Origin of the sequence: Paenibacillus sp. cl141a, assembly GCF_900109305.1 — a bacterium.
In the GTDB taxonomy this organism is placed as follows: Bacteria; Bacillota; Bacilli; order Paenibacillales; family Paenibacillaceae; genus Paenibacillus_AQ; species Paenibacillus_AQ lautus_A.
Map to the genome: position 1 here is coordinate 288,358 of NZ_FNZO01000001.1, position 57,671 is coordinate 346,028.

54 protein-coding genes (1 of these 54 running past the window's edge) are annotated in these 57,671 nt (G+C 51.7%); 51 read left to right on the forward strand and 3 right to left on the reverse strand.

What is annotated here, in order from left to right:
* Positions 1 to 70 precede the first annotated feature (70 nt).
* From BMX45_RS01395 to BMX45_RS01425, 7 genes are all read left to right on the forward strand, one after another.
* Positions 71 to 1,540 carry a glycoside hydrolase family 32 protein gene (locus BMX45_RS01395; RefSeq protein WP_090908179.1) on the forward strand — a complete coding sequence of 490 codons (1,470 nt, stop codon included), beginning with the start codon at positions 71 to 73 and terminating at the stop codon, positions 1,538 to 1,540.
* A gap of 36 nt (positions 1,541 to 1,576) precedes the next feature.
* On the forward strand, positions 1,577 to 2,461 hold the full coding sequence (locus tag BMX45_RS01400) for an ROK family protein (RefSeq protein WP_090908180.1): 885 nt from the start codon (positions 1,577 to 1,579) through the stop codon (positions 2,459 to 2,461).
* An 87-nt stretch (positions 2,462 to 2,548) separates the two neighbouring features.
* A complete protein-coding gene (locus BMX45_RS01405) occupies positions 2,549 to 6,364 on the forward strand; it encodes a GH32 C-terminal domain-containing protein (RefSeq protein ID WP_090908181.1) in 3,816 nt (1,271 codons plus the stop codon).
* Positions 6,365 to 6,616: 252 nt separating this feature from the next.
* Complete coding sequence (locus BMX45_RS01410) at positions 6,617 to 7,234, forward strand: ribonuclease HII (RefSeq protein ID WP_090908182.1); 618 nt, start codon at positions 6,617 to 6,619, stop codon at positions 7,232 to 7,234.
* Positions 7,235 to 7,314: 80 nt separating this feature from the next.
* Positions 7,315 to 9,354, forward strand: a complete 2,040-nt coding sequence (locus tag BMX45_RS01415; protein WP_090908183.1) for a hypothetical protein — start codon at positions 7,315 to 7,317, stop codon at positions 9,352 to 9,354.
* A complete protein-coding gene (locus BMX45_RS01420) occupies positions 9,351 to 9,665 on the forward strand; it encodes an EscU/YscU/HrcU family type III secretion system export apparatus switch protein (protein ID WP_090908184.1) in 315 nt (104 codons plus the stop codon). The genes BMX45_RS01415 and BMX45_RS01420 overlap by 4 nt, the downstream gene beginning before the upstream one ends.
* Positions 9,662 to 10,045: a YraN family protein gene (locus BMX45_RS01425; protein WP_090908185.1), complete on the forward strand. Its 384-nt coding sequence runs from the start codon at positions 9,662 to 9,664 to the stop codon at positions 10,043 to 10,045. Before BMX45_RS01420 ends, BMX45_RS01425 begins: the two co-directional genes overlap by 4 nt.
* A gap of 91 nt (positions 10,046 to 10,136) precedes the next feature.
* Here the strand turns inward: BMX45_RS01425 and BMX45_RS31660 are convergent, their stop codons facing one another.
* Positions 10,137 to 10,928, reverse strand: coding sequence for a GNAT family N-acetyltransferase (locus tag BMX45_RS31660; protein WP_254777915.1), 792 nt, complete (start codon positions 10,926 to 10,928; stop codon positions 10,137 to 10,139).
* 33 nt (positions 10,929 to 10,961) lie between these two features.
* The gene (locus BMX45_RS01435; RefSeq protein ID WP_090908187.1) at positions 10,962 to 12,575 is read right to left on the reverse strand and encodes a YifB family Mg chelatase-like AAA ATPase; all 1,614 of its coding nucleotides are present in this window, start codon (positions 12,573 to 12,575) and stop codon (positions 10,962 to 10,964) included.
* A gap of 373 nt (positions 12,576 to 12,948) precedes the next feature.
* Between BMX45_RS01435 and BMX45_RS01440 the strand changes: the two genes are divergently transcribed.
* The 3 genes from BMX45_RS01440 to BMX45_RS01450 all read left to right on the forward strand — a co-directional run bounded on the left by BMX45_RS01440 (position 12,949) and on the right by BMX45_RS01450 (position 16,429).
* Positions 12,949 to 14,484: an ABC transporter substrate-binding protein gene (locus BMX45_RS01440; protein WP_254777916.1), complete on the forward strand. Its 1,536-nt coding sequence runs from the start codon at positions 12,949 to 12,951 to the stop codon at positions 14,482 to 14,484.
* Positions 14,485 to 14,635: 151 nt separating this feature from the next.
* A complete protein-coding gene (locus tag BMX45_RS01445) occupies positions 14,636 to 15,553 on the forward strand; it encodes an ABC transporter permease (RefSeq protein WP_090908189.1) in 918 nt (305 codons plus the stop codon).
* A 12-nt stretch (positions 15,554 to 15,565) separates the two neighbouring features.
* Positions 15,566 to 16,429 (forward strand): carbohydrate ABC transporter permease, encoded by an 864-nt coding sequence (locus BMX45_RS01450; RefSeq protein ID WP_090908190.1) that lies wholly within the window; start codon positions 15,566 to 15,568, stop codon positions 16,427 to 16,429.
* Positions 16,430 to 16,450: 21 nt separating this feature from the next.
* Here the strand turns inward: BMX45_RS01450 and BMX45_RS01455 are convergent, their stop codons facing one another.
* Positions 16,451 to 18,691, reverse strand: a complete 2,241-nt coding sequence (locus BMX45_RS01455) for a helix-turn-helix domain-containing protein (protein WP_090908191.1) — start codon at positions 18,689 to 18,691, stop codon at positions 16,451 to 16,453.
* A 490-nt stretch (positions 18,692 to 19,181) separates the two neighbouring features.
* Between BMX45_RS01455 and sucC the strand changes: the two genes are divergently transcribed.
* The 41 genes from sucC to BMX45_RS01660 form a co-directional block, all read left to right on the forward strand.
* Positions 19,182 to 20,342, forward strand: a complete 1,161-nt coding sequence (gene sucC, locus BMX45_RS01460) for an ADP-forming succinate--CoA ligase subunit beta (RefSeq protein ID WP_090908192.1) — start codon at positions 19,182 to 19,184, stop codon at positions 20,340 to 20,342.
* 96 nt (positions 20,343 to 20,438) lie between these two features.
* On the forward strand, positions 20,439 to 21,368 hold the full coding sequence (sucD, locus tag BMX45_RS01465; protein WP_009594770.1) for a succinate--CoA ligase subunit alpha: 930 nt from the start codon (positions 20,439 to 20,441) through the stop codon (positions 21,366 to 21,368).
* A 128-nt stretch (positions 21,369 to 21,496) separates the two neighbouring features.
* Entirely contained in the window at positions 21,497 to 22,672 is a 1,176-nt protein-coding gene (dprA, locus tag BMX45_RS01470; RefSeq protein WP_090908193.1) for a DNA-processing protein DprA, read from the forward strand.
* 36 nt (positions 22,673 to 22,708) lie between these two features.
* Complete coding sequence (topA, locus tag BMX45_RS01475) at positions 22,709 to 24,808, forward strand: type I DNA topoisomerase (RefSeq protein ID WP_090908194.1); 2,100 nt, start codon at positions 22,709 to 22,711, stop codon at positions 24,806 to 24,808.
* 21 nt (positions 24,809 to 24,829) lie between these two features.
* A complete protein-coding gene (gene trmFO / locus BMX45_RS01480) occupies positions 24,830 to 26,158 on the forward strand; it encodes an FADH(2)-oxidizing methylenetetrahydrofolate--tRNA-(uracil(54)-C(5))-methyltransferase TrmFO (protein ID WP_090908195.1) in 1,329 nt (442 codons plus the stop codon).
* A gap of 29 nt (positions 26,159 to 26,187) precedes the next feature.
* Positions 26,188 to 26,730 carry an ATP-dependent protease subunit HslV gene (hslV, locus tag BMX45_RS01485; protein ID WP_006211334.1) on the forward strand — a complete coding sequence of 181 codons (543 nt, stop codon included), beginning with the start codon at positions 26,188 to 26,190 and terminating at the stop codon, positions 26,728 to 26,730.
* Between the two features lie 49 nt (positions 26,731 to 26,779).
* On the forward strand, positions 26,780 to 28,186 hold the full coding sequence (hslU, locus tag BMX45_RS01490) for an ATP-dependent protease ATPase subunit HslU (RefSeq protein ID WP_015736332.1): 1,407 nt from the start codon (positions 26,780 to 26,782) through the stop codon (positions 28,184 to 28,186).
* Positions 28,187 to 28,643: 457 nt separating this feature from the next.
* Positions 28,644 to 29,051 carry a flagellar basal body rod protein FlgB gene (flgB, locus tag BMX45_RS01495; RefSeq protein WP_009594762.1) on the forward strand — a complete coding sequence of 136 codons (408 nt, stop codon included), beginning with the start codon at positions 28,644 to 28,646 and terminating at the stop codon, positions 29,049 to 29,051.
* Positions 29,052 to 29,057: 6 nt separating this feature from the next.
* Positions 29,058 to 29,507 carry a flagellar basal body rod protein FlgC gene (gene flgC / locus BMX45_RS01500; protein WP_009594707.1) on the forward strand — a complete coding sequence of 150 codons (450 nt, stop codon included), beginning with the start codon at positions 29,058 to 29,060 and terminating at the stop codon, positions 29,505 to 29,507.
* 45 nt (positions 29,508 to 29,552) lie between these two features.
* Positions 29,553 to 29,861, forward strand: coding sequence for a flagellar hook-basal body complex protein FliE (gene fliE, locus BMX45_RS01505; RefSeq protein WP_009594713.1), 309 nt, complete (start codon positions 29,553 to 29,555; stop codon positions 29,859 to 29,861).
* Positions 29,862 to 29,895: 34 nt separating this feature from the next.
* Complete coding sequence (fliF, locus tag BMX45_RS01510) at positions 29,896 to 31,476, forward strand: flagellar basal-body MS-ring/collar protein FliF (protein WP_090908196.1); 1,581 nt, start codon at positions 29,896 to 29,898, stop codon at positions 31,474 to 31,476.
* Between the two features lie 11 nt (positions 31,477 to 31,487).
* Positions 31,488 to 32,504, forward strand: coding sequence for a flagellar motor switch protein FliG (gene fliG, locus BMX45_RS01515; RefSeq protein ID WP_015736330.1), 1,017 nt, complete (start codon positions 31,488 to 31,490; stop codon positions 32,502 to 32,504).
* Entirely contained in the window at positions 32,497 to 33,351 is an 855-nt protein-coding gene (locus BMX45_RS01520) for a FliH/SctL family protein (protein ID WP_090908197.1), read from the forward strand. Before fliG ends, BMX45_RS01520 begins: the two co-directional genes overlap by 8 nt.
* Positions 33,335 to 34,654, forward strand: a complete 1,320-nt coding sequence (fliI, locus tag BMX45_RS01525) for a flagellar protein export ATPase FliI (protein ID WP_009594717.1) — start codon at positions 33,335 to 33,337, stop codon at positions 34,652 to 34,654. Before BMX45_RS01520 ends, fliI begins: the two co-directional genes overlap by 17 nt.
* A gap of 9 nt (positions 34,655 to 34,663) precedes the next feature.
* A complete protein-coding gene (gene fliJ / locus BMX45_RS01530) occupies positions 34,664 to 35,107 on the forward strand; it encodes a flagellar export protein FliJ (protein WP_009594763.1) in 444 nt (147 codons plus the stop codon).
* 38 nt (positions 35,108 to 35,145) lie between these two features.
* A complete protein-coding gene (locus tag BMX45_RS01535) occupies positions 35,146 to 36,078 on the forward strand; it encodes a MotE family protein (RefSeq protein ID WP_175495017.1) in 933 nt (310 codons plus the stop codon).
* A 45-nt stretch (positions 36,079 to 36,123) separates the two neighbouring features.
* On the forward strand, positions 36,124 to 37,473 hold the full coding sequence (locus BMX45_RS01540; protein ID WP_090908199.1) for a flagellar hook-length control protein FliK: 1,350 nt from the start codon (positions 36,124 to 36,126) through the stop codon (positions 37,471 to 37,473).
* Positions 37,474 to 37,493: 20 nt separating this feature from the next.
* Positions 37,494 to 38,054, forward strand: coding sequence for a flagellar hook capping FlgD N-terminal domain-containing protein (locus tag BMX45_RS01545; RefSeq protein WP_090908200.1), 561 nt, complete (start codon positions 37,494 to 37,496; stop codon positions 38,052 to 38,054).
* Entirely contained in the window at positions 38,051 to 38,440 is a 390-nt protein-coding gene (locus tag BMX45_RS01550) for a TIGR02530 family flagellar biosynthesis protein (RefSeq protein ID WP_090908201.1), read from the forward strand. Before BMX45_RS01545 ends, BMX45_RS01550 begins: the two co-directional genes overlap by 4 nt.
* 74 nt (positions 38,441 to 38,514) lie before the next feature.
* A complete protein-coding gene (locus tag BMX45_RS01555; RefSeq protein ID WP_090908202.1) occupies positions 38,515 to 39,339 on the forward strand; it encodes a flagellar hook-basal body complex protein in 825 nt (274 codons plus the stop codon).
* Positions 39,340 to 39,390: 51 nt separating this feature from the next.
* Positions 39,391 to 39,615: a flagellar FlbD family protein gene (locus tag BMX45_RS01560; RefSeq protein WP_090908203.1), complete on the forward strand. Its 225-nt coding sequence runs from the start codon at positions 39,391 to 39,393 to the stop codon at positions 39,613 to 39,615.
* Positions 39,612 to 40,076: a flagellar basal body-associated FliL family protein gene (locus BMX45_RS01565; RefSeq protein WP_009594755.1), complete on the forward strand. Its 465-nt coding sequence runs from the start codon at positions 39,612 to 39,614 to the stop codon at positions 40,074 to 40,076. Before BMX45_RS01560 ends, BMX45_RS01565 begins: the two co-directional genes overlap by 4 nt.
* Positions 40,077 to 40,111: 35 nt before the next feature.
* Positions 40,112 to 41,110: a flagellar motor switch protein FliM gene (fliM, locus tag BMX45_RS01570; protein WP_009594751.1), complete on the forward strand. Its 999-nt coding sequence runs from the start codon at positions 40,112 to 40,114 to the stop codon at positions 41,108 to 41,110.
* Positions 41,100 to 42,362 carry a flagellar motor switch phosphatase FliY gene (gene fliY, locus BMX45_RS01575; RefSeq protein ID WP_090908204.1) on the forward strand — a complete coding sequence of 421 codons (1,263 nt, stop codon included), beginning with the start codon at positions 41,100 to 41,102 and terminating at the stop codon, positions 42,360 to 42,362. Before fliM ends, fliY begins: the two co-directional genes overlap by 11 nt.
* Before the next feature lie 29 nt (positions 42,363 to 42,391).
* Positions 42,392 to 42,757: a response regulator gene (locus BMX45_RS01580; protein WP_006211317.1), complete on the forward strand. Its 366-nt coding sequence runs from the start codon at positions 42,392 to 42,394 to the stop codon at positions 42,755 to 42,757.
* An 11-nt stretch (positions 42,758 to 42,768) separates the two neighbouring features.
* Positions 42,769 to 43,293: a flagellar biosynthetic protein FliO gene (locus BMX45_RS01585; RefSeq protein WP_015736321.1), complete on the forward strand. Its 525-nt coding sequence runs from the start codon at positions 42,769 to 42,771 to the stop codon at positions 43,291 to 43,293.
* Positions 43,290 to 44,042, forward strand: a complete 753-nt coding sequence (gene fliP, locus BMX45_RS01590; RefSeq protein ID WP_009594726.1) for a flagellar type III secretion system pore protein FliP — start codon at positions 43,290 to 43,292, stop codon at positions 44,040 to 44,042. Before BMX45_RS01585 ends, fliP begins: the two co-directional genes overlap by 4 nt.
* Positions 44,043 to 44,082: 40 nt before the next feature.
* Positions 44,083 to 44,352: a flagellar biosynthesis protein FliQ gene (gene fliQ / locus BMX45_RS01595; protein ID WP_009594725.1), complete on the forward strand. Its 270-nt coding sequence runs from the start codon at positions 44,083 to 44,085 to the stop codon at positions 44,350 to 44,352.
* Positions 44,353 to 44,363: 11 nt separating this feature from the next.
* On the forward strand, positions 44,364 to 45,152 hold the full coding sequence (fliR, locus tag BMX45_RS01600) for a flagellar biosynthetic protein FliR (RefSeq protein WP_090908205.1): 789 nt from the start codon (positions 44,364 to 44,366) through the stop codon (positions 45,150 to 45,152).
* 20 nt (positions 45,153 to 45,172) lie between these two features.
* Positions 45,173 to 46,261 carry a flagellar biosynthesis protein FlhB gene (flhB, locus tag BMX45_RS01605; RefSeq protein ID WP_090908206.1) on the forward strand — a complete coding sequence of 363 codons (1,089 nt, stop codon included), beginning with the start codon at positions 45,173 to 45,175 and terminating at the stop codon, positions 46,259 to 46,261.
* A gap of 24 nt (positions 46,262 to 46,285) precedes the next feature.
* A complete protein-coding gene (gene flhA, locus BMX45_RS01610; RefSeq protein ID WP_090908207.1) occupies positions 46,286 to 48,319 on the forward strand; it encodes a flagellar biosynthesis protein FlhA in 2,034 nt (677 codons plus the stop codon).
* The gene (flhF, locus tag BMX45_RS01615; protein ID WP_090908208.1) at positions 48,316 to 49,755 is read left to right on the forward strand and encodes a flagellar biosynthesis GTPase FlhF; all 1,440 of its coding nucleotides are present in this window, start codon (positions 48,316 to 48,318) and stop codon (positions 49,753 to 49,755) included. The genes flhA and flhF overlap by 4 nt, the downstream gene beginning before the upstream one ends.
* Positions 49,752 to 50,642 (forward strand): MinD/ParA family protein, encoded by an 891-nt coding sequence (locus BMX45_RS01620; RefSeq protein ID WP_090908209.1) that lies wholly within the window; start codon positions 49,752 to 49,754, stop codon positions 50,640 to 50,642. The genes flhF and BMX45_RS01620 overlap by 4 nt, the downstream gene beginning before the upstream one ends.
* Positions 50,643 to 50,680: 38 nt before the next feature.
* A complete protein-coding gene (locus BMX45_RS01625) occupies positions 50,681 to 52,015 on the forward strand; it encodes a protein-glutamate methylesterase/protein-glutamine glutaminase (protein ID WP_090908210.1) in 1,335 nt (444 codons plus the stop codon).
* Positions 52,016 to 52,038: 23 nt separating this feature from the next.
* Positions 52,039 to 54,108, forward strand: coding sequence for a chemotaxis protein CheA (locus tag BMX45_RS01630; RefSeq protein ID WP_090908211.1), 2,070 nt, complete (start codon positions 52,039 to 52,041; stop codon positions 54,106 to 54,108).
* Positions 54,109 to 54,159: 51 nt separating this feature from the next.
* Positions 54,160 to 54,621 (forward strand): chemotaxis protein CheW, encoded by a 462-nt coding sequence (locus tag BMX45_RS01635; RefSeq protein WP_009594767.1) that lies wholly within the window; start codon positions 54,160 to 54,162, stop codon positions 54,619 to 54,621.
* Between the two features lie 3 nt (positions 54,622 to 54,624).
* Positions 54,625 to 55,251 carry a chemotaxis protein CheC gene (locus tag BMX45_RS01640; RefSeq protein WP_009594774.1) on the forward strand — a complete coding sequence of 209 codons (627 nt, stop codon included), beginning with the start codon at positions 54,625 to 54,627 and terminating at the stop codon, positions 55,249 to 55,251.
* A complete protein-coding gene (locus BMX45_RS01645; RefSeq protein ID WP_090908212.1) occupies positions 55,244 to 55,741 on the forward strand; it encodes a chemotaxis protein CheD in 498 nt (165 codons plus the stop codon). The genes BMX45_RS01640 and BMX45_RS01645 overlap by 8 nt, the downstream gene beginning before the upstream one ends.
* A 2-nt stretch (positions 55,742 to 55,743) precedes the next feature.
* Positions 55,744 to 56,148: a hypothetical protein gene (locus tag BMX45_RS01650; RefSeq protein WP_009594747.1), complete on the forward strand. Its 405-nt coding sequence runs from the start codon at positions 55,744 to 55,746 to the stop codon at positions 56,146 to 56,148.
* A 15-nt stretch (positions 56,149 to 56,163) separates the two neighbouring features.
* Positions 56,164 to 56,952 carry a FliA/WhiG family RNA polymerase sigma factor gene (locus BMX45_RS01655; RefSeq protein ID WP_009594718.1) on the forward strand — a complete coding sequence of 263 codons (789 nt, stop codon included), beginning with the start codon at positions 56,164 to 56,166 and terminating at the stop codon, positions 56,950 to 56,952.
* A 31-nt stretch (positions 56,953 to 56,983) separates the two neighbouring features.
* Positions 56,984 to 57,671, forward strand: the start of a protein-coding gene (locus BMX45_RS01660; protein WP_090908213.1) for a DUF342 domain-containing protein. Its footprint extends 722 nt past the window's final position; only the first 688 of its 1,410 coding nucleotides appear in the window; it begins with the start codon at positions 56,984 to 56,986; its stop codon lies beyond the right edge, outside the window.

The following is a 57,671-nucleotide window of genomic DNA, read 5'->3' on the forward strand; positions in this document are numbered from 1 at the left end:
AGCGGCCGTTCCTGCATATCGTTGAAGTACGGTCGTAAATCCATGATAACGATAATGAAGGAGATCACAAATGAAGAACACGGAACAGCAAAACTATCGAAATGCCTACCATTTTTCACCTCAGAAGAACTGGATGAATGATCCTAACGGCATGGTCTATTTTAATGGGGAATACCATTTGTTTTATCAGCATCACCCATTTGGCACCACATGGGGACCCATGCACTGGGGACATGCGGTCAGCAAGGATCTGGTTTACTGGGAAGAGCTCCCCATTGCGTTAGCGCCGGATGAGCATGGCACGATCTTCTCAGGCAGTGCGGTTGTGGACTGGAACAACACCAGCGGATTTTTCGATGAAGGGCCCGGGCTTGTGGCGATCTTCACGCACCATCATGATGTTCCGGGCGCACAGCAAATGATTCAGCACCAAAGTCTGGCGTACAGCAAGGACGAAGGTAGAACCTGGACGAAGTATGACGGCAATCCGGTCCTAAGTCATGACAGCTATGTTGATTTTCGGGATCCCAAAGTGTTCTGGCATGAACCGTCATCGCAGTGGGTGATGATTGTGGCATGCGGGCAGACGGTATGTCTCTATCGATCTTCAAACTTAAAGGAATGGGTATTTGCCAGCGAGTTTGGAGAGGGCATCGGATTTCATGATGGAGTCTGGGAATGTCCGGACCTGTTTCCCCTTGCAACGGAAGACAGTGGAGTGCGATGGGTCATGCTTGTCAGCATTGGGGATGATCCGGCCTTCGTCGAGGGCTCCAGAACGCAATATTTCATTGGGGATTTTGACGGGACAACGTTTATGCCGGATGAACGCACCAAAGGTGAAGTGCGGTGGCTGGATTACGGCAGAGATAATTATGCCGGGGTCAGCTGGTCGGACATTCCGGCAGCGGATGGCAGAAGGCTGTTCATCGGCTGGATGAGCAATTGGAAATACGCAAACCTGACGCCAACGGATGGTTGGAGGGGGGCCATGACCTTGGTCCGGGAACTCAAGCTGGAGACGCTGGAAGGCGAAGTCATGCTAACGCAGCAGCCGGTTCGCGAAATGGAAGCGCACCGCACCGAGTTGCTTTCCTTGCATGGTATCGCTGTGGATGAAGCCGCTGTCCGGTTAGCCGCTGTGCAGTTGGAGAGCAGCGAGATCCTTGTCCGCTTTGATGCTGCATTTTCGCTTGGTTTGAAAGTAAGGACAGGATTAGGGCAAGAGACCTTGGTCGGCTGGGATGCAGGATCTGCCGAGGTTTACGTGGATCGCAGCCGTTCAGGGCAGGCGGATTTCCATAAGGATTTCCCGGGCAAGCATTCGGCACCGCTACAGGCATCGGGCTCTATTCTGGAGATGCGGATTTTCGTGGATCGTTCGTCCGTGGAACTGTTCGCGGATCGCGGGCAGGCGGTGATCACGGATTTGATTTATCCTGATCCTGCTTCAACGGGAATAACCGTATTTGCCGATGATGGCCGGAAGGTGATAGAGTCCCTGCAAGTCTATGAGTTTTCTTCATCTAGCGGCCAGTAAAAGTACTATGAATGAGTAATAAGGAGATTCGGCGTTATGCGTATTGGAGCAATGGAAGCGGGCGGCACCAAATTTGTCTGCGGTATCGGGAATGAAAACGGAATCGTCGAGGATCGCATCAGCTTTCCGACAGGACGGCCGGAAGGCACATTAGCCAGAGCCATTTCCTATTTCCAGGATCATGAGGTAGAAGCCATTGGCATCGGGTCGTTTGGACCCATTGATCTGAAGCCGGAGAGCCCGACATACGGGTATGTAACGTCAACACCGAAACATGGTTGGTCGCAGATCAATGTCCTCGGTAACATGAAGTCGCATATGGATATTCCCTTTGGATGGGATACGGATGTCAATGCAGCTGCTTTGGGCGAGGCGACTTGGGGAGCGGCCAAGGGGCTGAAAAGCTGCGCTTATTATACGGTGGGTACAGGTCTTGGGATTGGCCTTTTTTGCGAAGGCCGGCTGGTTCATGGATTGGTACATCCGGAGGGCGGGCATGTTCCCGTAAAACGCCATCCCGAAGATGCCTTTGGAGGAACCTGTCCTTACCATGGCGATTGCTTGGAAGGATTGGCAGCTGGGCCGGCGCTTGAAGCCCGATGGGGATTGAAAGGACATCTGCTGCCCGCAGACCATCCCGCTTGGGAAATCGAAGCCTATTATATAGCGCAGTCCATCACCGGACTGATTCTGACGAATTCCCCGGAGAAGATCATACTGGGCGGCGGCGTAATGCAGCAAGCTCAGCTGTATCCCCTCATTCGTGCAGAGGTGAGGCGCAATTTGAACGGATATGTGCTTGCCGACGAAATTGTACATGATATCGAACATTATATAGTTCCCCCAGTATTAGGCACCCAGTCCGGGTTATGCGGGGCATTGGCTCTGGGAATCCGGGCATGGCAAGATTCGCAATCCTAAACAGGCTCGTCATCAGGAGAACAGTCCGATTGTTCGGGCTGTTCCTTCCAATATAACGGGGGGAAAGAATCGAAAAGAGGTGGATATATGAAATTACCGCAGGGTGTACATACCATGTTGCTGCGCACGATGTCTGCGATCACGATGACCATGTTGCTGGCGACAAGCGTCATTCCGGGTTCGGCATGGGCGGCGTCAGCGATCCATGAAGAGAATGCAGCTTTGAAGGGGAAAGGAGAAAACGACATTTTTGAAAGCGTATCCAATGTAAATACCAACCTCGAGGGGTGGGAGTTGAAAGGCAGCGGCAGGATGGAACAAACGGCAGAAGGTTTACGGCTTAGCTCCAATTCAAGTGAGAACGCGGCGGCGATCTCCGCAACCAGAGCGGATGATTTTGTCTATGAAGCCGATGTGATGATTACGGATATGCAAGCAGATGCTTCGCTGGTCTTTCGTTCAAGCGTCGACGGCTGGTCATCGTATATGCTGCAAATCGTGCCAAGCGCTGGCTTGGTTCGCCTCAAGGATGCCCGCGAAGGGGATGGAAGATTGAAGGTGGAAAAAGCGGTCGCGTTGAGCCAAGGGGAAATCGTTCACCTTAAGGTCAAGGTGGTAGGCAGCAATATCAAGGTATATTGGGGAAGCCAATATGAACCGATGATTGAAGTCGATGATGCGGCTTATTCCACAGGATACCTGGGTCTTCATGTGTGGGACGGCTCCGCCCTCTTTCAAAATATCAAGGTAAGCGAGTGGAAAGGCAACCTGTTCGGACCGGCAGCTACGAGCGGGGAATGGCAGCCTGACATCAAAGGGCTTAAGGGGTCGGCATCGAAGGGGCTCGAAGCCTACAGGATCTATAAGAACGCGGCTGCGGATTATGTGCTGGAAGGCAATATCACCTTAGGGGGACAGGCGGAAGCCGGGTTCTATTGGAGAGGGAACGATCAAGGAACGGAGGGATACGAAGCCGTATTCAGGAGAGAGGATGATCAGGTCCGGGTAACGCTGGAAACTTCGGATGGAAAGGTGATTGGCGCATCGAGCCATACCTACCCAAGCCTGCCCACAAGTGCGCATCATGTGGAGATCCACGTCTCCGGAGACAGAATTCAAATGGCTGTAGATGGTTACGAACCCGCTGCGATCCACGTATCCGAGGGAAGTTACGCGGGCGGATCGATCGGGATGAAGGTAAAGACCGGAACGGCTTACTTTCAGGATGTTTACGTAACCCCGATGGCGGATTATTATACGGAGGAATATCGCCCGCAGTATCACTATAGCCCAATCCGAGGCTCGGCAAGCGATCCGAACGGATTGGTCTATTTCGAAGGGGAGTATCATCTCTTCCATCAGGACGGAGGCCAGTGGGCGCATGCGGTCAGCCGGGATCTGGTGCATTGGAACCGGCTGCCGATCGCACTGCCTTGGAACGATCTCGGACATGTCTGGTCGGGTTCGACCGTAGCCGATACAACGAACGCTTCAGGTCTGTTCGGGGATTCTGGAGGCAAAGGACTCATTGCCTACTATACATCCTTCAATCCTGATCGGCCGGGCGGGAACCAAAAGATCGGACTTGCTTACAGCACCGATCACGGACGGACCTGGACGTATTCGAAGGAACGGCCGATTCTCATCGAGAACCCGGGCAAACAGGGCGAGGATCCGGGAGGGTGGGATTTTCGCGATCCCAAAGTGGTCCTTGATGAAGCCAACAACCGCTGGATCATGGTGGTATCAGGGGGAGATCATATCCGCTTCTATATCTCCGACAATCTGGTCGATTGGACCTTAACGGACCGTTTCGGTTATGGGGAATATATCCGTGGAGGCGTATGGGAATGCCCGGATCTGTTTCAGCTCGCCGTGGACGGCTCCGGTCAGCGTAAATGGGTGTTGATGATCAGCAGCGGCGCCAATCCGAACACCCAAGGCTCCGATGCGGAATATTTTATCGGCGATGTGACGCCAGACGGCAAATTTATGAATGATCATACGGCGGGGACCGTGCTGAGAACGGATTGGGGCAAGGAATTCTACGCCTCCATGTCCTTCTCCGACCTGCCGGACAATCGAAGAATCATGCTGGCATGGATGACGAACTGGGATTATCCCTTCAGTTTTCCGACTTCGGGCTGGAAGGGTCAGCTGACCATCCCTAGAGAGCTGTCGCTCAGAACGACGAGTGAGGGAATACGCCTGCACCAGTCTCCAATCCCTGAGCTAGAGACCCTCCGGAATACCGTCATCCATGTGAATAACAGGCAAGTGACGGAGACCTCGCAGAATGTGTTAAAGGGTATTCAGGCCGGTGCGTTTGAAATCGAGGCGGAAGTCGAGATTCCGACAGACGGCAGCGAGCTGGAATTCGGCTTCCGGCTGCGGGCAGGCGGCGGACAACAGACGGTTGTCGGTTATAACAACTCTGCGCATCACATGTTCATTGACCGTTCGGCATCGGGAACCACGGATTTTTCCAGCCTGTTCTCGATCGAACACAAAGCTTTGCTGCACCCCGTAGATGGAGTGGTCAAGCTGCGTATTTATGTCGATGAATCTTCCGTCGAGGTGTTCGGCAATGACGGAAGGGTTGTGTTCTCGGACGTTATTTTTCCGGATCAAGCCAGACGGGGGATGAGCTTTTACACCCAAGGCGGCCAAGTGAAGCTGAAATCGTTGAAGGTGCATGAGCTGGATTCCGTCTGGAGGTCTCTTGATCCATCGGAACCTGCTTCCCGCATTCTGTTGGATTCATACGAGCTGGACCTGTCCCAGGGACAGACCGAATCGTTGTACGCAGCTGTGGATCGTGTCCCGGGCAACGGAAAGAAACCTCTGGTTTGGTCATCCAGTCATCCCGATACGGTCCGGATTGTTTCATCCGATGAGACCCATGCCGTATTGAAAGCGGCGAATGCGGGAGAAGCCGTCATTACGGCCTCAACCCCGAACGGAAAAATATCGGCGAGCACCCGCGTGTTGGTCTCGAGCGGAACATTCAAAACGAATCTGACGGGATGGAAACCGGATCTTACGGCCTCGAAGTGGGTCCTTACTGAGCATGGAATCCGGGGCAGCCATTCGAGTGATGCTAATTATATGGCGCAAGAGAAGGCAGGAGACTTTACGTTCGAGGGAGACATGCGGCTTGGGGAAGCAGGCGGTGCCGGATCCATGCTGTTTCGGGCAAGCGGGGACGGCCGCAGCGGATATTATCTGAATTTGGACCCTGGCTTGAAGTCGATCCGGCTCTTCTACATGGTCGAAGGTCGATTCGAGGAACGACAAGTCCTGGCCAGCGTCCCCGGCTTTATCCAAGGGGGAAGAACCTATCACCTGAGGATTGAAGCGAAAGGTCCGCATATTCAAGTCGGCGTGGACGGGAAGACGGTCATCGATGTGATGGACGGGACATTTGCCGAAGGGCATTTTGGGGTCAATGTGTTTGGCGGACAGGCTTCCTATCAAAATGTCTACGTCCGTCATTCGTCTGAAGCTCGACTGACGAAAACCAGCTTCACGAACGAAGCCGTGAACCAGGCGATCTATACCGAGAAATCCGTAAACGGCGAACTCGTTACCTTGAAGGAATCAACGGGTACGGGCGACCTGCTATGGGTATGGGTGCCGACAGGAGAGGAAGGCACGTATTCCATTCGCACGCCGGAAGGGAAGGCTTTGGATGTGGATACCGGGCAGAACCGGATTCAGTTATACACGTATCTCGGTTATAACAATCAGCGGTGGAGAGTGGAACGTCAGGAAGATGATGCGGTAACCATCCGATCCGTCTACGATGGACGGGCGCTTGCCGTAAAGGCTGACGGTTCGGGGCTGGAATTGAATGAGCCGGATGCCGCTTCGGCTCGTCAGCGATGGCGGCTTGGGCTCTGAGGCCAAGGATCGATAATCGAATAAAGGAAAGAGCTGACGCTGCTGGCGGCGGCTCTTTTTTTCGGAGATTATAACCGATGGTTCGCCGATGGACGAACCCGTTCCTGCCGGGATGCGGAACGGGATAAAAGGGTGACGCTCCCTGGAGAGTATGATACTCTAGAAGAGTTACTAGATTGATAGAATAGATGCGATACACCGTGTGAACGAATAGGCAACAAACGGTAATTCGGAACCAAAGGGGTTAAACCTATGACAGATTTATTAATGTACGAGCGAGAGTATTGGAGCCGTTATATACATATTGCAGGCATCGACGAGGTCGGCCGCGGCTGTTTGTTCGGCGATGTGGTCGCTGCGGCGGTCATTATGCCGGAAGGGCTGGTCATTGAAGGAATTAACGATTCGAAGAAACTCAGTGCCAAGAAACGGGAAACCCTCTACGACCTTATCATGGAGCAGGCGCTGGCGGTCGGCGTCGGTTTGGTGGATGCGGAAACGATTGACCTCATTAACATCAAACAAGCCGCAAGGCTTGCGATGAAGAAGGCGATCGAGCAGTTGGCGGTTCCCCCACAGTTTCTGCTTGTTGATGCCGAGACGGTGGATTGCGATATTCCCCAGCGTGCCATCATTAAAGGGGACGCCAACAGCCAGTCCATTGGGGCAGCTTCCATTATAGCCAAGGTCACCCGAGATAGGCTGTGCGAGGGGGAATGGGAGGCGCGTTATCCGGATTACGGAATCGCCGTACATAAAGGCTATGCTACCAAGTTCCACCGGGAACAGCTGCAGCTGCACGGACCTACCGCCATGCATAGAAGAAGCTTTTTGAAAAATATGGAGATTGAGCAATTGTCCTTGTTCTAGATTTCGATGCAGCCCGCCCTCGTCAAAAGGCGGGCTGCTGCCGATATATAAGGTAAACAGAAGGTGTGGGAGGAACTATCGTGAACATCGGATCGTTGATTCGCGGACTCCTTGGCGAGCAGAAGCCGGGAGACGCCAAGACGTTGGAACTTAAGCCGGGTCAGGTCGTTCGCGGTGTCGTTATGAACGTATCGGAGGACGGGCAGGAAGCGGTGGTGCAGATTCAGGGCGTTCAAGTGAAAGCGAAGCTGGAAGCGCCGCTCCGAGCCGGGGAAACGGCTCTGCTGCAGGTTCAGCCGCCGGGAGAGGGAGGGACAGCCGTGCTTAAGCCTCTCAGCCAAACGCCGGGACAGCCGTTGTCCCCTTCATCCATGGCTGAGGTGCTGGATTTTGCGGGTCTTCCGGATACGAAGGAAAACCGCGAAATGATCCGGGGCATGCAGAACGCGGGAGTTCCCCTGACGAAGGACAATATTGCCATGTTTCGAGAGGCTTTGGCCGTAAAGCCTCCTCAGATCCCGGCTGCGGAATGGGCGGAGTCTGCTGCGATCGCGTTTCACCGCGGGCTGCCGATTAGCCCTGAAAGCGTAAAGGGACTGCATCAGGCCGTATTCGGACCCCAGCTGCATCAGCTGCTGCAGTCGCTGGAGCAGCAGCTGACGTCTGCTTTAAGCAACAGTAGCGGAGGCGCAGCGGCTGCCGGGAAAAATGCAGCGTCCGCTGCGCCTGCGACGGCAGCCGGCGCAGCGGGTAACGCTGCCGCGCAGCAGCAAGCAGCAGCGGCGAACAATGCTGCCGGCGTTGCCGCGCAGGCCGGCTCAGGCCAGCAGGCGCTGCTGACCAAGCTGCAGGGCCTGCTGCAGCAGCTGCGCGGCGAGCTCGCGCAGCCATGGGCCAGCGGCGGCACGGCAGCACCTGCCGCCGGACAACCCGCCGCCGTGCCCACAGGGCCGGCGGCAGCTCTCGGCGAAGGAGCCGCAGGCCCATCGCCAAAACCGCCCACCCCCGGTGCGGAGCCGTGGGTGGGGCGGCTCTTGAAGCTGCTCGGTGCGGAGCACGAGCAGCAGGCCTTGCGCGGGGCCGGGACGGGCCCCGCGGGCGAAGCGGCGCGTGCGGGCAACGCTGCGCCGGCAGCGCCAGCCGGGCAGCCTGCGGCGACTGCGGCGACGCCCGGAAGCGGCACGGCCGCTGGCGCGGCTCACGGCGCCGCCGCGCCCGGAGCCAATTCGGCCGTGCCCGCATCGGCAGCTGCTCCAACGGCAGCAGGCGCGGCTGCACCGGCTCCGGCCGCAGCGCAGCCATCCGCTGCTGCGGCAGCCCAAGCTTCCCTGCCCGCCACTTCTGCCTCTGGCAACGGGGGCGCAGCAGCGAATATGCCAGGAGCCTTCGCCACGCCAGGGAATGCGGCTAACGCGAACCAGCAGGCGCCGGGTGTTCCGAATGCCCAGACCGGCGCCGTGAATCAGCCGGGCTTGACGCAGCCGGTAACGCCAACGGTACAGCAGCAAATAACCCAAGGCGTGCAGCAGGCCGCCATGGCTGCAGGGCCATCGGGGGATTCGTCGCTTGCCCTGCAGGATACGCTGAAAGGGGCGCTGCTTCAGGTGCTGTCCAGCCAGGATGCGCCTCCGGCGCTGAAGGAAGCGTCCCAGCAGGTCGTTCAGCATTTAACGGGCCAGCAGCTCTTGCTGAATACCGATCGAACGGCGCCGTTCGCACAGGTTACGCTGTTCATACCTTTGCATGGCGCCGACGGGGAACAGACCGCGTCCGTACATATTCAATCCCGCAGAGGCCGTAAAGGCGAGCTGGATGCAACCAACTGCAGGCTGTTGTTCGACCTGGATATGAAGTTTCTTGGGCCGACCCTGATCGATGTGCAGGTGGTTGACCGGATCGTCAGCCTTAACTTTCGGAATGATCAGCCATTTGCCGCGGAGCTGTTCGAAGGGACCAAGCAGGAGTTGGCACAAGCCGTTTCGTCGATCGGCTACCAATTGCTCAGCGTCAAAACAGAACCGCTGCCCCTGGATTTGCCCCCGGCAGCAGAAGATTCCGTGCAGGGAACGGCAGCCGAATACACCCCTCAGGTTTATAAAGGGGTGGACATGCGGATATGAGCAAGCTAGAGAAAGAGGAAGGGCCGATCACTTCCATGAAAAAGGCGGTTGCGCTTAAATATACGCCCGGCGAAAGCGAAGCGCCGGTTGTGGTTGCCAAGGGACAAGGCAAACTGGCGGAGTCTATATTGGATAAAGCCAAAGAGCATGGCGTTCCCGTGCAGGAAGACGCAGCCTTGGTGGAGATTCTCTCCAAGCTGGATCTGGATCAGCAGATCCCGGAGGAGCTGTACCAGCTGGTTGCGGAAGTGCTGACGTTTGTTTATCGTGCGGATCGCCAAGCGAAGGACGGAGGGATGATGCCGTCATGACCTCTCCATACGGAAAAAAGGACAACCGCAAGCTAAAAGGAGCGGCTGCCGAAGAACTGGCGGCCGCCGCCCTGATTAAAAAAGGATATCGGATTCTGGACCGGAACTGGCGCTGCCGTTTTGGAGAATTGGACATCGTGGCGGAAACAGGGAAGACTCTTGTGGTGATCGAGGTAAGGAGCCGAAGCGGTACGACCCGCTTCGGCACGCCTTCCGAGTCCGTGAACGCCCGCAAAGTGATGCAGGTCCGAAACACGGCCCAGCAGTATGTTCACCAGAAGCGCTATTACGAACGGACGATACGGTTCGACGTCATTTCGGTTATGCTCCGGGAAGACATGACGGCAGTATCGATGGATCATATCGAGAATGCATTTTAAGTTGGATCTGATCCGAATCGATAAGAATAACTATAGAAACAGGTGAGGGCTCCTTGAGCCCTCACCTGTTTCTGCATCATGGCCGTTCTCTTTAATACGAGCAAACTTCCAGACAATTGTCGTCCAGGTCATAAAATGTAAAATAGGTTGCGCCGTATTCCAGGATGGTATCGACCCGTACGTTTTGTTTCCTCAGATGCCGATATGCGTCCTCCACATTCGGAACGAAAAAATTAAATATGGCATGCCGACGCTCAAAGTATCTCTCTTCGTCTGTTGAGAAAAGGGTAAGGGAGGTCTGTCCGAACAGAATGCATTGATACTCCCCTTGCTCGCTCTCCCAGCCGATTCTGCCCCCAAGAACGTCTGTATACCATTCTTTAGCGGCTTTTATATTCCTCGTAGGGACAAAGACGGTGTCAATATGCTGAAATATAGAAACGCTCATGCTATCCTTCCTCTCGGTCTTATTCTTCCTCCAAATCATAATATGCTCTGGTTGCCCTGTATCGGGATCCACGGTTTCTTCAAGGCGTTCAAAACCGTTCTTCTCGTAGAAGCGGAGTGCCCTTTGGTTATCCGCATATACCCGAAGCTTCAACGTATCTCGAAGGTCCATGGCATAGCGGAGGAGGGCTTTTCCGCATCCTTGATTTTGGCGGCTTGGATCAATGAACAATGCGGCTAAATCCTCGCCTACAAGGGAAACAAAGCCCCGGACTTGACCTGTTTCCTCCAATAGATAAGTTTCGGCCGTCGGGAGGTATACCTCCCGCATGTCCCCCTGCTTGGCTTCCCAATACTCAGCGGGGATAAAATGATGGGCCTCTTTGGAAGCGGCTAGCCATATTTCAATAAGGTCATTTAGATCTTCATTGGTCATCTGTCTGATCATCATATGGGTATCGACTCCATTTCATAAACGCTGGTTTTCTTCGGTTGCTATACATTGACGATCCAGTTGTCGGTATTGGATCGCTTCGGCGACATGCCGGCTTTGGATGCCGTCGGATGCGTCGAGATCGGCGATGGTTCGGGCCAGCTTCAGGATTCGGTCATATGCGCGCATGCTCAGGCCCAGCGTATCGATGGTTGCTTGCAGGAGCTCTGCCGACTCCTTGTCCAGCCTCGCATGTTTTCTCAGAAAGCTGCCGAACAGTTCGCTGTTCCAGCCGAATGGCAGCCCGTCATAGCGTTTCAATTGAATCGCTTGTGCCGCATACACCTGATCCCGCATGTGCTCGGAAGAAAGGGGCGGCGTGCTTCCCGGCCATTCCTTGGGGCGAGGCACGTCCACTTGAAGGTCGATCCGGTCCATCAAGGGGCCCGAGATTTTCGCCCGGTATTGGGCGATCCGCGAAACGCTGCAGGTGCATCGCTGATGAGGATGGTCGCTGCCGTAGTAACCGCACGGACAGGGATTCATCGAACAAGCCAGCATGAAATGCGCTGGGAAGGTAAAAACCGCCCGCGCTCTGCTAATGGTCACTTCACGATCCTCCAGAGGCTGACGCAGCACCTCCAGCACATGCCTTGAGAACTCGGGAAGCTCATCCAGGAACAGAATGCCTTTATGGGCCAGACTGACCTCTCCCGGCTTCGGAATGGTTCCTCCTCCGATGAGGCCGCCGGCTGAAATGGTATGGTGGGGAGACCGGAAGGGACGTCTCTTCATCAGTCCATCGGAAGGCTTTAGCTTCCCGGCAGCGCTGAATATTTTCGTTGTCGTCAATGCTTCCTGGTCGGCCAGCGGCGGAAGTATGGTGGGGAGGCGCTTCATCAGCATCGTCTTACCGGTACCGGGGGGCCCGATGAGAAGGATATTGTGCATGCCGGCCGCGGCGATGGTCAGGGCGCGTTTGATATGCTGCTGCCCGATCACGTCCCTGTAGTCTTCAAGCCGCCTGCCCTGATCGGCGCCTTCTTGCAATCTGCTTGCATTCATCGATCGGTCATACCGGAGCTGTGAGAGCGAAACGGTAACAGTGCCATCTTCCGCAGCATCACTTCGGCGAGTGGTTTCTGCCGGTGGATTCGGGACGAGCTCATTCAAATGACCGAGCCCATAGACCTCGATTCCTCCGATTAAAGAAGCTTCCGCCGCATTTTCCCGCGGAAGAAGAACGCCGGCATACCCTTCTTTTTGGGCTTGCTCCACCATCGGAAGAACTCCCGTCACGGGCCTGAGCGTGCCATCGAGTGCAAGCTCGCCGATGATCAATATTCGATCGGCATTCGAGAAGGCCCACTGCTCGCTTGTCAGCAAAATGCCGACGGCGATCGCCAGATCGAAGGAGGAACCTTCCTTGCGCAGGTCAGCAGGGGCAAGATTGACGGTCACCCGTTTCAGTGGATAAGTAAAACCGCAGTTTTTAATCGCGGCCCGTACTCGCTCGACGGATTCGCGGATGGAGGAATCGGGCAGACCGATGATGGCGGTTTGCGGCAGCCCGTTAGCGAGGTCCACCTCCACTTGAATGATGACGCCGTCAATGCCGTGCAAGCAGGCGCTATGAAGTTTTCCGTACATAAGAAAAGCACCTCTTTCCAGATATCAGTGGAGTGTAACAAGAACGAACATCCAAGATTCGAAAAGGGTGCTTCCTCATTTTCGCTGGGTGATTCTAGTCCGTATTGTAAAAGTTTTCCTCCAGTCTGTCAATTCGATTGTATCTACAAAAAGCCCGCCGTACAGGCAGGAATCCGGACAGGATACGGAGTTTCGGCGATGAATGTGCCGTGTTTCAGATGATTGCCACTTTTTCAGATTCTGAGGTCTGGCCAATAACGGGAAGGATTGTGAATGGTCAATGAGCGGCTCTGGCAGGTACAATCAAATCCGTAAACGTCAAGACGGGTTGAGCGTCGAGCGTTACATTATCATACATAAGGGAGAGGGTTGCGTGAAAAATTGGAACCGAAAGCTGGGGTTGGCGGCATTGGCTGCCGTCATGACCGGCGCATTGTTGAGCGGCTGCTCGAAAGATAACGCGGCAAACGAGGGGGATCATGAAAGCGCTGATGCTGGGAAGGAAATCACGTTAGAGATGATGACCTTTTCCCATACGAATTGGCCGTACAAGGAGAATTGGCCGATTTATAAGTATTTAAGAGAGGAAACCGGCATCTCCTTCAAGGTACAACCCGTCATGAGCGATTACACCACCACGATGAACCTGGCGATATCCTCGGGCGAGATCCCGGATCTCATGATGGTCAACAGCCTGAATGCCGCCAACACGCACGGGGCCAGCGGAGCGTTCGTCGACTATTTCGAGCATCTGGATCAGATGCCAAATTACAAGAAGTTTCTTGATAATCATCCGGAGGTAAAGGCTGCTATTCTGTCTCCTGAGGGAAAAAATTACTTTATGCCGTTGTACGGACTTGAGCAGCAATCCAGACGTTCCTGGCTTTACCGGGACGATATATTCAAGGAACACAATCTGACGCCTCCGACTACTTACGACGAGCTGTATACCGTTGCGAAAAAATTGAAGGAACTGTACCCGGACAGCTTTCCGATTGCCGTGTTCAACGGATTGAGCCCGCTGGTTAATATGGCGCCTGCGTTTAATACCAACAGCAGCTATTATTACGATTTCGAGAAGAACGAGTGGCGATACGGTCCGACAGAAGACAACTACAAGAAAATGGTCGAATATATGAATAAATTTTACGCGGAGGGCTTGGTTGCGCCTGACTTCATGGCGCATAAACGCAAGCAATTTAACGATCTGCTGCTTCAGAACAAATCGTTTATCGCCAGCGATTACATCGGCATCATGGATGAACTTCCGTTGATGCTGGGGGATGCATCGTCCGAGTTCAGTCTTGATTACATGGTTCCGCCTATCGGCACGCCGGATGGCAAGTCCCATAACGTGTTTGCCGGATTGCAGAGCGACGGCTTTGCCGTAGCGGCAAATTCCAAAGAGCGGGATCGACTGCTGCAGTACCTTGATTTCCTGTTCTCCCCCGAAGGGATTGAGCTGGCAACCTGGGGCAGGGAAGGCGAGACGTTCACGACGGAGAACGGGGTTCGCACGTTCAACGATGATTACAAAGAGTTCGGCGACTTAAGAACCAAAACGGGAATCGCGACGGTCGGGGCTCACATGGTATTGGACATGACCGCATACGAGTCCATGTATTCACCAAAAATGCAGGAAGCGATGAAAATCGCACCAGGCCATGAAACGAAGCCGCAGCCAAGGCTTGCCTATACGAATGAGGAGAATGAAGTGCTGAGCATGGTCGGCGAAACCGTGAAGAAGTTCCATGAGGAGCAGATTGCGAAATTCATTTTGGGACAGAAACCGATGGATGCATGGGACACTTACGTGCAAGAAGTGAACAAACTTGGCGTGCAGCAGGTGCTGGATGTTCATAAAAGCGCTTATGAACGGACGCAGAAATTCCTGAATGAAGCCAAGTAATTTAACCTGAACGCCATGCAGCCAGATGAACCGCGGCGGCTCACTTTTTCGGACCGGCTCTTCGGATGCTCGTTATGCCTGGTCCCGGTCCGCAGGGAGAGCCGCTTTAAGGATATTGCATGAATTTCGCTGCTAAAGGAGGATACGTTTTTTGCAAGCGCGGCATTCGAGTTTCTTGACCAAAGTGAAGCGGGATAAATACCTGCTGTTGCTGCTTCTTCCCTGTGCTCTGTATTACATCATTTTTAAATATGTTCCCATATTCGGCGTTTCGATCGCCTTCATGGACTACAACTTGTTTAAGGGAATCGCGGAGAGCGACTGGGTGGGGTTCAAATATTTCAGCATGTTTTTTAATACGCCCGACTTTTGGCCTGTTCTCCGGAATACATTTCTGCTGGGGTTGTATAAGCTGATTTTCGGCTTTCCCGCACCCATCATACTTGCGTTACTCATTAATGAAGTGAGCAAATCTTTCTTGAAGCGGTTTGTCCAGACGGTCAGTTATCTTCCGCATTTCATATCCAACGTGGTTGTCGCGGGGATCGCGGTCATGTTTCTGTCGCCCACAGGCGGGGTGGTCAACCAGCTGCTGCATGCCATTGGGCTCGAACGGATCAACTTTCTGGTGGAAGCCTCTTGGTTCAGGTCGATTTATGTAACGACGGACGTATGGCAGCATATTGGATGGGGGACCATTATCTATTTGGCCGCATTGACGGCCATCGATCCGCAGCTCTATGAAGCGGCGCGCATGGACGGAGCGAACCGGTGGAGGCAGACGCTGAACATTACGCTGCCCGGCATCGCCCCGGCGATTGTGATCATCCTTATACTCGATGTCGGAAAAATATTGGAGATCGGCTTTGAGAAGGTATACCTGCTTGCAACTCCCGCTACTTACGAGACGGCCGATATCATATCTACTTACGTATACAGAGTAGGCTTAACGCAAGGCAACTACAGCTATGCAACGGCGATCGATCTGTTTACCGGCATCATCAGCTTTATTTTCATTATCGCGGCAAATGCGTTCAGTCGGCGAGTCAGCGGAAGCAGCATCTGGTAGAGGAGGAACGTGATGAAACCGAAATGGAATTGGTTTGACGCCCTGAATGCCTTGATATTGACAGGGGTCGTAGGGGCGTGTTTATACCCGTTTGTCTACATGCTGGCCGTGTCCCTCAGCGATTCCGCCTCCATTGCCTCGGGGGAGGTCTGGCTGTGGCCGAAGGGCTTCAACCTGGATATGTATCAGTATGTGTTCGAGGACGGGCGTGTGCTGAAAGGATATAAGAATACGCTGATTTATGTCGTACTCGGAACGGCGATTTCCTTGTTGGTGACGGCGCTGGGGGCCTATTCGCTGTCCAAGGCCAAGCTGGTCATGGGAAAACCGATACTGATGCTGATCGTGTTTACGATGTTTTTCAACGGCGGCATGATTCCGACGTTTCTGGTCGTGAAGGAGCTGGGCTTTGTCAACACCATATGGGGCATGGTGCTGCCCGGAGCCGTAGCCACCTGGAATCTGCTGATCATGCGGACTTTCTTCATGGGGATGCCTCAAGAGCTTGAGGAATCCGGCAAAATCGACGGTCTGTCCGAGATCGGAATTTTCTTTCGGATTGTGCTTCCGCTCTCCAAGCCGGTGCTTGCCACCATCGGATTGTATTATGCGGTAGGGATGTGGAATAACTTCATGGGTCCGCTCCTGTATTTGCGGGATGCCGATATGCAGCCGCTGCAGGTGATATTAAGAAACATCGTGCTGTCGGGCCAATTGACGGGAACGGATGGGCCTGTTGTAGGCGATATCGTGGTGGTGGAGGATGGTCTGAAGTTCGCTACTATCATGGTGTCCACCGTGCCGATCCTGCTGGTGTACCCGTTTATCCAGAAATATTTCGTAAAAGGAGCTCTGATCGGCTCCGTCAAAGGTTAAGCGGCCGGCCGCTCACCTGCCTTACCGGATCCAGTTGGTTTTCCGGTAATCGCCTGGTGTTTGGCCGGTTATTTTTTTGAACATGCGGATAAAGGAAGTGACGTTGCGGTAGCCGATCCGGTTGCCTACTTCCTGAATCGGCATGTTCGTCGTCTCCAGAAGCTCTTTTGCTTTTGTTATCCGGATGGCATTCAATTGGTCGCTGAAGTTGCTCCCCGTCTTCTCTTTAATATACCCGGACAGATAGGTGGGTGACATATTGAGTTTATAAGCAAGCTGCTCGAGCGATATTTCTTCGTTGTAATGGGACTCCAGGTACTGAATGACATATTGGATGATATCGTAATGCTCCTCCCGTTTCCGGCGGATCGCTTGGGTTGCATGGGAGAGCTCGCCCAGAAGGACTTCCCGGTATTGGTCGGGAGTTACGCTGTATGCAAGCATATCGGCATCATTCGGTAGTACGTCGGTATTGATCTTCAGCAGTTCGACGGTTCTTCTCATGCGGACCGAGACCGATTTGGCAAAATGGCTCAGTTGATCCGCCGTAGCCTCCTGGCGCTGCAACCGTTCCAATGCCCGATCGATCAGCATTTGGCAGCTGCTCTCGTTGCCTGCCTGTAAATTCACGTAAAACTCGTGTTCCTGCTCGGCGGTGAAGCCCGTTACTTCGCCGCGGAGTTCCTTCTCCCAGATAATCTGGGTTTCTTCAAGCGGCCTGGCTTGAAGCAGGAGCGACATGGCTTCCGCATAGGCTTGATCGAACTCCGAGGTTTGCTGGAAGACGGATGAAACCGCGATATTCACGAGATAGGTGCTTTGATCGTGATCAAATATCCGTTTCAGCTGGCTGAGGCTCTGCTGCAGCGTGTCTGATTTTTCCTGCGTGTACACGATTGATAAGATTTGTTTGCCCTCCATCTGAAGGGTGTGCGATAAGGGAAACGCCTCTTGGATCTGCAGCGTGATGATGTCCTTGATTTTGCCGGTAGCCCGTGTCATCAAGGCATCAAGCTCTAGAGTCGGGTTATGACGATATCTCAATTGATAGACGATGACCATGAATGCCCCTTCGCCGACCCAAAGTTCTTTGGAAGCGGCGGTATCGATGGCAATGTTCTTAAACTGCGCCAAATAATGATAGCTGGTTAAGAGCGGTTTGGTTTGGTCCATCCATTCCTTGATCATCTTGCGCTCGTGCTGCAATCCCTTCAGATGGTTGGAAATGGCGCTGAATTCGGCGATGCTTCCTTGATACAGCTCCATTTCGGTTTGCCCCAAACCCGTCACTATTCTCTTCAGCGGTTGGTTGATATTGCGAGAGAAGACCCACGATGCCAACGTGCCTATTAGCAGGGTGGCGGCAAATAACAGCACGGCAATCCAGTTCATGCGGCTGATGCTTTGATTAAGTTCGTTGTGCGGAATGATGGAGATATAGGTAAGACCGGAGCGTGCCCCTTTTTCGAAAAAATAGTACGATCCCTTCTCCATGATCCAATCCGATTGGCCGTCCCATTCCGGCAGCGGCTGGGAAGCGGCGTCCGGCGAGGATTCATACAGTTTTGTTCCCTTTGGGTCCAGCAGCACGAAACGGGAACCAGCCATTCCTTTATAGGATTCGTACCAGCTTTTCATGTTTACGAAAGCCATGATTTGCCAGGGGCTTCCTTGCACATCCGTGACTAACGGCAGCAGCTGCACCTCGCTCTTCTCGGTCCCGATGGAGAAGGCGCTGCTGGGAAGCATTTGCATAAACCCATTCGCGCGCTCTGTCTTTTTCCAGAACTCGTACGGGTAGGAATTGCTTATGTAGTAATGTTTGAACATGCGGTCATCGTTAACGATGCCGTCCCGTTCAAGCAGGAAGGCATGATTCCGGTAGTAGATCATGACATTATTCAAGTGATAGTATGGCTGGCTTACCAGGGTCCGAATCTGATCCGTCACCATTTCAACCTGCAGATAATCGATTCCTTTCTTTCCGCCGGCATCGGCCTGCCTGCTGATATTGCCGACGAATTCGTAATGCTGAAGGTTGAGGAGGAGGCTTTTCCAGGTGGAATATTGCTTCTCGAAATTGTCGACGGTGTTTCGAATGAGGGTCAGATTATATTTAACGATCTCATTGTTCACATTGCGGGAATAGAAGGTCATCGACCATAGGTTGTAGGAGGAGAGCAGGATAATCACGACGAGAAAATAGACCAACATTTTGACGAATAATGAATGAAGCGGAAAAAACGATTTCAACCATTTCATGCTGAATCTCCTTATGAACACGCTTTCTCTTTCCAAATCATTCTACCGGATCGCACAGAAAGGATAAAGAGTTTTATAATCCGTCACTGTTTGATCTTACTAAAAAGGGATTTAATGGTATAATAGTAATGGATGCACTAATTCTAGGAGGAATGGAGAGGGAATCGAAATGACGATATTATGGGAAAATATCTTAATTATGCTTGCAGCAGGATTGCTTGGCATTGCTATTGTGGTGTTAGGCATCATAGGTTTGATACATTACGTTCGAAAAAACAATTAATTATACATATATTTCCAATTTATATCTGGAAGGAATCATACCCATGCCAAATCGAGTGGATAAACGGTGAACTTTTTAAGGTAAGCGTTTTAAAAACATGTTACAATAGCTTGGGTTTAATATATAAAGGTTGACAGTGCCAACTTTCATAGATTGGTTCCGTGTCAGCCTGCCTTGTTCCAGTCATGTTGATAGGAGGATTCGAGAATGAATATCCATGAATATCAAGGAAAACAAGTACTGAAGCAATATGGAGTAGCTGTTCCGAACGGCAAGGTAGCGTTTACGGTGGAAGAAGCAGTTGAAGCTGCGCAATCTTTGGGCAGTCCCGTAACCGTTGTCAAAGCGCAGATCCACGCAGGCGGCCGCGGTAAAGCCGGCGGCGTTAAAGTGGCGAAGAACCTGGATGAGGTTCGTGCTTATGCCGAAGAAATTCTGGGCAAGGTGTTGGTGACTCACCAAACGGGTCCGGAAGGCAAGGAAGTCAAGCGTCTCCTCATTGAAGAGGGCTGCGATATTCGCAAAGAGTACTATATCGGTGTGGTCGTTGACCGCGCTACCGGCCGTGTCGTCATGATGGCGTCCGAGGAAGGCGGTACCGAAATCGAAGAGGTTGCAGCAGCAACTCCTGAGAAAATTTTCAAAGAAGTCGTGGATCCGGCGATCGGACTTCAAACATTCCAAGCGCGGAAATTAGCGTATTCCATTAATATTCCGAATGAACTGGTAGGTAAAGCCGTTCAGTTCATGCTGGCCTTGTATAAGGCATTCGTAGAGAAGGATTGCTCTATCGCTGAAATCAATCCGCTTGTCGTAACCGGTGACGGAAACGTCATGGCTCTCGATGCCAAACTCAATTTCGATTCCAATGCGTTGTTCCGTCATAAGGACATCTTGGAACTGCGCGATCTGGATGAGGAAGACGAGAAGGAAATCGAAGCGTCCAAATACGACTTGAGTTACATAGCTCTCGACGGCAACATCGGCTGCATGGTTAACGGCGCAGGTCTTGCCATGGCTACGATGGACATCATCAAGTATTATGGCGGCGACCCTGCCAACTTCCTTGATGTTGGGGGCGGCGCAACAACGGAGAAGGTAACGGAAGCCTTCAAGATTATTTTGTCCGATCCTCAAGTAAAAGGAATATTTGTCAACATTTTCGGCGGCATTATGCGTTGCGACGTTATTGCTACCGGTGTTGTCGAAGCAGCGAAACAGCTGGGACTGACTCGTCCGCTTGTTGTACGCTTGGAAGGAACGAACGTAGCCCTCGGCAAGCAGATTTTGGCTGAGTCCGGTCTTAATATCGTGCCTGCTGATTCCATGGCCGACGGAGCACAGAAGATCGTCTCCCTCGTTCAGTAATATTTCATTCCTGAAGGGGCATGGCACGATGGGCTTCTTAGTCCTGCCGTGCGGTTGCTTTCATTTTCAAATAACAATAGGGGATGTGAATCAATCGTGAGTATTTTGATCGATAAAAATACAAAAGTTATCACACAAGGGATTACAGGTAAAACAGCCCTGTTCCATGCAAAAGGCGCCTTGGATTACGGTACGCAGATGGTCGGCGGAACTTCGCCGGGCAAAGGCGGAACCGAAGTTGAAATCACGCTGGAGAACGGCGAAACCGTCAAACTGCCGGTTTACAACACCGTTGAGGAAGCCAAAGCCAAAACAGGCGCAACCGCAAGCGTCATTTATGTACCGCCTGCTTTTGCGGCCGACTCCATTCTGGAAGCCGTCGATGCCGAGATGGATCTGGTGATCTGCATTACGGAAGGCATTCCGGTGCTGGACATGGTAAAGGTATCCCGTTATATGGAAGGCAAGAAGACTCGCTTGATCGGACCTAACTGTCCGGGTGTCATCACGCCGGGTGAATGTAAAATCGGCATCATGCCGGGCTACATCCACACGCCGGGTCATGTCGGCGTTGTTTCCCGTAGTGGTACCTTGACTTATGAAGCTGTTCATCAGCTGACGGCCCGTGGCATCGGACAATCCTCCGCCGTAGGAATCGGCGGGGACCCTGTCAAAGGGACGGAGTTTATCGATGTGCTGAGACTGTTCAACGAAGATCCGAATACCAAAGCGGTGATCATGATCGGCGAGATCGGCGGAACCGCTGAGGAAGAAGCGGCTGAATGGATCAAAGCGAACATGACCAAGCCGGTGGTAGGCTTCATTGGCGGCGCAACAGCGCCTCCAGGAAAACGCATGGGCCACGCAGGCGCGATCATTTCCGGCGGTAAAGGAACAGCCAAGGAAAAAATCGCTGTGCTTGAAGCATGCGGTATCAAAGTGGCTCCTACGCCTGCCGAAATGGGCTCGACCTTGGTTAGCGTGCTGGAAGAGAAGGGCCTTTTGGAATCCTGCACAACGCACTAAGGCTTAAACCTATCCATTAATAGGCCAGATTAACGTTATAACTTAAGGTAAGCAACCTTTTATTTCCTGATTAGGAAATGAAGGGTTGCTTTTTTGTTTATGATTTTATATTTTAAGGAGGTCCCGTGATGAGGCTGGACAGATTACTGCTGATTGCGTTGCATGAAAGCGAAGGCATCGGATGGAAGACCATAAACCGAATGATATCGAACGGCGAGCTGCATGAAGGCTTGCTGTCCTACGATGCGCAGGATTGGAGAACGTGCGGTCTGCCTGTCGAAAAAGCAAACAAACTGGCTAAAGAATTCCCTATCGCCGTCGAAAGAAAGCGTGTCGAACTGTCGAATGACGAGGAGGTCGAGCTTCGACAAGAGGAAGACAAGGTATGGAATTTGACAAACCGCACAAAAATACGTATTATAACAGCCCTTGATGCTGTCTACCCGGACATGTTGAAATCGTCGCCGCAAGCGCCCTGGGTTCTGTATTGCATCGGGGATCCTCATTTGCTGTCCACGCCGGGGATCGCAATGGTCGGTACAAGAATGCCTACCGGCTACGGGCGTAAGGTTGCAACGATGCTGTCGGAGGCGTTGACCCGAGCAGGGCTTACGGTTGTCAGCGGCATGGCCAGAGGCATTGACAGCGTCGTGCACGAAACCGCTTTGCGAAGCGGCGGGCCGACGGTGGCCGTTCTCGGAGCCGGCATCGATGTCATTTATCCGCCGGAGAACCGATCTCTTTATGAAGAGATCGCGGCTAAAGGGCTTATTATTTCCGAATACCCGCCGGGTACCAAGGCGCTGCCGGGATTCTTCCCGCAGCGAAACCGGATCATTGCCGGGCTGACGCTGGGAACCGTGGTGGTGGAAGCGGATGCCCGCAGCGGGTCGCTGATTACGGCGGATTTGGCCCTGGAAGCGGGAAGGGACGTGTTTTCCGTTCCGGGACCGCTCACTTCACCCAAGAGCAGAGGGACCTTGGATTTGATCAAGCAAGGGGCCAAGATGGTCACAGAAGCCGGGGATATAATAGAAGAATATGATTCCTGGTTGCCAAAAGGGGTCTCGGATACATACAATAAGGAGCGGCGGGCCCCTCGTCAGGAGCGTCCGGATGAACTAGCCGGGTTGACAAATGACGAACGACAAATATACCATATGCTCGAACAGGGTCCCGGGTCGCTGGATGAAATGATCGAGCGTACCCGGTGGGATTTTGGACATTTGCATTCAGTTCTGTTATCTTTAATCATAAAAAAGCAGATTACCCAATTACCCGGTGCTATATATAAAATCATATAATGGGAAAGTTTGAATGTTGGAGAGGAGGATGAACCTGTGGCGGATTCACTCGTCATCGTAGAGTCGCCTGCCAAGGCGAAAACGATTGGCAAATATCTCGGCAGCAAGTATATCGTGAAGGCTTCGATGGGTCATGTTCGCGATTTGCCGAAGAGCCAGATCGGGGTTGAGGTGGAAAACGACTTCAATCCGAAATACATTACGATCCGCGGAAAAGGTTCTGTCTTAAAGGAACTTAAGGATGCTAGCAAAAAGGTGAAAAAAGTGTACCTCGCAGCTGACCCCGATCGCGAAGGGGAAGCCATTGCATGGCATCTTGCGCATGCGTTGGAGCTGGATGATACTCAAAGCCTGCGGGTTGTATTTAATGAAATAACGAAAACGGCCGTGAAGGATGCCTTCAAAACGCCGCGCAAAATTAACATGGATCTGGTTAATGCGCAGCAGGCCAGACGTATTTTGGACCGATTGGTTGGTTATAAGATCAGTCCTATTCTATGGAAGAAAGTGAAGAAGGGTCTTTCGGCCGGCCGGGTTCAATCGGTAGCCGTCAAAATCATTCTCGACCGCGAGAATGAGATAAGCGCTTTCGTTCCGGAAGAATATTGGACCATAACGGCCAAGCTGGCGATTAAAGGCTCCGCATTCGAAGCCAAATTCACGCAGCTAAACGGCGCGAAGAAGGAACTGACCAATGAGCAGGAAGTGAATGAAATTCTCGAGGCGATTCGGGATGCTTCCTTCCAGGTCGGCGAAGTGAAAGAGCGTGAGCGTCAGCGCCACCCGTCGCCGCCGTTTACGACGAGTTCCTTGCAGCAGGAGGCTGCGCGTAAACTCGGTTTCCGTGCCGCCAAGACCATGTCGGTTGCCCAGCAGCTGTACGAGGGTGTTGAGTTAGGCAAGGAAGGCACCGTCGGTTTGATTACTTACATGCGTACGGATTCCACGCGGATCTCAGGTACGGCTCAAGAGGAAGCGAAGGATTACATCACCGAGAAGTACGGTGATCCGTTCGTGCCGGAGAGCCCGAGACAATATTCGAAAAAAGCAGCCAACGCCCAGGATGCGCACGAAGCGATTCGTCCAACGTCCGTGCTGCGCGATCCGGAATCCATGAAGCCGTTTATGAGCCGCGACCAGCTTCGGTTGTACAAACTGATCTGGGAACGCTTTGTGGCAAGCCAGATGTCTTCTGCAGTACTGGATACGCTTTCGGTGGACATCACTGCCGGGAATACGGTCTTCCGGGCGACCGGTTCGAAGGTCCGTTTCCCTGGATTCATGAAGGTCTACGTTGAAGGCAATGACGACGGAACGACAGAGGAAGACAAATACCTGCCGGAGCTTCATTCCGGAGACATTCTGGAGAAGCAGGACATTGAGCCGAAGCAGCACTTCACGCAGCCGCCTCCGCGTTATACGGAAGCGCGGCTTGTCCGAACGCTGGAGGAGCTCGGCATAGGGCGTCCAAGTACGTATGCACCGACGCTGGAGACGATCCAGAAGAGAGGCTACGTTGCCATCGAAGAGAAAAAATTCATGCCAACCGAGCTCGGCGAGCTTGTCATCGAACAGATGGAGCAGTTCTTCCCCGAAATCCTCAATGTGGAGTTTACGGCGAACATGGAAGAGGATCTCGACCATGTGGAGGAAGGCTCCGAGGACTGGGTCAAGGTATTGGCAGAGTTCTATGAGTCCTTTGAGAAGCGGCTCGAAGTAGCAGAGGAAGAAATGAAGGAAATCGAAATCGAAGATGAGGTTTCCGATGAGATCTGCGAAAAATGCGGCAAACCCATGGTCTATAAGCTGGGCCGTTTCGGCAAGTTTCTTGCCTGCTCAGGGTTCCCGGATTGCCGGAATACCAAGCCGATCGTGAAGGACATCGGCGTATCTTGCCCGAAATGCAAGGAAGGCCACGTCGTGGAACGCCGGAGCAAGAAGGGGCGCGTCTTCTTTGGCTGTGACCGGTATCCCGAATGCGACTTTGTATCATGGGATAAACCGTCAACGAAGCCGTGTCCGAATTGCAGCAGTTTAATGGTAGAGAAGAAAAGCAAGCAAGGCATCAAGCTTCAATGTACCTCTTGCGATTATTCCGAAATGGTTGAGGAACAGGACGAAGCAGCAGATTTGTAAGGCATACAGGGGGTAATGACGTTGACAGATTCACAGAGGGTTACGGTTATCGGGGCAGGACTTGCAGGCAGTGAAGCTGCCTGGCAGATCGCCAGCCGCGGCGTACCCGTTACACTATACGAGATGCGGCCGGTCGTAAAGACGCCGGCTCATCATACGGACAAGTTCGCCGAGCTTGTATGCAGTAATTCGCTTCGGGCGAACGGGTTGACCAATGCGGTCGGCGTATTGAAGGAAGAGATGCGGATGCTGAATTCCCTCGTCATCGGATCGGCTGACCGCAATTCCGTCCCGGCTGGCGGCGCATTGGCCGTCGACCGCGACGGCTTCTCCGGCGAAATTACGGAAACCTTGCATCAGCATCCGTTAATCGAGGTCGTAAATGAAGAAATTCAGCATATACCTGAAGAAGGCATCGTTGTTATTGCTACGGGACCGCTGACTTCGCCGGCATTGTCGTCGCAAATCCGCGAGCTGATGGGCGAGGACTATTTCTATTTTTACGATGCGGCTGCTCCGATCGTGGAGAAGGATTCCATCGATATGAGCAAGGTCTATCTGGCATCCCGATATGATAAAGGCGAAGCTGCCTATCTGAATTGTCCTATGACGGAAGAAGAGTTCGACGCCTTCTATGACGCTCTAATTCATGCTGAAGTCGCGCAATTGAAAGAGTTTGAGAAGGAGATTTATTTCGAGGGCTGCATGCCGATCGAGGTTATGATGAAGCGCGGGAAACAAACCGCCTTGTTCGGCCCGATGAAGCCAGTGGGATTGGTGAACCCGCATACGGGCAAACTGCCTTACGCCGTGGTCCAGCTCCGTCAGGATAATGCGGCAGGTACCCTCTACAACCTTGTCGGCTTCCAGACCCATTTGAAGTGGGGCGAACAGAAGCGTATCATTTCCATGATACCGGGACTCGAGAACGCCGAAATCGTGCGATACGGCGTCATGCACCGCAATACGTTTGTCAATTCGCCGAAATTGCTGGAACAAACCTATCAGGTGAAAACACGCCCGAATTTGTACCTGGCAGGACAAATGACCGGCGTCGAAGGGTATGTTGAATCGGCGGCATCCGGATTGATTGCTGGAATCAATGCAGCAAGAGCAGCTCAGGGGCAGGAGGGGATTGTATTCCCTCAGGAATCAACCATCGGAAGTATGGCCTACTACATCACCCATGCAGATCCCGATAATTTCCAGCCGATGAACGCGAACTTCGGCCTTCTTCCGGGTCTAGAGAAGCGGATACGCAACAAAAAGGAAAAGAACGAAGCACTTGCGAACCGTGCTCTTGACGGGGTACGCGTATTTATTAGCGAGCATGAACTAAATACAATCTAATCTTATTTTCTTAGGGAGGTCTTGCCATCATGGAAATGACTTTTCACGCCACGACGATTTGCGCAGTGCGGCACAATGGCACGGCAGCTATAGCCGGCGATGGCCAAGTCACATTCGGTGAGAGTGTAGTCATGAAGCAGACCGCCAAGAAAGTGCGCCGTCTTTACCGGGGACAAGTTGTCGCCGGTTTTGCCGGTTCTGTGGCGGATGCGATCACGTTGTTTGAGAAATTCGAAGGCAAGCTGGAGGAGCACCATGGAAACCTGCAGCGGGCCGCTGTCGAGCTTGCGAAGGACTGGCGTCAAGACCGGGTGCTCCGCAAACTTGAAGCCTTGATGATTGTTATGGACAAAACGGGGATGCTGCTGATTTCCGGGGGCGGCGAAATCATCGAGCCTGATGATGATGTGCTGGCCATTGGGTCAGGCGGCAATTTTGCCTTGTCTGCCGGACGTGCGCTTAAGCGCCATGCAGGGCATATGGAAGCAAAAGACATCGCCAGAGAAGCCCTTCAGATCGCTTCTGAGGTGTGTGTCTACACCAACAGCAACATTATTGTTGAAGAGCTGTAAGAGGGCCATGCAGCAACATATAGCCATATCAGGGGTGGAGGTATTCGCGATGAGTAAAGAATCGATGACGCCTAGACAAATTGTATCCGAGCTGGATAAATACATCGTAGGCCAGAAGGACGCTAAAAAATCGGTCGCTGTCGCACTTCGGAACCGTTATCGCCGGAGTCTGCTGACCGATGACGAGCGGGACGAAATCGTACCAAAGAACATTCTGATGATCGGTCCAACCGGTGTCGGCAAAACGGAAATTGCGAGAAGGCTTGCCAAGCTGGTCCATGCACCGTTCGTCAAGGTCGAGGCGACGAAGTTTACCGAGGTTGGTTATGTCGGCCGTGATGTGGAGTCCATGGTACGGGATCTGGTGGAAACCGCGATCCGGATGGTGAAGCTGGAACGTACGGAGAAAGTTAAGGACAAAGCCGAGGAAATGGCGAACGAGCGGATCGTTCAGCTGTTGGCGCCTTCAACCAAAGGCCAGAAGAGCCAGCGTAATCCCTTTGAGATGCTATTTGGCGGTGGAAACAACGAAACCCAGGCTGATGAGGAAGATGCGGACGATAAGGACGTTAGTCTTAAAGAGAAGCGGAGACAGGTGCGCTTTAACCTGCTGTCCGGCAAGCTTGAAGACGAAACGATTGAGATTGATGTCGAGGATGCTGCACCGAATATGTTCGACATGTTTGCCGGACAGGGCAACGATCAGATGGGCATGAATATGCAGGAGATGTTCGGCAACTTGATGCCGAAGCGTACGAAGCGCCGCAAGCTGTCCGTCAAGGAAGCCAGAAAAGTGCTTACGCAGGAAGAAGCAGGCAAACTCATTGATATGGATGATGTCATCCAGGAGTCCATACGCCGGGCCGAGCAATCCGGGATTATTTTCATCGACGAAATCGACAAGGTTGCCAGCCAGGGCCGTCAATCGGGTCCTGATGTGTCCAGGGAAGGCGTGCAGCGCGATATTCTGCCTATCGTGGAAGGCTCCACGATCATGACGAAATACGGGCCGGTAAAAACGGACTTTGTCCTGTTTATCGCTGCTGGCGCATTCCATATCGCGAAGCCGTCGGATTTGATTCCCGAGCTTCAGGGGCGTTTTCCGATTCGGGTGGAGCTGAACAGTTTGTCGCTCGATGATTTTGTGTCCATTTTGACCGAGCCGAAAAACGCATTGACCAAACAATACGTCAATCTGCTTCGTACCGAAGACCTGGAAATTGAGTTTTCGCCGGAAGCGATCCGGGAGATTGCCCAAATCGCGGCTTCGGTGAACCAGAACACGGAGAATATCGGCGCACGGAGGCTCCATACGATATTGGAGAAGCTGCTGGAGGATCTGTCGTTTGAAGCCCCTGAATTGACGCTGGACCGGATGGTGATCACCCCGCAGTATGTCCGGGAGAAACTTGCCGGCATCGCCCAGGATCGGGACCTGAGCCAGTATATTCTGTAGTTGCATTCGTATAGGTCTATCTGCCGGGTATGCAAAAAGGAGATAATTGTCGATATTCATCCCGGTCTTTCTTGCTGGATGTCGAAGCGTTTTCGCATGTTGGAAGGGATCGGGACGGATTTCGCAATTTTTTGTGAATATTCAGGATAGGAACAGGACCTACCTAGCGGGTAAATTCACTTAAAATTTACAGATTTAGTGGTACGATTTGCAATAATATAGAAAAAAATCGGATAAAAATGAACACAAAGCCCTTCTTTTTGGTAAAAGATAGGGCTTTTTTCTTATTGTAAAAAGTCCCAATCTTTAAGAAACTTAGTTTATGTGACATCATGTTGTCTTTTTCTACTTAAGACCTAGGTTAGTTCGTACGGATTATATTATTTGTCGAAAAAAGAGGGTTTAGCTAGGAAGAGTGGAATACCTTTCGGCAAATCCAGTCAGGAGGAATGAGCTAGTGAATCTGTTGAATAATAGTTCTTTTCAACGGCTTCAAAGCGGTTTGGATGCAGCGAATCTCAGGAACAACGTGATTGCAAACAATATCGCGAACGTGGATACACCTCATTTTAAGAGATCCGAAGTATCCTTTGAGAGTCTTCTGAAGAAAGAAATGGATGGAGCCCAGTTGTCGCTTCAGGGCAGAAGAACGGATCCCAGGCATTTTGTCATCGGTCCAACCGGGTCAATCCCGGATGCCTCGGTCATAAAGGACGGCAGCAGCTCCATGAATAACAACCAGAATAATGTCGATGCAGACAGAGAAATGTCGCTGCTTGCAGAGAATCAGCTTCGTTATAATTCGTACGTACAAGCTGTAAATGAGCAGATTCGAATGATGCGTACAGCTATTGAAGGGAGATAGGGATTCATGAATATTAGCAATAGCTTCGGAATTAATGCATCAGCTCTTACGGCACAACGGCTTCGAATGGATGTCATCTCCTCCAACATAGCCAATGCGGAAACCACGCGCGCGCGAATCGAGAATGGACAAGCCGTTCCGTATCGCCGAAAGACGGTTGTGTTTCAGCCGCAGCAGGAATCCTTCGAAGGGCTTCTCAGAGCCCAGATGAACGGTCAGAATGCAGGGCAAGGGGTTAAGGTTGCGCAGGTGCGGGAAGATCAATCCCCGTTGAAGCAGGTATATAACCCCACACATCCGGATGCGAATGCGGAAGGCTATGTCTTTATGCCTAATGTCGATATTACGAAGGAAATGGTGGATATGCTCGCAGCTACCCGTTCTTACGAGGCTAACGTTACGGCGATAAACGCTTCGAAAGCGATGATCATGAAGGCTTTGGAGATTGGAAGATAATACGAGGATATTATACATAGACCAGCATAGTAGGAGGAGAGAGAGATGATTCAGAATGCAATGTTCAGTGTTCAGGGTGTACAGCCGCTGCAAATGCAGGAGCAAGTGAAAAATGGTGCGACTCCTTCCGAATCAATCCGGGATTTTGGCTCTTACCTGAATGAAGCACTGAACTCTGTGGCCGCGCAGGAACAGAACGCGCACGTAATGAGCGATAAACTAATGATTGGACAAGTAAACGTAGATCAGGCGATGATATCCGCCCAACAGGCTCTGTTGAGCATTCAGCTCACGACGCAGGTCCGAAACAAAGTGGTAGAAGCCTATCAAGAGATCATGCGCACGCAAATCTAAATGTTTCTAGCAAAGTTTCGGATGGGGTGACAATGTGAACGAGAGAATTACCCAATATCGGGAGAGAATGACCCAGTATTGGAACCAATTCAGCAACAAACAAAAAATAATGTTAATCGCTACCGTAGCATTTGTTCTAATTGCTCTTGTCGTGCTAACGATGCAGTTCTCTAAGACGAAGTATGAGGTAGCATTCCGGGATCTGAATTCCAGCGACGCCGCAGGCATCATCAGCCACCTGGAGACTCAGGGGATTTCCTACAAGCTGAGCGAGGACGGCAGAAGCATTCTGGTTCCGAGCACAAGCGCAGCTAAAGTCCAGATCGATGTAGGATCACAGGGACTGGTGCAGAATGGCACGATCGGATTCGAAACCTTCGAAAAGAACGCGTCGGCCATCGGGATGACGGATAACGAATTCGAAGTGAAATATGTAAATGCACTGAATGGCGAAGTTGAACGGCTGCTGGAGAAGATGCAGGGCGTTCAGGACGCAACGGTATTATTGAACCTGCCAAAAGAAAGTGTGTTCGCGAAAAACGGAAACGAAGATCAGGCCAGCGCTTCCGTGGTTGTGCAGTTCAAACCGGGCTATCGTCCTAATCAGGAAGTCATTGACGGGTACTACAACCTCGTGAAAACGGCCATTCCCAATTTGCCGATAGAGAACATTACAATCACCAATGACGAAGTCGAGCTGCTCGCAACAGCTAAAGGCGGTCAAGGCGGATTGATCGGCAAGGTCGAAGAAAATTTCGCGCTTCAGAAAAAATTCGAAAACGACGTAAGGCAAAATGTCCAGCAATTCCTCTCGCAGTACATGGGTTCTAATAAAGTCAATGTTCTTGTAGCTTCCAAACTGAACTTTGATCAGGTGCAAAGCAAGGAAAACATCGTAACCCCTGTGGATGAAGAAGAAATGAAGGGGATTGAGCTCAGCGTTCAGGAGATCCAGAAGAACTATTCGGGGACCGGCAGTCCTACAGGCGGCGTGGCCGGCGTAGGCGAAGAGGCCGTTCCGGGATATCCAAGCGATTCTGGAAGCGGACAAACGAATTCGGAAGAGCTCTCCAAAACCGTTAACTATGAGGTTAACCGGATTACGAAGGATATCATTGCAAGTCCATATACTGTTAAAGATTTAACCATTAATGTCTCGGTTGAACCACCTGCCGGGCAACCAACTTTGGATGATGCCACAAGAACGGCTATTCAGAACATCCTGGTCAATATTGTAAGAGCATCGCTTTCAGATTCAGACTCTACTTATACAGACGCTGATTTGTCCAAAAAAGTTTCGGTTATTTCGCAGGTATTTAATGTAAATGCGGATGAAAATCCGAAATCCGTATTTTCACAGCCTGTATTATGGGGAATCGGTATCGCTGCGTTGGCCTTGATTGCGGGAGGAACCTATTTCTTCATCCGCAGACGCAGACAGCAGCAGGAGGAGCTTGAAGAGGATATTCAGCTTCCGCCCGTTACGGAGTTCCCGTCGATTAATCTCGAAAGCATAACCAATGAAAGCCAGGTTCGTAAGCAGCTCGAAACCTTGGCGAAGAAGAAGCCAGATGAATTCGTGAATTTACTTCGCACATGGCTAGCTGAGGAATAGAGGTGGAAGCATTGGCTAAGGGAAATAACCAAATGTTAAGCGGACGTCAAAAAGCGGCTATACTGCTCATTACACTCGGCCCGGAAGTGTCTGCTCAAATATTTAAGCATCTTCGAGATGAAGAAATCGAACAATTAACGCTCGAGATTGCGAATGTTCGCAAAGTCGACAGCGTCGAGAAAGATAGCATTATTCAGGAGTTCCATCAAATTTGCTTGGCCCAGGAATACATCTCGCAGGGCGGCATCAATTATGCGAAGGAGATTTTGGAGAAGGCGCTTGGACAGCAAAAAGCGATGGAAGTGATCAACAGGCTGACGGCAACGCTTCAAGTAAGGCCGTTTGACTTCGCCCGTAAAGCGGATCCGAGCCAAATCCTGAACTTTATCCAGAATGAGAATGCCCAGACCATCGCACTCGTATTGTCTTATCTTCAATACGAGCAGGCATCGGCGATCCTGTCCTCGCTCCCGCAAGAGAAGCAGGCGGAAGTTGCGCGCAGGGTTGCCGTCATGGACAGTACTTCGCCGGAAGTCATCGCTCAGGTGGAGCGCGTGCTGGAACAGAAGCTGTCGGCTACGGTGACGCAGGATTACACCAGCGCGGGCGGCATCGAGTCCATCGTTCAAATTCTGAACGGCGTAGACCGCGGAACGGAACGGACGATCCTCGACTCCCTGGAAATCCAGGATCCCGAGCTTGCGGAAGAAATCAAGAAGCGGATGTTTGTGTTCGAAGACATCGTCAACGTGGACAACCGTTCGATACAGCGCATCATCCGCGACGTCGAGAACGCGGACCTGCAGCTTGCGCTCAAGGTGGCAAGCGAAGAGGTGCGGGACGTTATTTTCCGCAATATGTCCAAGCGGATGGCCGAAACCTTCCGCGAAGAAATGGAATACATGGGACCGGTGCGGCTGCGTGACGTGGAGGAAGCCCAGACTCGGATCGTAAGCACGATCCGGAGACTCGAAGAAGCGGGCGAGGTTATTATTGCCCGCGGCGGAGGAGATGACATCATTGTCTAACTTGATCAAATCGTCCCACTATAAACCGATGGATGTGTTGAAAGAGTTGGATCTTGCTCGTCGTTACGCTTCGCCAACCGAGGAAACGGTGGAGGAGCTTGCACCGCCGACTGCCGAGCCGGCTGCTGTACAAACGTTGGCTGAAGCCGAACGTTTGAAGCATGAAATGCTGAAGGACGCTCAGGAGTTTGCCGAAAGGCAAATCCGGGAGGCCTCGGAAGAGGCGCAGCGTCTGCTGACCGAAGCGCAGGAGCAGATTGAGGCTTGGTGGACTGAAAGAAGGCTTCAGGATGAGGATTTGTCCGAAACGCTGAAAATGGAAGGTTTTAATCAAGGGTATGCAGAGGGCTCTGCCAAGGCGGAGCTTGAGATGAAGGAACTGATGGAGCAGGCGACACTTCAAGCGAGCGAGCTGCTTCAGCTCGCGCACCAAGCCAAGGAAGATCTGATCCAAGAAGCGGAGCCGTTTTTGGTGGAGCTCAGCTGCAGCATTGCGGAGAAAGTGCTGGATCGTCAGCTGACGATCGAACCGGAATTCACGCTGGAGCTGATACGAAAGAACCTGGCGCGCAAGCGGGAAAAAGGAATCATTTCTCTCTGCGTAGCTCCCGATCAGTTCGAATTCGTATACGCTGCGCGGGAAGAGCTCGGATTATCGATCGACTCCCAGGCGGAGCTTCAAATTTTGCCGGACTCCACGGTTAAGGATCTCGGCTGCGTCATCCGGTCTTCCTTCGGAAGCGTGGATGCACGCATCGATACACAGCTGGCCGAGATCAAAAAAGAACTCGTACGGATCGCCCTTGATGTCGAGGAACGGAGAAATCAAGATGAAGAAGCTGAATAGCGCCCGGTATATGGACCATCTGAAACATCTGGATCCCGTCCGCATCAACGGCAAGGTTACGCAGGTCATCGGATTGATGGTGGAGTCCGAAGGGCCGGATGCCAGTATCGGCGACGTATGCTACATCTATCCCACGAAGCAATCCAAGCCGCTCAAGGCGGAGGTCGTAGGATTCAGAGATAATAAAGTGCTGCTGATGCCTCTCGGCGAGCTTCACTCCATTGGCCCGGGCTGCGATGTAGTGGGTACAGGCAAACCGCTGAGCGTGCAGGTCGGGTCGGAACTGCTTGGCAAAGTGCTGGACGGATTGGGACAACCGCTCGACGGATCCATCATCCCGGCACGCATGCCGCATTATTCCACCCATAACGTTCCGCAGAACCCGCTTAATCGGCCCAGGGTTCAGGAGCCGATCAGCATCGGCGTCCGGGCGATTGACGGATTGCTCTCCATCGGCAAAGGTCAGCGTGTCGGCATATTCGCCGGCTCCGGCGTCGGGAAGAGCACCTTGATGGGAATGATCGCACGGAACACCTCAGCCGATGTCAATGTCATTGCTTTGATCGGTGAGCGGGGACGCGAGGTCCTTGATTTCATCGAGCGGGACTTGGGTCCCGAAGGGTTGAAACGGTCCGTCGTGATCGTGGCCACCTCGGATCAACCGGCACTCATCCGTATTAAGGGAGCCTTGATCGCCACCACGATCGCCGAATATTTCAGGGATCGCGGACTGAACGTGATGCTGATGATGGATTCGGTTACCCGTTATGCGATGGCGCAGCGCGAAGTCGGTCTTGCCGTAGGGGAACCGCCGGCGATGCGCGGTTACACTCCGTCGGTATTTGCGAGTCTGCCGAAGCTTCTGGAACGCGCAGGCACAGGTCCGACGGGTTCGATCACCGCTTTTTACACGGTGCTGGTAGACGGCGACGACATGAACGAACCGATCGCGGACGCGGTCAGGGGGATTCTGGATGGTCACATCGTCCTGAATCGGAATATCGCGAACAAAGGCCATTTTCCGGCGATCGACGTGCTGGCCAGCATTAGCCGGGTCATGAAAGACATCTCGCCTGAGGAACAAATCGATGCTTCCGAGAACGTAAAGCGTTTGATGGCGATCTACAAGGACTCGGAGGATTTAATCAATATCGGAGCTTATCAACAGGGTTCGAATGCCGACATCGATGAATCGATCGAATACATCGGCCGAATCTGGGATTTTACGAAACAAAAAGTGAATGAGAAGACCACATTGGATGAGGTTCAGGAACGTTTGATTTCCGAGTTTTCAAGGAGATGACTTTGAAGGATGAAATTTCATTATGCATTCCAGAAAATCGTAGATCTGAAAAGCAACGAGAAAACGCAGGCTGAATGGATGCTGTCAAGTGCTATCGGGAAGCTGCAGGCGGAAGAGAAAAGTCTGAATGAGCTGTATGAGATGCGGGATCAAATGTACCGCGCTCAGCAGGAAGCGGCATCGCGGTGCGTGCCTGTCGCAGAAATCCGAAACATTCAGGTCTATGCAGAGCACCTGGAAGAATGCATTGAACGGAAACGGGATGACATACGGATCGCCCATGTCAATGTAACGAAGAAACAAAAGGTACTGTCCGACAAAATGCTTGACGAAAAAGTGTGGCTGAAGGCAAGAGACAAATCCCAAGAAAAGTTCCGGCATGAAAGTCTCCTTCGGGAACAAAACGAGCTGGACGAAATGGCGACGGTACGTTTTGCGATCAGAGCCCGTTAAGGTTTGCAAACACCGGTGGGTATGACCGCGAGGGAGGAATGAGTGTGGCACGAAAAGACATGCCGCTTGATAAGGAAGAATCAGGCGGAGGATTTGAACGGATATTGTTGATTTTGGTACCTGCTATATTCACGATCGTTCTGCTTGGAGCGCTCGCCGTATTTTTCAGAGCCGATGTCCGAGATGGGCTGCTCGAAGTAGCCAATAAAATTCCGGTCGTTAAGAACTGGGTCCCTGACCCGGTGTTGACTCCGGAAGAGCAGAAGCTCAAAGAGGCGAAGCAGCAGGAAGAAAGCGCAGAAGCGACGATTGTGGAACTTAAGAAGCAGCTTGCCGAGAAAGAAGAAACGTTAAACGAAGTAACCGAGCAAAAAGCAACGCAGGAAAACAAGGTGAAAGAGCTGGAAACCCAAATAGAATCGATGCAAAGCACATTCACGGACAGCGAGGCGGAAGAGGAAGACGCGTACACCAAGCAGATTCGTGAGCTGTCCAAGCTTTATGCGGACATGAGTCCCAGCAAAGCCGCTCCGATCATGCAGAACCTGACGCTGGAAGAAATGGTGCTAATGCTGAGCCAAATGAAGAGCAGCAACCGGGTTGCCATCCTTCAAAAGATGGATCCGAAAACGGCGGCGGATGCAACCATGATGCTAAAAGACGCGGAGACCTCCGAAGACATGGCCATTGCCGCTTTGCAATCCAGGCTGAAGAAGAACGACGCGGAGGCCGCGCAGAAGAAGACCTCCGAGAACCTGGATAAAAGCCAGTTGAATCAGACTTTTGCCGGAATGACGCCCGCCAACGCTGCGGACCTGCTGATGCAAACGTACAAGATCAGCCCCGCGAAGACGATGACCATTCTAAATACGGTGGACGATGCTACGCGTTCGCGAATTTTAAATGCGATGTCCTCGAAAGACGCGGAGTTGGCAGCTAAGATATTGAATCGCCTGATGGGCTCTAAATAGCTCTGAAATGAATCTCCATCCTCAGGAAAGGAGGTGAAATAGACGATGACAATAACGGTACAAAGCAGTATGTCTTCTACGGTCAGCAGTACCGCGGGAAGCGGTAAGACCAGCGCAGCCGGTCAAGTTGCAGCGGGTGTTTCCTTTGATTCGACACTGGCTTACCAGATGAACGGCAGCGGCAGCGGTGCTGCAACAACTTCAACTGAAGTCGCGGCCAAGCTGGAATCCCTGCTTGCGCAGTATTCAGTAGAAACCGACGAATCGCTTGAAGGCTTAATGGAGCTGCTACAAGGATTGCTGCAGGAGCTAGATACCATGGACCAGGCGTTAGAGGAGGATCCATCGTTATTGCAAGAGCTGCAGAACTGGCTGACGCAAGCGAACCTTTTGATAAGCGGAACCGCTCCTCACGCGCAAGGTAACGCGGACGGCAATGAGATGTCGCCTTTGGCTTCCCATCCGGAAACGATTCGGTTTGCGGTACAGGACACGATCAGCCAGCTGGCTTCGATGCTATCCAAATCAGGTCAGCTGGACCTGCAGACGGAGGCAGCCGTCAAACAGCTTGTCCAGTCCTTCCAAAGTTTGCTTGGTCAAGGAACGGGGACTGGAGAAAGTAAAGCAAGCGGCAGTTTTGCCAACATCCTAAGCCAAAAGCAGCCGGATGCGGTACAGCCTAACATTGCAGCGAATACTGCAGCAGGACAGTCGGCTTCATCTGAGACAACGGGGCAAGCGAACGCTAAATGGTCTGCTCTGGCCACAAGCACCCCGGTTGACGGCACAGCAGCTGAATTCGCCTTAAACGAAGGGGATTCGCAATTAGAGCAAGGAACGGTTACTGCCGGTCAGCTGGCCCTGCGTTCCGGAACCCAAGTTGCGGTAAAACCTGCGGCTCCGCCGGTTCCTGTTGAGAATTTCTCTAACGAAATGACTTCCTTCATTATTAATAAGCTCGAAATCGTGAAGCAAACCGGATTTACCGAAGCGAGAATCTCCTTGAATCCGGAGCATCTGGGCCAAGTCGACATCAAGCTAACGATGCAGAACGGCCAGTTGATCGCACAGTTCATGACGCGATCGACGGATGCTAAAGAACTGATTGACCAGCAAATGGCACAGCTTCGAAGCGCATTGATGGCCCAAGGACTTCAAGTCGAGAAAATTGAAGTTACGCAGAGCAGCCATCCATCCAATGCCAATCTTTATCAGGATGGGCGTCAGCCTGGATCAGGACAGCAGCAGCCGCAGCACCGTTCGAAGGAGAAGGATAGGCCTTCCGACGATGCCGTTCTTGCCGCGAATTTGACGGAAGAATTGAACGATTGGATCGCCGAGCATCAAACCGACGATGAGAACTTGAAAGCAGGAACATTTACCGCGAAAGCCTAACAGTGAGGAGGTGAGCTTGGATGGCAACAAATCCGGTATCTACGAAAAATATGTGGCCCAATTATGCCAAAGGGAACGTCAGCAGTAAAAAAGAAAACGGCCAAGAGCTTGGGAAGGACCAGTTCTTAAGCATTCTGATTACGCAATTGCGGCATCAGGATCCGCTTCAGCCGATGCAGGACCGGGAATTTATTGCCCAAATGGCCCAGTTTACTTCACTGGAGCAGCTAATGAATATCAATACTCAATTGACGGCAATGAGCCAGTCTTTGGGTGCTGCTTCAAGTTTGATCGGTAAACAGATCAGCTGGTTGTTCAAACCGGAGGATGGCTCGGATTCCGTCATGAAGAGCGGTCTTGTGGATTCCATAATCGTCCGCGAAGGCGTCCATTACGCCAAAGTCGGTGAAAGTGAAGTATCGCTTGACCAGATCGTGAAAATCGAGAACGCTATAGCCCAGAATGATCCAGGAGCAACGGATCCCGTTCCTTCCGAACCTGAAGCAGGCGATCCGGATTCGGGAGAGCCCGAAACCGGAGACGTGGAACAAGGTGAAGAGCCTGGGGGGACAGCGCCATGAGTGACCGCATGATGATAGGCCATCTATACCCTGGAAAAATACATCCCGCAGCTCTTCATAATGAGCGAAAGATAGGACAAGCTCAGGCTAATCCACCAGCCGGGACGTTCCAGGAACTTTTAAATGAGAATCTGCTTAAAATTAGCAATCATGCGGCGAAGAGACTTCAGCAGCGCGGGATTGAATTAAAGGGTGATCAGCTTGCGCAGATCCAGAGCGCGGTGGACAAAGCTGCTGCGAAGGGGAGTAAGGAATCACTCATTCTGATGAAGGATATGGCTCTCATTGTAAATATTGCGAATCGGACCGTGGTCACTGCGATGGATGGCAAGGCGATGAAGGACAACGTATTCACGCAAATTGATAGTGCAGTTATTATCTCATAAATCTGGCTGGCCCGTGAGGAAGCCAGGCGGCCGCTGATCGACAGAAGCGGTCCATAACAAAAGGAGGAAAATCGATGTTAAGATCCATGTATTCCGGTATTTCCGGAATGAGAGGTTTCCAAACCAAGCTTGATGTTATCGGTAATAACATTGCCAACGTAAACACGGTTGGGTTTAAAGCGGGACGAGTGATGTTTAAAGACGTTCTAAGTCAAACGATGTCAGGTGTTACGCCAGGAACTGACGATCCATCCGGTGGTGTAAATGCGAAGCAGGTCGGTCTTGGTGTATCGATCGGTTCGATTGATACGATGCATACCCCAGGCAGCGCGATGATTTCTCCGAACCCAACGGACCTGAGAATTGACGGAGACGGATTCTTCATGGTGAAGCTCAGCGAGGATCAAGAAGTGCCTTTCTTGACTCGTGCCGGCGACTTTCATATCGACGTAGCGCGTAACCTGGTCACTTCGGACGGTATGCTCGTTCTCGATTCGGCGGGTGATCCGATCCAGCTGGACGAAGAGGTTACGGCTTTCACAATCGCGCAGAATGGCGCCATTATTCAGAAGATGAGTGACGGAACGACGGAAGAAGGAGCCATTATCGGCGTTGCGAAAATTCCGAATCCGGAAGGCCTTGAAAAAATCGGAGGCAATATGTATCGCGTGACCCTGAATGCAGTTCCGGACGGCGATCTGGCTGCCGTCATGTTTGAAGGGAACAACGCGGAAGAAGGAACCGGTGCGATTATTGCCGGTCAGCTTGAAATGTCCAACGTTGACTTGACAGGCGAATTCTCTGAAATGATCGTCGCTCAGCGCGGCTTCCAAGCTAACTCCCGGATTATCACGACTTCGGATGAAGTGCTTCAAGAAGTTGTCAATCTGAAACGATAAGGATGGATAGGGAGGGGCCATCCCCTCCCTGATTCAACAAGGAGGCTATCCATGATATCGGTAACGAGGTTAAATGGTTCGCAGTTGTGGCTTAACGCGCTGTTGATAGAAATGGTTGAGGAGACTCCTGACACCTACATTACTTTGATTAATGGAAAACGGATGATTGTGCTTGAAAGTGCAAACGAAATCATCGCTTCCATTAAGGCGTACCACCACGAGGTAGGCATTCATCAAGCCACCATTAAAGTGCAGCAATTGGAGGAACCTTCATGAAAAAGATGCTCCCCTGGTTAATTACGATCCTGTTATCGATTACGCTGATTGTCCTGGCCATCTTCCTGTTGTCGGACAAGCTGCTTGGCGATAACGGGAAAAGTCAGGCTTCGGCCAATGCCGCGGCTTTATCCAAGTTGTCGGCCGACGAGATCGTAAAGATGACATCGGAAATAACCGGTATCAAGACGAATCTGGCAGATCCTGAATTTGTTGCCCAGATGGCCTTTGCTTTTCAGCTTAACGATAAAAAAGCAAAGGAAGAATTCGATAAAATCAAGGAAATCAAGATCAAACCGATTATTATCAAAACGCTGGCCGACACGAAACCCGAATTACTGAATGACTCCAAAGGGCGCGAACAGTTTATTGCCAAGCTGCAAAACCTGATCAATAAGTCGTTAACGTCCGGTCACTTGATTCAAATCGAAATGACAGAAGTAATGATAGTAGGTATCTAGACTGTTCGTCGGACGACCTGTAAGGGGGTGAGTAGATGGTTGATGTTTTATCGCAGAATGAGATCGATGCCTTATTGGCCGCTCTCTCTTCAGGGGAAATGGATGCTGAAGAACTGAAAAAAGAGGAAACGCAAAAGAAAATCCGTTCTTACGATTTTAAGAGGGCCCTCCGTTTTTCGAAGGATCATATCCGAAGCTTGACTCGGATCCATGAGAACTTTGCACGCTATTTGACGACCTACTTCTCGGCGCAGTTACGTACTTTTGTGCAAATCAACGTAGTGCAGGTTGAACAGCTTCCGTATGATGAATTTATTCGCTCCATACCAAAAATGACAGTTCTTAATATATTTGAAGCCGAACCGCTCGTAGGTCGGATGGTGCTCGAGGTCCATCCCAACATTGCCTACGCGATGCTGGACCGATTGCTTGGAGGTACGGGCATTGCTCCGTCTTCCATCAGCTCGATGACCGAAATCGAAACGATTATTATGGAGCGCATATTCAGCCGGGCGTTCGATAGCCTCCAGGAGGCATGGAAAACGGTGTTGGATATATCCCCGCGCCTCGAAGCCTTGGAAACGAATCCGCAATTTATGCAGATCGTGTCTCCGAACGAAACCATTGCGCTAATATCCCTTAGCACAAAAATCGGCGATACCACGGGCATGATTAACCTGTGCATACCGCATGTGGTGCTGGAGCCGATCATGTCCAAGCTGTCCGCGCATCAATGGTTCATCTCGGAGAAAAAAGCGAGCGTTCCGGAGGAAGTGGATGCTCTTAAACAGCGCGTAAGCAAAGCCAAGCTTCCGATCGTTGCCGAGCTGGGCGTTTCGCAGCTTACCGTGTCCGAGTTCTTAGGACTGAGCGTCGGCGACGTTATTTCGTTAAACAAGCCGATGCATGACGGACTATCCATCAAGGTCGGCGACAAATTAAAGTTTATTGGCAGTCCCGGAACGATAAAAGACCGGGTTGCTGTACAAATCGATGAAATTGTCATCGAAGGAGCTGAAGAATTTGACGAGTAAAGATTATTTATCCCAGGAAGAAATCGACGCTTTGTTAAAACAGTCGGAAATGGCATCACCAGCATCAATTCCTTCGGCGGCGACTGTCGATGACGTATTAACACCTCTGGAGCAGGACGCGCTGGGTGAGATCGGTAACATAACCTTCGGCAGCGCTGCAACCGCCCTGTCCACCTTGCTGGGCAAAAAAGTGGATATCACGACCCCCAGAGTTTCGATCATTAAACGAAGCGAGTTCGAGGAAGAATTTCCGAAGCCGCATGTTGCGGTACATGTTAAGTACGTGGACGGATTTGAAGGAATTAATTCGCTGGTCATTAAAACACGCGACGCGCAGGTCATTGCCGATCTCATGTTAGGCGGGGAAGGCAACCCCATGGAAGAGGAACTCAATGAGATTCATATCAGTGCCGTTCAGGAAGCGATGAACCAGATGATGGGGTCTTCCGCAACGAGCATGTCGACGATTTTCAACCGGTTTGTCAATATATCGCCGCCAGGCATTGACATTCTCAACATGGCGAACGGCGAAGGGGTCAACAACCTGCCGCCGGATGAAACGCTGATTAAGATTTCTTTCCGATTAATTATCGGTGAACTTATTGATTCAACCATTATGCAGCTGCTGCCCGTCCATTTCTCCAAGGATATGGTTCACATGCTCATCAACGGGACAGAAGAACCGCAGCCTGCGAAGCAGGAAGCTGCTCCGGCGGTGGAAGCACCGGCCAGTGCCCAGGAGTCGGTACAAGCACCGGTTAATCCGGCACAAACCCAAGACATGGGTCAAGGCTACGATTATGGACAAGGCTACGGTCAGCCTATGCCAGGACATGGCGGGCCCATCCCGCAGCAATCCATGCCATACGGTCAGCCGCAGATGCCTTACCAAGCACAGCCGCAACAGTATGGCGGCATGCCGAATCGCAATGTGAATGTACAGCCCGTGCAGTTCGCTAATCTGCAATCTGCACCTTACACCCAGGTGGATGAAAACAATCTGAACTTACTGATGGACATTCCCCTTAAAGTCACCGTAGAATTAGGGAGGACCCAAAAGCAAATTAAGGATATCCTGGAAATGTCGCAAGGTTCGATTATCGAGCTGGACAAGCTGGCCGGTGAGCCTGTTGACATCCTCGTCAATCATAAACTGATTGCCAAAGGCGAGGTCGTTGTCATCGATGAGAACTTTGGTGTGCGTGTGACGGATATCGTAAGCCAATGGGACCGGATTCAAAAATTACAATAGCACAAACATTTTAGGGAGGATTTTTATCAATGGCTAACCGAATTCTGATCGTGGACGATGCTGCATTTATGAGAATGATGATCCGTGACATATTGGTCAAGAACGGATTCGAGGTTGTGGGGGAAGCACAGGACGGTGCACAAGCAATCGAGAAATTTAAGGAACTTCGTCCAGATCTGATTACGATGGATATTACGATGCCGGAAATGGATGGTATCGCAGCGCTTAAAGAGATTAAAAAAGTAGATGCCAATGCCAAAGTAATTATGTGCTCTGCCATGGGTCAGCAAGCGATGGTTATTGACGCAATCCAAGCCGGAGCGAAAGACTTCATCGTTAAACCGTTCCAATCGGACAGAGTTATTGAAGCCATCAACAAGACGCTTGGCGTATAAGGATTCTTCTTATGATGATGGCAGCTTCTGACAGATTGGGCTCAAGTAGTACTACCGGGTATTATTTACAGTTGTTTTATGTCTTTATCGTACTTGCCATCATCATTGCGTTGATCGTGTTCCTGATTCGCTTTCTAGGCAGAAAGAATCAGAGCTGGATGCAGGGCCGCTCCATTCGTACTTTAGGTGCGGTTGGTATGGGCCCTAACAAATCCCTTCAGCTCGTCGAAATTGGGGGCAGCATCTATGTGATCGGAGTTGGCGAAGACGTCCGGTTGGTGGACAAAATTTCTGATCCGGCTGAAGTTGCGCTTATCCAAGCTGCATTTGAACAGGATTCTGGAATACATAATGGGGCACTGCCGCCTTTTATAACGAAACTGGCGGCAAAACTCCGTAAAGACAAACCACCGGAAGAAATGGAGTTGGACGATACATCTTCTTTCCATGAAGTGTTCGAATCCAAGCTGCGCAGCGTACCGAACCGGAAAGAAAAGGTCGAAGAATTGCTGCGGGAGGATCATAAGGATTCATGAATAAAAAGATCTCGTACGCTATCACGATTTTCATCATGTTTGGATTATTGTTTTCCCATACGGCATTCGCGGATCCGATTCCGAACATTGATATTCAAATCGGTAATGAGGGAGATGCACCGGGGACAAGCTCCTTGTCCTTGATACTCCTGATTACCATTCTTAGTATTGCACCGGCGATCCTGGTGCTGATGACAAGTTTTACAAGGATTGTTATCGTGCTCGGCTTTGTCCGTACTTCGCTCGGAACACAGCAAACACCGCCAAACCAAGTGTTGATCGGCCTGGCGCTGTTCCTTACCTTGTTCGTTATGGCTCCCACGTTGTCCTCGATGAACGAGGTCGCGCTGCAGCCCTACCTCAAAGGGGAGATCACTCAAGCGGAAGCGCTGGATAAGGCTCAAGACCCGATGAAGAAGTTCATGTTCGCGCACACACGGGAGAAGGACCTGTTGCTGTTCATGAATTACACCGGCGCGGAGAAACCCGAATCCTACGAGGACATTCCATTAACGGTTTTAGTTCCGGCATTTGCCATTAGCGAGCTGAAGACGGGTTTTCAAATGGGCTTTATGATCTTCATTCCGTTTCTGGTCATCGATATCGTGGTTGCCAGCGTACTGATGGCAATGGGGATGATGATGCTGCCGCCGGTCATGATCTCACTGCCATTCAAGATTCTGCTCTTTGTTTTGGTGGACGGCTGGTATCTGGTAGTGAAATCCATGCTGATGAGCTTTAACCCGTAGCAATAAGCGGCAAGCAATTCGAATACAGGGGGACTAAGCCGTGAGCGCTGAATTTATTATCGGTCTGGCAGGACAAGCGGTCTATATTGTGCTCCAGGTGAGCGCGCCGATGCTGGTTCTCGCACTGGTTGTGGGACTAATCATCAGTATTTTTCAAGCGACAACACAAATCCAGGAACAGACGCTGGCTTTCGTACCAAAAATCATCATCGTTCTTGTAGCGTTACTGCTGTTTGGTCCTTGGATATTAACAACGTTAGTGGATTTTACGCACGGTATTTTGGACAATCTCTACAAATATATCGGATAGGCTGAGTGTCCATGGAATGGTTGCAGCAAAGTTTACCAGTTTTCATGCTTATTTTTTGTCGAATAACATCTTTTTTTGTAATATCGCCAGTGTTTGCTTCGCGCGGTATACCTTCTTCTTACAAAATAGCCCTGTCGGCCATTATCGCCCTGATCGTCTATCTATCGTTCGGGCTCGGGGAAGTGGTTCCGCAAGATCTGTCTTACGCCATCTTAATCGTCCAGGAAGTGCTGGTGGGACTGCTTCTAGGTTTCACTGCTTACCTCATCATGGCTGTCGTCCAAACCGCCGGGGCATTAATTGACATTCAGATCGGTTTCAGCATGGCGAATGTCATCGACCCGTTTACGGGGACGTCCACCCCATTAATCGGGAATTTCAAGTATTATCTCGCTCTATTGGTGTTCCTGAGCATGAATGGTCACCATTATTTGTTTGATGCGATTATGTACAGTTATGATTGGATCCCGATCACGGGTGACGTATTCGGGAAGATACATGGGGGTAACGTAACGGATTTTCTCGTTCGGACATTCTCGCACTCATTTGTATTGGCGATTCAAATGGCGGCTCCGCTGGTGGCAGCCCTGTTCCTGACCGATGTCGGGCTTGGCTTTCTGGCAAGGACGGCCCCGCAGTTCAACGTGTTTGTCATCGGGATCATTATCAAAATCATCGTTGGGCTCGTGCTGCTGATGCTGCTCATGCCGATGCTGGTGTCCCTGTTTGATCATCTGTTTGCCAAAATGTTTGAAGCGCTCCGTGAGCTGCTCGGCGTTCTTGGCGACGAGCCGACTTAAGGAGGATGGAGGTGAAGCGGATGTCATACCGGTATCCGGTCGACTTACAGCTGTTCGCTGGCGAAAAGACGGAGAAAGCCACACCGAAGAAGCGCCAGGATACGCGTAAGAAGGGCCAAGTTGCCAAGAGCATGGAGGTATCGGGTGCATCGGTTTTGCTGGCGGCTTTCTTCTGCCTGTTAATCTTTGGCGGTTATATGAGGGACCGCACCGTTCGACTATTCACCGATATATACATTAATCGGCTCTCCATGAATGTAACGAAAGATAATGTGATGCAGCTGTTCGGGGAATATGGCGTTCAAATCTTGCTTCTGCTCGCGCCTTTGTTCATTTCGATTTTCGTTATAGCGCTGGTCGCTAATTATTTGCAGGTCGGGTTTATGTTAACCGGCGAGACGCTGAAAATGAAGTTCAGCAAAATCGACCCCATCAAGGGGTTCAAGAATATATTCTCGATGCGTTCATTGGTCGAGTTTTTGAAATCGGTCATTAAATTGACCATTATCGGTTACCTCGTGTACAGCACCTTGTGGGCTGCCAGGGAGGATTTGTCCTCCTTGTCGACGATGGGACCCGATACCATCTTTCATTTCGTGGCCGATATCACCATGTCGCTCGGTTTTAAGATTGCCATCGGGCTGATCATTCTGGCCATTCTGGATTACATGTATCAGAAATACGATTACGAGAAAAACATTCGGATGTCCAAGCAGGACATCAAAGACGAGTACAAAAAAATGGAAGGCGATCCGCTGATCAAAGGAAAGATCAGGGAGCGCCAGCGTCGGATGGCACTTCAGCGGATGATGCAGGAAGTTCCGAATGCCGACGTCATCATCACGAACCCGACCCACTTTGCAGTGGCGATCAAATACGACGGGTCCACGATGGAAGCTCCGCAAATCATCGCAAAAGGCCAGGATTTCATGGCCTTGCGGATTAAGGAAATCGCAAAGGAACACGGAATTATAACGATGGAAAACAAGCCGCTGGCACGCGCTTTGTACCAACGGTCGGAAATCGGGGATTCGATTCCGGGAGACCTGTTCCAGGCCGTAGCGGAAGTGCTGGCCTATGTATATAAACTAAAAGGTAAAGCGAAATAACTAGGGACCGGAGGCGTCTGTGCAGTGAAAATAAAAGATCTATCTGTCCTTGCGGGTGTCATTGGCATCGTACTCATGATGATTCTTCCGATCCCGATATGGCTGCTCGATGTACTTCTGATTATCAATATCTCGCTGGCGCTCATCATTTTGCTGGTGGCCATGAATACGAAGGAAGCGCTCGATTTCTCCATTTTTCCTTCCTTATTGCTCATCACGACACTCTTTCGAGTAGCGCTTAACATATCGACAACGAAGCTGATCCTGTCGGAAGCTAACGCAGGCGAGGTTGTTGCCACGTTCGGCAAATGGATTGCCAACGGCGAAATTGCGGTTGGCTTCATCGTCTTCTTGATCCTCGTCGTCGTGCAGTTCATCGTCATTACCAAAGGCTCGGAACGGGTAGCCGAGGTTGCGGCTAGATTTACCCTCGACGCGATGCCGGGTAAGCAGATGAGCATCGATGCGGATCTGAACGCGGGTCTGATCAATGAGCAGCAAGCCAGGGAGCGACGCAGCAAGATCGAGCGGGAAGCCGACTTTTACGGCGCCATGGATGGTGCGAGTAAATTCGTCAAGGGTGATGCCATCGCCACGATCGTCATCATGCTCATCAACCTGATCGGCGGATTTATTATCGGGATCTCGATTCACGGCATGTCGTTCGGCGACGCGATGAGCACCTACTCGATCCTGACGATCGGGGACGGATTGGTCAGCCAGATTCCGGCTCTCCTGATTTCCACGGCAGCGGGCCTGATTGTTACGCGTGCTTCATCCGAAGGAAATCTGGCTGAGGATCTGACGGGGCAGCTCTTCTCATATCCTCATCTGTTGTACATCGTTGCAGGAACCGTCCTGCTGCTGGGGATCTTCACACCGATTCATCTGATCACGACCGCGCCGATTGCACTCATACTATTTATCGCGGCACGGACGATGCAGAACAATTTGGATCGCAAGCAGGTGGAAGTGGAGCAGCTGGAAGAGGAGCAGCAGATTGAAGAGGTGCGAAGCCCGGAAAGCGTGATCAACCTCTTGCAGGTCGATCCTATCGAATTCGAATTCGGGTATGGGTTGATTCCGCTGGCAGACGCGCAGCAGGGCGGGGACTTATTGGACCGTATCATTATGATCCGGAGACAATGCGCGCTTGAGCTGGGACTTGTCGTGCCGGTCATCCGAATTCGCGACAATATTCAACTAAAACCGAACGAATATGTCATAAAAATAAAAGGGAATGCTGTCGGCGGCGGTGAATTATTATTAAATCACTATCTCGCCATGAGCCCGGGATACGAGGACGATTCCGTAACAGGGATCGATACGACGGAACCGGCGTTCGGGCTTCCTGCACTGTGGATTGACGAAGCCATGAAGGAACGGGCGGATCTGGCAGGTTATACCGTTGTGGATCCACCGTCCGTCGTTGCTACCCATCTGACGGAACTCATTAAGAGACATGCCCATGAGCTGATCGGACGCCAGGAAACGAAGGCACTGGTAGACAATATTCGGGAAGGCTATCCGGTCCTTGTGGACGAGCTCATTCCTTCCGTGCTGACCATCGGGGAAGTGCAAAAGGTATTGGCCAAGCTTCTCCGCGAGAAGATCTCCATCCGGGACATGGTTACGATTCTCGAGACCCTTGCGGACTACGGGCATTATTCGAAGGACCCCGATGTCCTTACCGAATATGTAAGGCAGGCCCTCTCACGTCAGATTACACAGCAATATGCTCAAGAAGGAGAGGCGATGCGCGTTATCACGGTCGGACCGCAGCTGGAGAAGAAAATCGCCGAGAGCGTTCAACAGAGCGACCAAGGAAGCTATCTCGCGATGGATCCGGCATCCACGCAGAGCGTGTTTCAAAAGCTCAGTGAGCAGGTCAATCGGATTATTCAGATGGGACAGCAGCCCGTACTGCTGACCTCGCCGGCCATAAGAATGTATCTGCGGCAGGTCATTGAACGAAGCATGCAGGATATCCCGGTGTTGTCCTATAGCGAGCTGGAGCCTAACGTCGAAATTCAAAGTGTCGGAGTGGTGAACTTATGAGAGTGAAAAGGTATATCGTCGACACGATGCCTGAGGCGATGCAGCACATTCGTACGGATTTGGGTGCGGATGCGGTCATACTGAGCACGAAGGAAACCAAGGTAGGCGGATTCCTCGGGATGTTCACCCGTAAGAAAATAGAGGTGATCGCGGCGGTAGAACAGGCGGAAAAGCCCAAGGGCTCTGCCCCGGTCAAGCCCAAAGTTACGCCTTCTGTTCCCTCAGGGGCGGTACCCAAGGCCTACCAGCGAACGGCTGAAATTTCGAAGCAAGGCCCTAAAACCTCCCCGCTTCATATGAATAACGCGGATAATGCAGCGGATGCGCGGCAAGAGGCCGACTATAACCGCTTTGCAGAGTTACTTAGCCAGGTGGCAGCTTCCGAGGAGATTGTGGACAGGCAAAAGGACGAGGTCAGCCAGACGCAGCAGCCTGCAGAGGCTGCTCCGGCAGCGGTACGCAGCGATTCATTTGAAGCCGCTGCTTCTGTTGAAGCAAAGAAACCATCCGGCGGGGGGCAGGAGGAGTCGTTAAGTTCACGACTGGGAATCAGCGAATCCGAACAGAGAGTCCTTGAGGAGCTTAAGGAAATGAAGGAATGGATTGCGCGATTATCCAGGCAGAATCTGGAGGCGCAGCATCTTCCCGAACCGCTGCATGTTATCCGGGATCAGCTGCTGAAGCAGGATCTATCGGCCAAGCTGGCGGAAGAGTGGCTCGCGGCCGCGGAAGATGCCTGGAAAGCCAGCCAAATGCAGATGAGCGAGACCGAGCTTCTGAACGTGATTTACAAGCAGGCCGAGGCGTTCCTTGTGGGACGTATCGGCGATGGCGTTCAGCCCGGGACGCGGATCGTATATGTCGCTGGCCCAACGGGTGTCGGCAAAACAACCACGATTGCGAAGATCGCTGCAGAGCAGCTGTTCCGTAATCAACGCAAGGTAGGCTTCATTACGTCCGATACGTATCGGATATCCGCCGTTGAACAGCTTCGCACTTATGCTTCCATTCTCAATGTGCCGATGGAGGTCGTGCAGTCGCCCGGCGACATGCAGCGAGCCCTTCAGAAGCTTCAGGACTGCGATTTGGTATTAATGGATACGGCGGGCCGGAACTATCGGAATGAGCTGCTCGTTTCCGAGCTTCAAAGCCTGTTCTCCCATTCCGATCAAAGCGAAACTTATCTTGTTCTCAGCCTCACATCCAAGAGCAGCGACATGATCGAAATCGCGGATCATTTCAGCAAATACGAGCTGGATAAGGTCATTTTCACGAAGATGGATGAAACCGGAAGCTACGGCGCCTTGTTTAATCTGATCGATGCTCACAACCTTCGCCTGTCTTATATGACCAATGGTCAAAATGTGCCTGATGATCTGTTGATGGCCGACCCTGAACGGTTATGCCATCTGCTGCTGGGAGAGAGTCGTACATGACGGATCAAGCTCACTCGCTTCGCCAGTTGGTTTCGGCCCAGCAGCCCGGGGAGAGCGCCAAGGCGACCTCCGCAAGAACCGCCAAGATCATAACGGTCAGCAGCGGCAAGGGCGGGGTTGGGAAATCCAATTTCACGTTGAATTTTGCATTGACTTTGCAATCGATGGGAAAAAGAGTTCTGGTCTTTGATGCCGATATCGGCATGGCAAACATTGACGTTCTGATGGGTGTGAGCTCTCGGTACAGCCTGTATCATCTCATTCGCCGGGAGAAGAGCATAGAAGAAGTGATTCAGTATGGGCCGGATAAGCTGCCTTACATTGCCGGAGGTTCGGGTTTGGCGGACATGATGTCCCTTTCCGAGGAAGAGATGGATTATTTCATATCCCAGATCGAGCGCATTGCTTCCGGGATGGACTACATCATCTTCGATACAGGCGCCGGCTTATCCAAGGAAAACATGAAGTTTATTACGTCCGCTGATCAATGCCTTGTCGTTACGACGCCGGAGCCGACGTCCATCACGGATGCCTATGCGTTAATCAAGGTGGTCCACGGCACGGAAAGCAAGGTTCCGTTCAGCCTGATCGTCAACCGTGCAGGAGACGAGGAAGAGGCTCGTGAGGCGGCGGGCAAAATTATTTTGACGGCCCGGCGTTTTCTGGACATCGACATCAAGCTGCTCGGCTCGATTGCCGATGATACGCATGTTGTCCAGTCCGTCAAGCGGCAGGTCCCGTTTACGGCAGCTTATCCGCGGTGTAATGCCTCCAGCGATATCAGACGGATCGCGCTTCGGTACATGGCCGTTCCTGCTGCCGCGGAGCCGGAAACTCCGAAGGGAATCAAAGGATTTATGCATCGATGGCTTAAACGTACGAAATGATTCTTTGGTTGGATTAATGGAAATAGGAGTGGACATCTATGAAGCCTTTTCGTGTGCTCGTCGTGGACGATTCCGCATTTATGAGGAAAATCTTTTCCGATTTCATCGAGCGCGACAAGTCTTTCCAGGTTGTCGGGACAGCCGAGAACGGGCTTGACGCCGTTGAGAAAGTAAAGGAACTGAATCCTGACGTCATTACGCTGGATGTAGAAATGCCGGAAATGAACGGGCTGGATGCTTTAAAGCTCATTATGGATGCGGGCCCCCGTCCCGTTATCATGTTATCCGGCCTTAATGAACAAGGCATGAGGGAGACCATTCTTGCCCTTGAGGCAGGAGCATTTGATTTTATACGAAAGCCTTCCATAACGAATGCGCTTGATATTGAGCAGGTGCGTTCCGAATTGATGAAGCAGCTGAATGCGGCGATGCAGGCTAAACAGCGGAGGGCCTTGTGGGAAGAAGAAGAGCAGAGACGGCGGAGTGCGGACATCACGCTTCCTCTTTCGCCAAAGCCTTCTGAGGCGACGCCGAAAAAGAAGCCGCAGGTGAAAGAAACGAGACCGGCGGCCAAAGGAACGGATCAGCGCGGCAAGCCGGCTGAACCGCTTCGCGTGCCGGGATCCCGCTCGGCCGGGGAGAAGGCGGCTCTCCCGGACGTACGGGAGCTTACCGGTTACAAGCGAAAACGGGTTGAACGCAATCCTGAAGCGGAATCGGCGCCAGCCGTGCTTCCCAAGAACGAAAGCCGCCCGCCGAGAGAGGCAAATACCCAGCCGTCAACGGACCTGAAAGATTTGGTGGCGGTCGGCTGCTCAACGGGTGGCCCAAGAGCATTGAAAGCTTTTCTCGAGCAAATTCCCGGCGACTTCCATGCCCCGATCGTCATCGTTCAGCATATGCCGCCGAATTTCACCAAATCGCTTGCCCAGCGCCTGAATTCATTCAGTCAGCTGGAGGTCATGGAAGCAGAACACGGCATGGCATTGGAGCCGGGCAAGGCATACATTGCCCCGGGCGGCAGCCACATGAGGGTTCATCGCTCGGAAGGCGGTTCATACCAAATCAGGATAAGCCAGGATGAGACCCGAAACGGCCATCGCCCGTCGGTGGATGTGCTGTTCGAATCCCTGCTGCCGTTGACCTCGGTCAAGCGGCACGCCATTCTGATGACCGGCATGGGGAGCGATGGAGCGAGAATGATGAAGGAGCTTTTCGATGCCGGCGTAACATCCACCTTTGCCGAGAGCGAGCAAACCTGCGTCGTATACGGGATGCCGAGATCTGCCGTCGAGCTGGGATGCGTAAGCCACGTTTTGCCGCTTCACGAAATTGCACCGAGGATGGTTCAAGCTGTAAATAACGGAAAGTGAACTTGAAGAGGAGGTGTCTCTCAATGGACATGAATCAATATTTGACAATGTTTATTGATGAGTCAAATGATCATCTGCAATCATTAAATGAAAACATGCTTCAATTAGAAAGCAACCCGGACGATATCGGGATCGTACAGATTATTTTCCGATCGGCTCATACGTTGAAAGGCATGGCGGCAACGATGGGATTTGAAGATCTGGCTTCTCTTACCCACCAGATGGAAAACGTGCTGGATCTTGTCCGGAACGAAAAGCTTAAGATGCAGGATTTTATCTTTGACACGCTCTTCAAAAGCTTGGACGCTCTTGAATCGATGGTGCAGGATATTACCGAAGGCGGCGACGGAAAGGCGGACGTGTCCGCCATTGTAGCCTCCTTGCAGTCCATTGTGCGCGGAGAAGGCGCCTCGGCTAACGGGGGATCTGTCGAAGGGAATAACGCCGCTGTGACCGTTCAGGGAATCGAATTGGATGAGTTTCAATTTTCCGTGCTGGATCAATCCATTTCAGAAGGTCATAAGGTTCTATATATCCAAGTGACATTGCGAGAGGATTGCCAACTTAAGGCGGTTCGGGCCTACATGGTATTCGAAACGCTGGAGAGATCCGGTGAAATCGTCAAGACCTATCCGGACGTTCAAGAGATTGAACAAGGCGAATTCGATCGCGTATTTTCGTTGTATTACATAACGCAAAGAGAAACGCATGATATTGAAAGCCAGATTCTGGGCGTTTCAGAGATTGAAGCTGCGACGGTAGTGGCGCTCGATCATGAATCCTTGCAGCAAATGGTTCAGGAGAGCGCGGCTACAGCCGAAGCGGTGAAGCACGAAGCTCCTTCGGCAGTTCCGACGGCCGGGGGTTCACCGGAAGCCAAAAGCGCTCCGATGCCTGCCAAAGAATCCAAGGCACCTGCGCGTAATGCGGGAGGAGGCAATCCTTCCAGAACGATCCGGGTTGATATTGAACGGCTGGATGTATTGATGAATCTGTTCAGCGAGCTTCTGATTGACCGGGTGCGCCTGGAGCAGCTGGCCAGCGAGTCCAAGAACCAGGAGCTGACGGACACGGTTGAGCATATGAGCCGCGTAAGCAGCGATTTGCAGAACATCGTCCTGAAGCTGCGCATGGTGCCTGTGGATACGGTGTTCAACCGTTTTCCTAGGATGGTGCGGGACCTTGCCAAAACATTGGACAAGAAGATCGATTTGATTATTACCGGGGCCGACACGGAGCTGGACCGCACGGTGATCGACGAGATCGGCGACCCTCTGGTCCACTTGCTGCGGAACTCGGCTGACCATGGGGTCGAACCTGTTGCCGACCGCATAGCAGCCGGTAAACCGGAGACCGGTACCGTGCATCTGCGCGCGTTCCATAGCGGCAACAATGTGTTCATCGAGATTGAAGACGACGGGCGCGGCATCTACCGCGATAAAATTTTGAAGAATGCGCTGGCCAAAGGCGTCGTCACGGAAGCCGAAGCAGCGTCCATGACCGATGACGAGGTGAATCAGCTGCTGTTCGCTCCCGGATTCAGCACCGCCGAGAAAATTTCGGATGTATCCGGCCGCGGCGTAGGGCTCGACGTCGTTAAATCGAAGATTGTTGCCTTGGGCGGTAACGTCACGATCTACTCCACTCCGGGAAAAGGCACCAATTTTTCAGTTCAGCTTCCATTAACGCTGTCCATCATTGCAGCCATGCTGATCCGGATGGGATCTGAGAAATATGCGATTCCGTTATCCTCCATCGTTGAAACGGGCATCATCAAGCGCGGGCAAATCAAACATGTGCACGGAAGCCGCATGATTCAGTTCCGGGAGTCGATGATACCGGTGATCTCGCTTAGCCGTTTGTTTGAAGTTCCGGATTTTGATGAGGAGCGGGAAGAGGAAACGGAGATTGTTGTGATCCGCAAAGGGGATCGTTTGGCTGCGCTCACCATTGATGATTTTATCGGACAAAGTGAAATCGTCATTAAAAACCTGGGCAAATATCTGCCTGCCATACAAGGGGTATCCGGCGCAACCATTCTTGGAGATGGACAAGTGGCTCTTATCATCGACGCAAATGCATTTATCAAATAATGGGTTGCTATCAAGCACGGCAGGCCACACATTCTGAAGGAGGACTTATTCATGGGAGAAGAAATCAAGGTTATCGTCTTTAGACTTGGCGAGGAAGAATACGGCATCGAGGTGGACAAGGTTCAAACCATCGAAAGAATGATGCCCATTACGCGCGTTCCCAAAACCTTTGCTTTCGTAAAAGGGGTTATCAACCTTCGAGGCGTCGTCATCCCAGTGATCAATCTGCGCGGCCGATTCGGTCTGGAAGAGGTTGAAGCTACCGATCAAACACGGGTTATTATCGTAGCGGTCAATGATATGCAGGTTGGCTTTATCGTGGATTCGGCAAGTGATGTGATCGATCTGAATACGGACAGCATTGACTCTCCGCCTGAGGTTGTCGGCGGAATCAAAGCGAAATATCTTCGCGGAGTCGCGAAGGTAGGAGAGGAGCGCCTTCTCGTCATGCTGAATTTGTCCGAAGTGTTGAACAAGAGTGAGATCATTCAGCTGGAAGGCCTTGAGGAGTAGACGGTGGAGCTGTTTAAGCATGGCAAAGAAATCAAAATGGATGTTTTGAAGGAAGTGGGAAACATCGGAGCGGGCAATGCGGCAACCGCCCTCTCCCGTTTGCTTAACAAGCCTATTGATATGGCGGTTCCTAAGGTGCAACTCCTGCCGTTCGAACAGATTGCCGAAAGCGTCGGGGGAAGCGAACAGCTCGTTCTTGCCGTATTTTTACGGGTTGAAGGAAGCGCTCCAGGGAATCTCTTCTTTATTATGAGTCCGGAAGCGGGGAAGAACCTTCTGCTGAATCTGGCGGGCATTGAAGTATCGGAGGAGGAGCCATTCTCCGAGATGGAGCAGTCCGCCTTATGCGAGATCGGAAATATTTTGTCAGGCTCGTACTTATCGTCGCTCGCTGACTTCACCAATCTGTCCATGACCCCCACCGTGCCGGCCTTGGCCATGGATATGGCAGGTGCCATCCTAAGTTATGGATTGCTGCAGTTCGGAGAAATGGGAGACGATGCCCTCTTAATCAACACGACGTTCCTGGAAGGGCAAAACGAGGTGGAAGGCCAATTCTTCCTTATACCTGATCCACAATCATTTGCTCAAATATTCGAAGCTTTGGGAGTGCCTTTAGAGCATGATTGAAGAACAAGCAATAGTGAAAGTAGCCATGGCGGATCTGAACGTCGCAGGTCCAAACGGTATATTGCGTACAACGGGACTCGGCTCATGCGTAGGGCTAACGTTATATGATCCAGTCACGAAGATTGGCGGCATGGCGCATGTCATGCTGCCATCCTCGGCGATTGCCAGGGAGGGACAGCTGAATCTGGCGAAATACGCTGATACGGCTCTTCCGATCCTGCTGAACAAGATGAGGAATTTGGGGGCGTCTCCGGCGCGGATGGAAGCCAAAATGGCCGGAGGGGCTCAGATGTTTGCTTTTGCGGGTTCGGGCGATACGATGCGCATCGGTCCACGGAACGTGGAGTCATGCAAAGCGGGACTCGAGCAGATGGGAATTACGCTGATTGCCGAGGACACCGGAGGAAATTACGGGAGAACCGTTGAGTTGGACTGCGCAACGGGTAAGTTTACAATACGAAGCGTACAAAAGGGCATAAAGGAATTGTAGCTATGATGGGAAAACTCCGTTTTTATCTGATTACCGGAATTGCCGGGTTTGTGTTCACATTTATTTTCTCCATACGTAACAATTTGTGGATGACTAGCATGTATCGGGCGCTGATTGCATGCGCGATTTGGTTTCTTCTGGCGTTCTTGCTGAACTGGATGTTTGCTGCCATTACGGGGCCGCGAGCAGCCGAAAAAGGGGACGCAGGCTCGCAGCGGGAGCAGGACCGAGGAACCGTCCTTGACTTATCCACGCCTGATGAGGATCGGGAACTGATGGATTTGATCCATGCCGAATCCAGCAGCAAAGAGAATGGAGACTTTGTACCGCTGAATCCTCCTAAGCTGGTTTCAACGAAAGATCCTGAAGAACTGGCCAAGGCCGTTCGTCACCTTACGGAAAAATAAGGAGGGTGAAGGCAATTGGACGAACGTAAAACTTCCGTCCTTAACCATGCGGATTTATGGAGCGCATGGAAGGAAGATGGGGACCATGAAGCGAAGAAGAAACTTATCGAATATCATTTGCACATCGTTGATTATGTTTCAAGCCGATTGGCCATTGGTCTTCCAAAGAACGTTTCTAAGGGAGATTTGGCCAGCAATGGGGTAATGGGTCTGATTGACGCCATCGAGAAGTTCGATTACAAACGAGGGCTTCAATTCGAAACCTACGCCTCTTGGCGGGTGCGGGGTGCTATTCTGGATTCGCTGCGCCAAGGGGATTGGGTACCGCGTTCTGTCCGTGAGAAGGCGAAGAAGATTGAAACTGCATATCAGCAGTTGGAACAGAAGTATTTACGCAGCGTCAGTGATTCCGAGATGAGCGATTATCTTGACGTGACCGAGAAGGAGTTCCGGCACATGCTGCAGGAAGTGGCGGTCATGACATTGACATCTTTGGAAGATCCGATCCGCGAGGAGGAGTCTGAGACCCGAATGTCGCTCCTGGTTGATGAGAAAGCGAAGAATCCGGATCACAAGGTCCATGAATTTTATCTGCGAGAAGCCCTGATGAAGGGTATCGGTAAATTAACCCCGAAAGAGCGGACCGTAGTTTCCTTATTATATTATGAGGATTTATCACTCAGCGAAATAGCTGAAGTGATGTCGCTATCACCTTCACGAATATCTCAGCTTCATTCCAAAGCGATTTTGAGACTTCGGGGCGCGCTCGATAAAGATCGGGATTTGCTGATGCAAAACGATTGACGCTTGCCATTTATGAAGGGGGGTTCCTGGATTGTCTGTAGATTATGCATTGGATCAGTACTTTAGCGTTTCGCTATCGGATGACAAGGTCGTCGCCTATATTCAGTTTACCAAGTGGGAGAAGGATTTTTCGTGCTCCGTCGAGGCTCTTGAACAGTTTCTCAGAAGCCATCAGATTCGGTATGGCATTCAATATGATACCTTGCGGCGAATCGCGGACCATGGGGAGGAATATCAATATAGCAGAACGCCGATTGCCATGGGGACGGAACCGACGCACGGACAGAACGGTAAAATTCAATTTACCGTTGATTTCGGGAATGAAACGAATCTGAAGCCGCTGGAGGACGAGGACGGCAAAGTGGACTTCAAAGAAGTGATTCGTTTAAATAATGTAAAGAAGGGGCAGCTGTTGGCTACCCGAGTCCCGCCTACGAAGGGTGTGCCTGGAACTGCGGTCACCGGCGAAGAGATACCGAGCAAGCCGGGAAAGGAAGCACATTTCAAGGTGGGGAAGAACGTGGTAGTCAACGCCGAGAAAAGCGCGATGTACGCCGCGCTTGACGGACTGCTCACCAAAACCGAAAAAGGCAAAATCAATGTGTTCCCGGTATATGAGATTAACGGGGACGTGGATTACAGCATTGGCAATATTGATTTTGTCGGTACGGTGGTCATTCGCGGGAATGTGCTGACCGGGTTCAAAATCAAGGCGGCAG

What these genes read in the sequence shown, in the direction of transcription:
- BMX45_RS01395 (WP_090908179.1), top strand. Translation starts at nt 71, where the DNA reads ATGAAGAACACGGAACAGCAAAACTATCGAAATGCCTACCATTTTTCA.
- BMX45_RS01400 (WP_090908180.1), top strand. Translation starts at nt 1,577, where the DNA reads ATGCGTATTGGAGCAATGGAAGCGGGCGGCACCAAATTTGTCTGCGGT.
- BMX45_RS01405 (WP_090908181.1), top strand. Translation starts at nt 2,549, where the DNA reads ATGAAATTACCGCAGGGTGTACATACCATGTTGCTGCGCACGATGTCT.
- BMX45_RS01410 (WP_090908182.1), top strand. Translation starts at nt 6,617, where the DNA reads ATGACAGATTTATTAATGTACGAGCGAGAGTATTGGAGCCGTTATATA.
- BMX45_RS01420 (WP_090908184.1), top strand. Translation starts at nt 9,351, where the DNA reads ATGAGCAAGCTAGAGAAAGAGGAAGGGCCGATCACTTCCATGAAAAAG.
- BMX45_RS01425 (WP_090908185.1), top strand. Translation starts at nt 9,662, where the DNA reads ATGACCTCTCCATACGGAAAAAAGGACAACCGCAAGCTAAAAGGAGCG.
- BMX45_RS31660 (WP_254777915.1), bottom strand. Translation starts at nt 10,928, where the DNA reads ATGACCAATGAAGATCTAAATGACCTTATTGAAATATGGCTAGCCGCT.
- BMX45_RS01435 (WP_090908187.1), bottom strand. Translation starts at nt 12,575, where the DNA reads ATGTACGGAAAACTTCATAGCGCCTGCTTGCACGGCATTGACGGCGTC.
- BMX45_RS01450 (WP_090908190.1), top strand. Translation starts at nt 15,566, where the DNA reads ATGAAACCGAAATGGAATTGGTTTGACGCCCTGAATGCCTTGATATTG.
- BMX45_RS01455 (WP_090908191.1), bottom strand. Translation starts at nt 18,691, where the DNA reads ATGAAATGGTTGAAATCGTTTTTTCCGCTTCATTCATTATTCGTCAAA.
- sucC (WP_090908192.1), top strand. Translation starts at nt 19,182, where the DNA reads ATGAATATCCATGAATATCAAGGAAAACAAGTACTGAAGCAATATGGA.
- dprA (WP_090908193.1), top strand. Translation starts at nt 21,497, where the DNA reads ATGAGGCTGGACAGATTACTGCTGATTGCGTTGCATGAAAGCGAAGGC.
- hslV (WP_006211334.1), top strand. Translation starts at nt 26,188, where the DNA reads ATGGAAATGACTTTTCACGCCACGACGATTTGCGCAGTGCGGCACAAT.
- hslU (WP_015736332.1), top strand. Translation starts at nt 26,780, where the DNA reads ATGAGTAAAGAATCGATGACGCCTAGACAAATTGTATCCGAGCTGGAT.
- flgC (WP_009594707.1), top strand. Translation starts at nt 29,058, where the DNA reads ATGAATATTAGCAATAGCTTCGGAATTAATGCATCAGCTCTTACGGCA.
- fliE (WP_009594713.1), top strand. Translation starts at nt 29,553, where the DNA reads ATGATTCAGAATGCAATGTTCAGTGTTCAGGGTGTACAGCCGCTGCAA.
- fliI (WP_009594717.1), top strand. Translation starts at nt 33,335, where the DNA reads ATGAAGAAGCTGAATAGCGCCCGGTATATGGACCATCTGAAACATCTG.
- fliJ (WP_009594763.1), top strand. Translation starts at nt 34,664, where the DNA reads ATGAAATTTCATTATGCATTCCAGAAAATCGTAGATCTGAAAAGCAAC.
- BMX45_RS01535 (WP_175495017.1), top strand. Translation starts at nt 35,146, where the DNA reads ATGAGTGTGGCACGAAAAGACATGCCGCTTGATAAGGAAGAATCAGGC.
- BMX45_RS01540 (WP_090908199.1), top strand. Translation starts at nt 36,124, where the DNA reads ATGACAATAACGGTACAAAGCAGTATGTCTTCTACGGTCAGCAGTACC.
- BMX45_RS01545 (WP_090908200.1), top strand. Translation starts at nt 37,494, where the DNA reads ATGGCAACAAATCCGGTATCTACGAAAAATATGTGGCCCAATTATGCC.
- BMX45_RS01550 (WP_090908201.1), top strand. Translation starts at nt 38,051, where the DNA reads ATGAGTGACCGCATGATGATAGGCCATCTATACCCTGGAAAAATACAT.
- BMX45_RS01555 (WP_090908202.1), top strand. Translation starts at nt 38,515, where the DNA reads ATGTTAAGATCCATGTATTCCGGTATTTCCGGAATGAGAGGTTTCCAA.
- BMX45_RS01560 (WP_090908203.1), top strand. Translation starts at nt 39,391, where the DNA reads ATGATATCGGTAACGAGGTTAAATGGTTCGCAGTTGTGGCTTAACGCG.
- BMX45_RS01565 (WP_009594755.1), top strand. Translation starts at nt 39,612, where the DNA reads ATGAAAAAGATGCTCCCCTGGTTAATTACGATCCTGTTATCGATTACG.
- fliM (WP_009594751.1), top strand. Translation starts at nt 40,112, where the DNA reads ATGGTTGATGTTTTATCGCAGAATGAGATCGATGCCTTATTGGCCGCT.
- BMX45_RS01580 (WP_006211317.1), top strand. Translation starts at nt 42,392, where the DNA reads ATGGCTAACCGAATTCTGATCGTGGACGATGCTGCATTTATGAGAATG.
- BMX45_RS01585 (WP_015736321.1), top strand. Translation starts at nt 42,769, where the DNA reads ATGATGATGGCAGCTTCTGACAGATTGGGCTCAAGTAGTACTACCGGG.
- fliP (WP_009594726.1), top strand. Translation starts at nt 43,290, where the DNA reads ATGAATAAAAAGATCTCGTACGCTATCACGATTTTCATCATGTTTGGA.
- fliR (WP_090908205.1), top strand. Translation starts at nt 44,364, where the DNA reads ATGGAATGGTTGCAGCAAAGTTTACCAGTTTTCATGCTTATTTTTTGT.
- flhB (WP_090908206.1), top strand. Translation starts at nt 45,173, where the DNA reads ATGTCATACCGGTATCCGGTCGACTTACAGCTGTTCGCTGGCGAAAAG.
- flhF (WP_090908208.1), top strand. Translation starts at nt 48,316, where the DNA reads ATGAGAGTGAAAAGGTATATCGTCGACACGATGCCTGAGGCGATGCAG.
- BMX45_RS01620 (WP_090908209.1), top strand. Translation starts at nt 49,752, where the DNA reads ATGACGGATCAAGCTCACTCGCTTCGCCAGTTGGTTTCGGCCCAGCAG.
- BMX45_RS01625 (WP_090908210.1), top strand. Translation starts at nt 50,681, where the DNA reads ATGAAGCCTTTTCGTGTGCTCGTCGTGGACGATTCCGCATTTATGAGG.
- BMX45_RS01630 (WP_090908211.1), top strand. Translation starts at nt 52,039, where the DNA reads ATGGACATGAATCAATATTTGACAATGTTTATTGATGAGTCAAATGAT.
- BMX45_RS01635 (WP_009594767.1), top strand. Translation starts at nt 54,160, where the DNA reads ATGGGAGAAGAAATCAAGGTTATCGTCTTTAGACTTGGCGAGGAAGAA.
- BMX45_RS01645 (WP_090908212.1), top strand. Translation starts at nt 55,244, where the DNA reads ATGATTGAAGAACAAGCAATAGTGAAAGTAGCCATGGCGGATCTGAAC.
- BMX45_RS01650 (WP_009594747.1), top strand. Translation starts at nt 55,744, where the DNA reads ATGATGGGAAAACTCCGTTTTTATCTGATTACCGGAATTGCCGGGTTT.